Annotated in this window: 47 protein-coding genes, 1 tRNA gene and 2 pseudogenes (2 of these 50 running past the window's edge); 22 read left to right on the forward strand and 28 right to left on the reverse strand. The window is 53.9% G+C overall.

Features of this window, described 5'->3' with window-relative positions:
* The 3 genes in view from mutY to mltC are tightly spaced (at most 52 nt apart) and all read left to right on the forward strand, a layout consistent with a single transcriptional unit that may run on beyond the window.
* Nucleotides 1–925, forward strand: partial view of an A/G-specific adenine glycosylase gene (gene mutY, locus FN037_RS15880; RefSeq protein ID WP_138360824.1) — the 3' portion only. 134 nt of this gene lie to the left of the window's left edge; the window shows 925 of its 1,059 coding nt (coding positions 135–1,059); its start codon lies off the left edge, out of view; the stop codon is at nucleotides 923–925.
* Between the two features lie 27 nt (nucleotides 926–952).
* Nucleotides 953–1,225 carry an oxidative damage protection protein gene (locus tag FN037_RS15885; RefSeq protein WP_138360825.1) on the forward strand — a complete coding sequence of 91 codons (273 nt, stop codon included), beginning with the start codon at nucleotides 953–955 and terminating at the stop codon, nucleotides 1,223–1,225.
* Between the two features lie 52 nt (nucleotides 1,226–1,277).
* The gene (gene mltC, locus FN037_RS15890; RefSeq protein WP_142502669.1) at nucleotides 1,278–2,360 is read left to right on the forward strand and encodes a membrane-bound lytic murein transglycosylase MltC; all 1,083 of its coding nucleotides are present in this window, start codon (nucleotides 1,278–1,280) and stop codon (nucleotides 2,358–2,360) included.
* A 179-nt stretch (nucleotides 2,361–2,539) separates the two neighbouring features.
* On the opposite strand, the gene FN037_RS15895 is transcribed toward mltC, so the two are convergent.
* The gene (locus tag FN037_RS15895) at nucleotides 2,540–4,675 is read right to left on the reverse strand and encodes an ornithine decarboxylase (RefSeq protein ID WP_142502670.1); all 2,136 of its coding nucleotides are present in this window, start codon (nucleotides 4,673–4,675) and stop codon (nucleotides 2,540–2,542) included.
* 436 nt (nucleotides 4,676–5,111) lie between these two features.
* Here FN037_RS15895 and FN037_RS15900 point away from each other — a divergent pair, with 436 nt between their 5' ends.
* On the forward strand, nucleotides 5,112–5,828 hold the full coding sequence (locus tag FN037_RS15900) for a DUF554 domain-containing protein (protein WP_142502671.1): 717 nt from the start codon (nucleotides 5,112–5,114) through the stop codon (nucleotides 5,826–5,828).
* A gap of 105 nt (nucleotides 5,829–5,933) precedes the next feature.
* Nucleotides 5,934–6,009: transfer RNA gene (locus FN037_RS15905), tRNA-Phe, on the forward strand.
* A 298-nt stretch (nucleotides 6,010–6,307) separates the two neighbouring features.
* Here FN037_RS15905 and FN037_RS15910 read toward each other — a convergent pair.
* Together FN037_RS15910 and dcuC are read right to left on the reverse strand one after the other, a co-directional pair.
* Nucleotides 6,308–8,002: an NAD-dependent malic enzyme gene (locus FN037_RS15910; RefSeq protein WP_142502672.1), complete on the reverse strand. Its 1,695-nt coding sequence runs from the start codon at nucleotides 8,000–8,002 to the stop codon at nucleotides 6,308–6,310.
* A 27-nt stretch (nucleotides 8,003–8,029) separates the two neighbouring features.
* The gene (gene dcuC, locus FN037_RS15915) at nucleotides 8,030–9,397 is read right to left on the reverse strand and encodes a C4-dicarboxylate transporter DcuC (RefSeq protein ID WP_142502673.1); all 1,368 of its coding nucleotides are present in this window, start codon (nucleotides 9,395–9,397) and stop codon (nucleotides 8,030–8,032) included.
* A 341-nt stretch (nucleotides 9,398–9,738) separates the two neighbouring features.
* Here dcuC and FN037_RS15920 point away from each other — a divergent pair, with 341 nt between their 5' ends.
* The gene (locus FN037_RS15920) at nucleotides 9,739–10,632 is read left to right on the forward strand and encodes a MurR/RpiR family transcriptional regulator (protein ID WP_142502674.1); all 894 of its coding nucleotides are present in this window, start codon (nucleotides 9,739–9,741) and stop codon (nucleotides 10,630–10,632) included.
* A gap of 37 nt (nucleotides 10,633–10,669) precedes the next feature.
* Here FN037_RS15920 and FN037_RS15925 read toward each other — a convergent pair whose 3' ends face one another.
* The gene (locus tag FN037_RS15925) at nucleotides 10,670–12,040 is read right to left on the reverse strand and encodes an adenylosuccinate lyase family protein (RefSeq protein ID WP_142502675.1); all 1,371 of its coding nucleotides are present in this window, start codon (nucleotides 12,038–12,040) and stop codon (nucleotides 10,670–10,672) included.
* 413 nt (nucleotides 12,041–12,453) lie between these two features.
* Here FN037_RS15925 and FN037_RS15930 point away from each other — a divergent pair, with 413 nt between their 5' ends.
* Nucleotides 12,454–13,491, forward strand: coding sequence for a porin (locus tag FN037_RS15930; RefSeq protein ID WP_142502676.1), 1,038 nt, complete (start codon nucleotides 12,454–12,456; stop codon nucleotides 13,489–13,491).
* A 10-nt stretch (nucleotides 13,492–13,501) separates the two neighbouring features.
* Nucleotides 13,502–14,278: an SGNH/GDSL hydrolase family protein gene (locus FN037_RS15935; protein ID WP_142502677.1), complete on the forward strand. Its 777-nt coding sequence runs from the start codon at nucleotides 13,502–13,504 to the stop codon at nucleotides 14,276–14,278.
* 290 nt (nucleotides 14,279–14,568) lie between these two features.
* On the opposite strand, the gene citG is transcribed toward FN037_RS15935, so the two are convergent.
* From citG to FN037_RS15970, 7 genes are all read right to left on the reverse strand, one after another.
* On the reverse strand, nucleotides 14,569–15,396 hold the full coding sequence (citG, locus tag FN037_RS15940; RefSeq protein ID WP_142502678.1) for a triphosphoribosyl-dephospho-CoA synthase CitG: 828 nt from the start codon (nucleotides 15,394–15,396) through the stop codon (nucleotides 14,569–14,571).
* A gap of 64 nt (nucleotides 15,397–15,460) precedes the next feature.
* Nucleotides 15,461–16,984 (reverse strand): citrate lyase subunit alpha, encoded by a 1,524-nt coding sequence (gene citF / locus FN037_RS15945; protein ID WP_142502679.1) that lies wholly within the window; start codon nucleotides 16,982–16,984, stop codon nucleotides 15,461–15,463.
* 10 nt (nucleotides 16,985–16,994) lie between these two features.
* Nucleotides 16,995–17,870, reverse strand: a complete 876-nt coding sequence (citE, locus tag FN037_RS15950; protein WP_138362548.1) for a citrate (pro-3S)-lyase subunit beta — start codon at nucleotides 17,868–17,870, stop codon at nucleotides 16,995–16,997.
* Entirely contained in the window at nucleotides 17,867–18,160 is a 294-nt protein-coding gene (gene citD / locus FN037_RS15955) for a citrate lyase acyl carrier protein (protein ID WP_138362547.1), read from the reverse strand. The genes citE and citD overlap by 4 nt, the downstream gene beginning before the upstream one ends.
* A 17-nt stretch (nucleotides 18,161–18,177) precedes the next feature.
* Complete coding sequence (citC, locus tag FN037_RS15960) at nucleotides 18,178–19,197, reverse strand: [citrate (pro-3S)-lyase] ligase (protein ID WP_142502680.1); 1,020 nt, start codon at nucleotides 19,195–19,197, stop codon at nucleotides 18,178–18,180.
* A 16-nt stretch (nucleotides 19,198–19,213) separates the two neighbouring features.
* Nucleotides 19,214–20,077 (reverse strand): fumarylacetoacetate hydrolase family protein, encoded by an 864-nt coding sequence (locus FN037_RS15965; protein WP_138362545.1) that lies wholly within the window; start codon nucleotides 20,075–20,077, stop codon nucleotides 19,214–19,216.
* 21 nt (nucleotides 20,078–20,098) lie between these two features.
* Nucleotides 20,099–21,463, reverse strand: a complete 1,365-nt coding sequence (locus tag FN037_RS15970; protein ID WP_138362544.1) for a 2-hydroxycarboxylate transporter family protein — start codon at nucleotides 21,461–21,463, stop codon at nucleotides 20,099–20,101.
* A gap of 336 nt (nucleotides 21,464–21,799) precedes the next feature.
* On the opposite strand from FN037_RS15970, the gene FN037_RS15975 reads away from it, so the two are divergent.
* Both FN037_RS15975 and FN037_RS15980 read left to right on the forward strand, forming a co-directional pair.
* Entirely contained in the window at nucleotides 21,800–23,437 is a 1,638-nt protein-coding gene (locus FN037_RS15975) for a sensor histidine kinase (RefSeq protein WP_142502681.1), read from the forward strand.
* Nucleotides 23,427–24,119: a response regulator gene (locus tag FN037_RS15980; RefSeq protein WP_138362542.1), complete on the forward strand. Its 693-nt coding sequence runs from the start codon at nucleotides 23,427–23,429 to the stop codon at nucleotides 24,117–24,119. The genes FN037_RS15975 and FN037_RS15980 overlap by 11 nt, the downstream gene beginning before the upstream one ends.
* A 78-nt stretch (nucleotides 24,120–24,197) precedes the next feature.
* Here FN037_RS15980 and FN037_RS15985 read toward each other — a convergent pair whose 3' ends face one another.
* Nucleotides 24,198–25,883 (reverse strand): family 43 glycosylhydrolase, encoded by a 1,686-nt coding sequence (locus FN037_RS15985; protein ID WP_142502682.1) that lies wholly within the window; start codon nucleotides 25,881–25,883, stop codon nucleotides 24,198–24,200.
* A gap of 406 nt (nucleotides 25,884–26,289) precedes the next feature.
* On the opposite strand from FN037_RS15985, the gene FN037_RS15990 reads away from it, so the two are divergent.
* Nucleotides 26,290–27,645, forward strand: a complete 1,356-nt coding sequence (locus FN037_RS15990) for a bifunctional diguanylate cyclase/phosphodiesterase (RefSeq protein WP_142502683.1) — start codon at nucleotides 26,290–26,292, stop codon at nucleotides 27,643–27,645.
* Between the two features lie 680 nt (nucleotides 27,646–28,325).
* Complete coding sequence (locus FN037_RS15995; protein WP_241675652.1) at nucleotides 28,326–30,410, forward strand: TonB-dependent receptor; 2,085 nt, start codon at nucleotides 28,326–28,328, stop codon at nucleotides 30,408–30,410.
* Between the two features lie 120 nt (nucleotides 30,411–30,530).
* Here FN037_RS15995 and FN037_RS16000 read toward each other — a convergent pair whose 3' ends face one another.
* From FN037_RS16000 to FN037_RS24720, 3 genes and pseudogenes are all read right to left on the reverse strand, one after another.
* Nucleotides 30,531–31,712 (reverse strand): PLP-dependent aminotransferase family protein, encoded by a 1,182-nt coding sequence (locus FN037_RS16000; protein WP_138362538.1) that lies wholly within the window; start codon nucleotides 31,710–31,712, stop codon nucleotides 30,531–30,533.
* A gap of 110 nt (nucleotides 31,713–31,822) precedes the next feature.
* Complete coding sequence (gss, locus tag FN037_RS16005) at nucleotides 31,823–33,700, reverse strand: bifunctional glutathionylspermidine amidase/synthase (RefSeq protein ID WP_142502684.1); 1,878 nt, start codon at nucleotides 33,698–33,700, stop codon at nucleotides 31,823–31,825.
* Nucleotides 33,701–33,775: 75 nt separating this feature from the next.
* A pseudogene (locus FN037_RS24720) lies at nucleotides 33,776–33,907 on the reverse strand (hypothetical protein).
* Between FN037_RS24720 and FN037_RS16010 the strand changes: the two are divergent.
* Entirely contained in the window at nucleotides 33,907–34,467 is a 561-nt protein-coding gene (locus tag FN037_RS16010; RefSeq protein ID WP_142502685.1) for a thioredoxin, read from the forward strand. The pseudogene FN037_RS24720 and the gene FN037_RS16010 overlap by 1 nt on opposite strands.
* A 546-nt stretch (nucleotides 34,468–35,013) precedes the next feature.
* Nucleotides 35,014–35,880, forward strand: coding sequence for a glutathione-dependent disulfide-bond oxidoreductase (gene yghU, locus FN037_RS16015; RefSeq protein WP_142502686.1), 867 nt, complete (start codon nucleotides 35,014–35,016; stop codon nucleotides 35,878–35,880).
* 34 nt (nucleotides 35,881–35,914) lie between these two features.
* On the opposite strand, the gene FN037_RS16020 is transcribed toward yghU, so the two are convergent.
* From FN037_RS16020 to exbB, 5 genes are all read right to left on the reverse strand, one after another.
* Nucleotides 35,915–36,208, reverse strand: a complete 294-nt coding sequence (locus FN037_RS16020; RefSeq protein WP_138362534.1) for a DUF2623 family protein — start codon at nucleotides 36,206–36,208, stop codon at nucleotides 35,915–35,917.
* A gap of 77 nt (nucleotides 36,209–36,285) precedes the next feature.
* Nucleotides 36,286–37,173, reverse strand: a complete 888-nt coding sequence (gene yghX, locus FN037_RS16025; RefSeq protein WP_138362533.1) for a YghX family hydrolase — start codon at nucleotides 37,171–37,173, stop codon at nucleotides 36,286–36,288.
* A gap of 131 nt (nucleotides 37,174–37,304) precedes the next feature.
* Nucleotides 37,305–37,799 carry a TIGR00645 family protein gene (locus FN037_RS16030; RefSeq protein WP_138362532.1) on the reverse strand — a complete coding sequence of 165 codons (495 nt, stop codon included), beginning with the start codon at nucleotides 37,797–37,799 and terminating at the stop codon, nucleotides 37,305–37,307.
* A gap of 142 nt (nucleotides 37,800–37,941) precedes the next feature.
* Nucleotides 37,942–38,367, reverse strand: coding sequence for a TonB system transport protein ExbD (gene exbD / locus FN037_RS16035; RefSeq protein WP_138362531.1), 426 nt, complete (start codon nucleotides 38,365–38,367; stop codon nucleotides 37,942–37,944).
* Nucleotides 38,368–38,373: 6 nt separating this feature from the next.
* Entirely contained in the window at nucleotides 38,374–39,105 is a 732-nt protein-coding gene (gene exbB / locus FN037_RS16040; protein ID WP_142502687.1) for a tol-pal system-associated acyl-CoA thioesterase, read from the reverse strand.
* A gap of 250 nt (nucleotides 39,106–39,355) precedes the next feature.
* Between exbB and metC the strand changes: the two genes are divergently transcribed.
* Nucleotides 39,356–40,543, forward strand: coding sequence for a cystathionine beta-lyase (gene metC, locus FN037_RS16045; protein WP_138362529.1), 1,188 nt, complete (start codon nucleotides 39,356–39,358; stop codon nucleotides 40,541–40,543).
* A 131-nt stretch (nucleotides 40,544–40,674) separates the two neighbouring features.
* Entirely contained in the window at nucleotides 40,675–41,334 is a 660-nt protein-coding gene (gene yghB / locus FN037_RS16050; RefSeq protein ID WP_138362528.1) for a DedA family general envelope maintenance protein YghB, read from the forward strand.
* A 43-nt stretch (nucleotides 41,335–41,377) separates the two neighbouring features.
* On the opposite strand, the gene FN037_RS16055 is transcribed toward yghB, so the two are convergent.
* On the reverse strand, nucleotides 41,378–42,277 hold the full coding sequence (locus FN037_RS16055; RefSeq protein WP_142502688.1) for an AraC family transcriptional regulator: 900 nt from the start codon (nucleotides 42,275–42,277) through the stop codon (nucleotides 41,378–41,380).
* A 197-nt stretch (nucleotides 42,278–42,474) separates the two neighbouring features.
* Between FN037_RS16055 and yqhD the strand changes: the two genes are divergently transcribed.
* A complete protein-coding gene (gene yqhD / locus FN037_RS16060; protein ID WP_142502689.1) occupies nucleotides 42,475–43,638 on the forward strand; it encodes an alcohol dehydrogenase in 1,164 nt (387 codons plus the stop codon).
* Between the two features lie 131 nt (nucleotides 43,639–43,769).
* Entirely contained in the window at nucleotides 43,770–44,597 is an 828-nt protein-coding gene (dkgA, locus tag FN037_RS16065; protein ID WP_138362525.1) for a 2,5-didehydrogluconate reductase DkgA, read from the forward strand.
* A gap of 128 nt (nucleotides 44,598–44,725) precedes the next feature.
* Here the strand turns inward: dkgA and FN037_RS16070 are convergent.
* The 5 genes and pseudogenes from FN037_RS16070 to FN037_RS16090 form a co-directional block, all read right to left on the reverse strand.
* Nucleotides 44,726–46,997, reverse strand: a pseudogene (locus tag FN037_RS16070) (YgiQ family radical SAM protein); the annotation flags it as partial.
* 4 nt (nucleotides 46,998–47,001) lie between these two features.
* Nucleotides 47,002–48,414, reverse strand: coding sequence for a cell division protein FtsP (ftsP, locus tag FN037_RS16075; RefSeq protein ID WP_142502691.1), 1,413 nt, complete (start codon nucleotides 48,412–48,414; stop codon nucleotides 47,002–47,004).
* Nucleotides 48,415–48,491: 77 nt separating this feature from the next.
* Nucleotides 48,492–49,229, reverse strand: a complete 738-nt coding sequence (gene plsC, locus FN037_RS16080) for a 1-acylglycerol-3-phosphate O-acyltransferase (RefSeq protein ID WP_138362522.1) — start codon at nucleotides 49,227–49,229, stop codon at nucleotides 48,492–48,494.
* A 183-nt stretch (nucleotides 49,230–49,412) separates the two neighbouring features.
* Nucleotides 49,413–51,671, reverse strand: a complete 2,259-nt coding sequence (parC, locus tag FN037_RS16085) for a DNA topoisomerase IV subunit A (protein WP_138362521.1) — start codon at nucleotides 51,669–51,671, stop codon at nucleotides 49,413–49,415.
* Nucleotides 51,672–51,844: 173 nt separating this feature from the next.
* Nucleotides 51,845–52,252 (reverse strand): YgiW/YdeI family stress tolerance OB fold protein, encoded by a 408-nt coding sequence (locus FN037_RS16090; protein WP_138362520.1) that lies wholly within the window; start codon nucleotides 52,250–52,252, stop codon nucleotides 51,845–51,847.
* A 151-nt stretch (nucleotides 52,253–52,403) separates the two neighbouring features.
* Between FN037_RS16090 and qseB the strand changes: the two genes are divergently transcribed.
* From qseB to FN037_RS16110, 4 genes are all read left to right on the forward strand, one after another.
* Nucleotides 52,404–53,063, forward strand: coding sequence for a quorum sensing response regulator transcription factor QseB (gene qseB, locus FN037_RS16095; protein ID WP_142502692.1), 660 nt, complete (start codon nucleotides 52,404–52,406; stop codon nucleotides 53,061–53,063).
* Nucleotides 53,060–54,409: a quorum sensing histidine kinase QseC gene (gene qseC / locus FN037_RS16100; RefSeq protein ID WP_142502693.1), complete on the forward strand. Its 1,350-nt coding sequence runs from the start codon at nucleotides 53,060–53,062 to the stop codon at nucleotides 54,407–54,409. The genes qseB and qseC overlap by 4 nt, the downstream gene beginning before the upstream one ends.
* 105 nt (nucleotides 54,410–54,514) lie before the next feature.
* On the forward strand, nucleotides 54,515–55,096 hold the full coding sequence (locus tag FN037_RS16105; protein ID WP_142502694.1) for an NAD(P)H-dependent oxidoreductase: 582 nt from the start codon (nucleotides 54,515–54,517) through the stop codon (nucleotides 55,094–55,096).
* Between the two features lie 101 nt (nucleotides 55,097–55,197).
* Nucleotides 55,198–55,512 (forward strand): putative quinol monooxygenase, encoded by a 315-nt coding sequence (locus tag FN037_RS16110; RefSeq protein ID WP_138362516.1) that lies wholly within the window; start codon nucleotides 55,198–55,200, stop codon nucleotides 55,510–55,512.
* A 44-nt stretch (nucleotides 55,513–55,556) separates the two neighbouring features.
* Here FN037_RS16110 and parE read toward each other — a convergent pair whose 3' ends face one another.
* Entirely contained in the window at nucleotides 55,557–57,452 is a 1,896-nt protein-coding gene (gene parE / locus FN037_RS16115; protein WP_138362515.1) for a DNA topoisomerase IV subunit B, read from the reverse strand.
* Nucleotides 57,453–57,480: 28 nt separating this feature from the next.
* Nucleotides 57,481–57,671 carry the 3' portion of an esterase YqiA gene (yqiA, locus tag FN037_RS16120; RefSeq protein WP_138362514.1) on the reverse strand. The gene runs 385 nt beyond the window's last position, so only the last 191 of its 576 coding nucleotides appear in the window; its start codon lies off the right edge, out of view; its stop codon occupies nucleotides 57,481–57,483.

A 57,671-nucleotide genomic window follows, 5' to 3' on the forward strand; every position in this document is an offset into this window, starting at 1 on the left:
GCAAGTGGCGACGGTCATCCCCTATTTCGACCGCTTTATGGCACGTTTTCCAACGGTTAACGACCTGGCTAACGCGCCTCTTGATGAGGTCCTGCATCTGTGGACCGGGCTGGGCTATTACGCCCGCGCGCGCAATTTGCATAAAGCGGCGCAGCAGGTCGCAACGCTGCATGGCGGCGAATTCCCGCAAACTTTTGATGAGGTCTCCGCATTGCCCGGCGTCGGGCGCTCCACCGCAGGGGCGATTTTGTCCCTTTCCCTCGGTCAGCATTATCCGATTCTTGATGGTAATGTGAAACGCGTGCTCGCACGCTGCTATGCTGTCAGCGGCTGGCCGGGGAAAAAAGAGGTTGAGAAGCGGCTGTGGGATATCAGTAATGAAGTCACGCCAGCCAAAGGTGTGGAACGTTTTAACCAGGCGATGATGGATCTCGGCGCGATGGTATGTACCCGCTCAAAGCCAAAATGCGAGCTTTGTCCGTTGAATAACGGCTGCCTGGCCTACGCAAATCATTCATGGACTCAATATCCTGGGAAAAAACCGAAACAGACGCTTCCGGAACGTACCGGTTATTTTCTGCTAATGCAGCACGGCGATGAGGTATATCTCTCTCAGCGTCCACCGGTGGGTCTGTGGGGAGGATTGTTCTGCTTCCCGCAGTTTGAGGATGAAGATGCACTGCGTGAGTGGCTGGCGCAACGTCAGATTAAGGCAGATAATCTGACGCAATTAACCGCGTTCCGCCACACTTTCAGCCATTTCCATCTGGATATTGTGCCGATGTGGCTTACAGTACATTCATCCAGCACATGCATGGATGAAGGGAACGCACTCTGGTATAACTTAGCGCAGCCGCCATCCGTCGGCCTGGCGGCCCCCGTGGAGCGCCTGTTGCAACAATTGAAGGCCGGGGCACCGGTTTAGCTCTCTGGCGATTAAAGAGGATTAATAATGAGCAGAACGATTTTTTGTACTTTCCTGCAGCGCGAAGCCGATGGTCAGGATTTCCAGCTGTATCCGGGCGAGATTGGCAAACGTATCTATAACGAAATCTCCAAAGAAGCCTGGGCACAATGGCAGCATAAGCAGACCATGCTGATCAACGAGAAAAAACTCAGCATGATGAATCCGGAGCACCGCAAACTGCTGGAGCAGGAGATGGTCAAGTTCCTGTTCGAAGGTAAAGACGTACACATCGAAGGCTATACGCCGCCAGAAAAATAATAAGGGCCTGCAGGCCCTTTCTCACACAAACACAACTTGCACTCCCGGAATGATGAAAAAATACTTAGCGCTAGCGCTGATTGCGCCCCTGCTCGTTTCGTGTTCCAGTTCGCCAAAAAAAGACACCGGGTATAACGAGGCGTGGGTGAAGGACACCAACGGCTTCGATATCCTGGTTGGCCAGTTCGCCCATAACATCGAGAACATTTGGGGTTATAACGAAGTGCTACTGGCCGGGCCGAAAGACTACGTTAAATACACCGACCAGTATCAAACCCGCAGCCACATTAACTTTGATAAAGGGACCATTACCGTCGAAACCATTGCCGGTACCGACCCGGCGGGTCGTCTGCGCCAGGCGATCGTTAAAACCCTGCTGATGGGCGACGATCCTAACTCCATCGACCTCTATTCCGACATTGATGATATTCAGATTTCGAAAGAGCCGTTTCTTTATGGTCAGGTGGTGGATAACACCGGCGAGTCAATTCGCTGGGAGTGGCGCGCCTCGCGCTTTGCCGACTATTTACTGCAAAACCGCCTGAAAAGCCGCAGGAATGGCCCACGGATGATCTACAGCATCACCATTAACCTGGTGCCGAACCACCTGGACAAACGCGCGCATAAATACCTTGGGATAGTGCGCCAGGCATCACAGAGATATGGTGTTGATGAGTCGCTTATTCTGGCGATTATGCAAACCGAATCCTCCTTTAACCCCTATGCGGTCAGCCATGCCGACGCCCTGGGGCTGATGCAGGTGGTTCAGCACAGCGCCGGTAAGGACGTGTTCCGTTCGCAGGGGAAATCAGGCCTGCCGAGCCGCAGCTATCTGTTCGACCCGGTCAATAACATCAACACCGGCACGGCTTATCTGGCGATGCTGAACAACGTCTATCTGGCCGGTATTGAGAACCCAACTTCACGCCGTTATGCGGTGATTACCGCGTATAACGGCGGCGCGGGCAGCGTGCTGCGTCTCTTCTCCAGCGATAAGACTCAGGCTGCGAATATCATCAATACCATGACGCCGGGCGATGTTTATCAGACCATCACCAGCCGTCATCCCTCCGCGGAGTCGCGCCGCTATCTGTACAAGGTCAACACCGCGCAAAAAGGCTATCGTCGTTATTAATCCCCCAAACGCCCTTGTCTCCTCAAGGGCGTTGAGACTGATGACAAACCTGTATCAGACATTGTGCTCGTATTTCCGTCGGCGGCGACCAACGCACTTTATCAGCAATCTGAGCGCCCTTGTCTCCTCAAGCGCCTTCTTCTGCTGGAACCGCCAGAGTTACCAGCGCTTATCCGGCGTTAACGCAGCACATACCCATACAGCCGCTTGATACCATCCGCATCCGTTTCGCTGTAAACCCCCTGCAGCTCTGGCGAAAAGCCCGGCAGCATATTGACGCCTTCCTCCAGCGCCAGGAAATAGCGCAGCACCGCGCCGCCCCAGATTTCACCGGGTACGACGCACAGCACCCCCGGTGGATACGGTAATGCGCCTTCCGCCGCAATCCGCCCCTCGGCTTCGCTTAAGCGAACCAGTTCAACGTTACCGCGAATAAACTCACCGTTGGCATCCTGGGGATTCATCACCGCACGCGGGAAACTCTGCTTGCGGAACATCTCTTTCTGCAGGCTCTTCACGTCAAAGCTCACGTACAGGTCATGCATCTCCTGACACAGTTCGCGAATGGTGTAATCCCGATAGCGCACCGGATACTTGTTATAGATGGTCGGCAACACGTCGGCCAGCGGACTATCGGACTCAATATGTTGCTCAAATTGCCCAAGCATCGCCACCAGTTGCGCCAGCTTCTCTGCGCTCTCGGCGGGCGTCAGCAGGAACAGAATTGAGTTGAGATCGCATTTTTCCGGCACAATACCGTTCTCACGCAGGTAGTGTGCCAGAATGGTCGCCGGAATGCCGAAATCGGTGTATTCACCGCTTTGCGCATCAATACCTGGTGTGGTGAGCAGCAGTTTGCAGGGATCGACGAAGTATTGATCGCTGGCGTAACCTTCAAAACCGTGCCAGCGCGCCCCCGGCTCAAAGCTGAAGAAACGCCGCTCGCGGGCGATGGCTTCGGTGGGATGATCCTGCCACGGACGCCCTGCCACCACTGGTGGAATAAACGGCTGGATCATTTTACAGTTGGCGATAATCGCTTTACGCGCCTCGATTCCCAGCGCCACGCACTCGGCCCACAGGCGCCGCCCACTCTCCCCTTCGTGAATTTTGGCATTCACGTCCAGGGCTGCGAAGAGCGGATAAAATGGACTGGTTGAGGCATGCAGCATAAAAGCGCTATTCAGCCGCTTATGCGGGCAAAAACGCGCCTGGCCGCGCAGGTGATTGTCTTTTTTATGGATCTGCGAGGTTTGTGAGAAGCCGGCCTGCTGTTTATGCACCGATTGAGTCACAAAAATGCCGGGATCTTCCGGCGTCAGATCCAGCAGCAACGGCGAGCAATCAGCCATCATCGGGATAAATTGTTCGTAGCCGACCCATGCGGAATCAAACAGAATATAATCACACAGATGACCAATCTTATCGACCACCTGCCGCGCATTGTAAATTGTACCGTCATAGGTACCGAGCTGAATCACCGCCAGACGGAACGGCCGCGGCATATCGGTTTTTTCCGGCGCCACCTCACGAATCAAATCACGCAGATACTTTTCATCGAAGCAGCGGTCATCAATACCGCCAATAAAACCGAACGGATTGCGCGATGCTTCAAGATAAACCGGTGTCGCGCCGGCCTGGATCAACGCGCCATGATGATTTGATTTATGGTTGTTACGGTCAAATAACACCAAATCGCCGCGGGTCAGTAATGCGTTGGTGACTACCTTGTTCGCCGCTGAAGTACCGTTAAGCACGAAATAGGTTTTATCAGCGTTGAAGACTTTCGCCGCGAACTTCTGCGCGTATTTGGCTGAACCTTCATGGATCAGCAAATCGCCGAGTTTAACGTCCGCATTGCACATATCAGCGCGAAAAAGATTGTCACCAAAGAAGTCGAAGAACTGGCGCCCCGCCGGATGCTTCTTGAAAAACGCGCCATGCTGATGGCCGGGACAGGCAAAGGTGCTATTATTCATTTCGACATACTGCGTCAGAGTATCGAAGAAAGGCGGCAGCAAATTCTCTTCATAGTTACAGGCCGCAGTTTCCAGTTCCAGCCACTCCTGCTCTTTACCGCGAATGATCCCCGCCACGCCTTCCGGTTTTTCGTGTTCAGTTTCACTGAACAGATAGACCGGCAGGTTGAAACCGGTACGTTTTAACAACGAAAGGATGCCGCTGCGGCTGTCTGCTGTGGTGATAACGACTGCCGCCACATCGGTAAAATCGGTGCTGTCCAGCGCCACCACGAGGCGATGGGTGGACAGGCGGGATACCAGCTCGTGGCTGGCGGCAATGTGCATTGATTTCATGAGCGCGAATACCCGTTTCCGGAGAGTAAAAGGCTTCGGCCAGGCATCTACGCGCTGGCCAACGAAATGTCAGGGCCTGACTGGATCCCAGCTCCGACCGCCAGACATCAGTAAAAGCAGACCGTGTCCGCTCTTACTGTTGTCCTGCAGTGAGCATGCGTTACGCTCACCGCATGGTGGATAGGGGATGAAAAGTAAGGGTAGCAAGACGAGGCAACCTGCGCATCTGTACGCAGCGGCAACGGCGATGTAATAGCGATGTCATCATCACGGCGGCCTTATCTCTTAAGGGGAGAAAATTCGCGCAATCATGTCACCTTTATAGGGGTCGCGCAAGATGAATTACCTATGCCGTCATACCACAGAGGCGCGAGCCTTCACTGTATAATCGCGCCATAATACAGCATCATTAGAAATCATTAACAGGAGTTGTATTTTGATTACAGGGCCATTTATTAACGCCAGCGCAGTCCTTTTGGGCGGCATGATTGGCGCACTGTTAAGTCAGAGATTACCAGAGCGGATTCGTACATCAATGACCTCTATTTTTGGTCTCGCCTCGTTAGGTATCGGGATTCTGCTGGTCAACAAGTGCGTTAACCTGCCAGTGATGGTGCTTTCAACGCTGGTGGGTGCGTTGCTGGGTGAAGTGTGCAATATGGAAAAGGGCATTAATACGCTGGTCAGCAAGCTACAGCAATTGCTTACGCGCCAAAAAGGGCAGAAAAAGGCGTCGACGCACGAGTCCTATATTCAAAGTTATGTCGCCATCATCGTGCTATTTTGCGCCAGCGGCACCGGGATTTTCGGCGCGATGCGCGAAGGGATGACCGGCGACCCCAGCATCCTTATTGCTAAGGCGTTTCTTGACTTCTTTACTTCCATCATTTTCGCCTGCACCCTGGGAATGGCCGTTTCCGCCATTTGCGTACCGATGCTGCTGATTCAGTTAGCGCTGGCGACCTGCGCGTCATTGATTATGCCGCTGACCACACCGATGATGATGGCGGATTTCACCGCCGTCGGGGGAATGTTGCTGCTCGCGACAGGTTTGCGTATCTGCGGGATTAAAATGTTCGCAGTGGTGAATATGCTGCCCGCGCTGGTGCTGGCAATGCCGATTTCCGTCGCCTGGACAGCATTATTCGCCTGATGATGCGTGCTTTGGATTCAATGTGATGATAGATTGTTCAGTCTGCTACAAAATAGATAAATTTCGTTGACGAGGTGCGGCGAATCAGGTTTAATGCGCCCCGTTGCCCGGATAGCTCAGTCGGTAGAGCAGGGGATTGAAAATCCCCGTGTCCTTGGTTCGATTCCGAGTCCGGGCACCACTTATTCAGAAACGGACGCCCTTCGGCGTCCGTTTTTCTTTATAAAGTCAATAAGTTATCCCCTTTTAGTTGTCTACTACTGTCCGTTAAAATCGACTGGCAGCGCCCCCTATTTGTTGGTAAAAAAGTTGGTCATCTCAGTTCGATGGGGTTTTTACCAACATTCACTCAGGAGGCTTGCTATGCGCTTAACGGATATTGCTGTAAAAAATGCCAGGCCTTCCGACAAGCAGATCAAGCTACCTGATGGAAAGGGAAGGTATCTACTGGTGCATCCTAATGGAATGCTTACAGTTATTTAGATAGCACGGCGTTTATAAGGGCGATAGTGCGGTAACCAAAAATGCGCCGTAATGCGCTGTGTCAGTAGCGCATCATCCAGCGCATCCGCTACGCCGGACAGCTGCGCCGCCTTCCCCACCGCAAAGGCAATACGGCGGGTTACATCGCATATCATGTTGATTTCCGGCAGCAGTCCTCCGCCATGATGGCGCACCAAAGGCGAAGCGTCGGCAAGCGCGCGGCTCGCCGCCATCAGCATCGTTTCCGTGATCCTCCTGGCGCCGCTGGCAATTGCGCCAAGACCAATGGCAGGAAAGATATACACGTTATTACACTGCGATACCGGTATCGTACGTCCGGCAAAATCTACCGGCTCACAAGGGCTTCCCGTTGCGATAATCGCCTGTCCATCAGTCCAGCGGACAAGGTCCTGCGGCCGGGCCTCCATTCTGGAGGTCGGGTTAGACAACGGCATAATAATCGGGCGCTCGCAGTGGCGATACATCGTACGCACCACCTCTTCAGTGAACAGCCCCGCCTGCCCTGAAACGCCCAACATCACGCCAGGTTTCGCGTTATGAATGACCTCCAGCAAGGATGGCGTCGCGCCAGCGTATGCCCATCCAGATAGCATTTCAGGAGGCTGCGCCAGCGGAACCTGAAAATCAGCCAGCGACAAGGCGGTGGTCATCACCAGGCCGTCGCGATCCACCATGAAAATCGTTTTGCTGGCCTCTGCGGCGTCCATACCTTCAGCCACCCGGCAGGCGATGATATGGCGGGCAATGCCGCAACCCGCCGCCCCTGCGCCAACGATGACCATCGTCTGCTGATTAAAATCACGCTGGCTGGCGCGGCAGGCCGCTAAAATTGTCGCCAGCGCGACCGACGCCGTTCCCTGAATATCATCATTAAAACAGCACAGCTCATCACGATAACGATGCAGCAAAGGAACCGCAGTATGCCGGGCAAAGTCCTCAAATTGCAGCAATACATCCGGCCAGCGACGTTTCACCGCAGCGATGAACATACCGATAAACGCAAAGTAGTCTTCACCGGTGATGCGCGGATGCCGCCAGCCCATATAGCGGGGATCGTCTAATAATCGCGGATTGTTTGTCCCGACATCCAGCATAACGGGCAACGTATGCGCCGGATTTACCCCGCCGCAAACGGTATACAGCGACAGTTTACCAATCGGTATCCCCATTCCCCCGACGCCCTGATCGCCCAGTCCCAGAATGCGTTCCCCGTCCGTCACCACAATCACTTTGATATCGTGTCTCGGGATATCATGCAGAATATCGTCAATACGTTCGCGATCGGGCCACGAAATAAAGACCCCTCTGGCGCGACGGTAAATCCCGGAAAACTTTTCACAGGCCGCGCCAACAGTCGGGGTATAAACAATCGGCAGCATTTCCGGGAGGTGTTTTTTCAGCAGGTAATAAAATAGCGTCTCATTCGTATCCTGGATATTACGCAAATAAATATGCCGCGCGTTATCAGACTCCGCCTCCAGATATTGTTGGTAAGCGCGTTCCGCTTGTTCATCAATATTTTCGATAGCGCAGGGCAGCAATCCATGAAGATTAAAATCATTCCGCTCCTGCTGAGTAAAACTGCTTCCCTTATTCAATAACGGCGATTCCAGTAACAGTTTTCCCGTAAACGGGACGTATAAAACATCGTGTGTCACGTTGCTGTCCATAAGTTACATCCGGTAATAAGAAAAGCGTTAAATCAGCACATAGTTGGCAATCAACATCGCGACAATCCCCGCCAGCGCCGGTGGCAGCGTTCTTCTGACAATCATAAACGGTGAGCATTCTCCCGCTTTACTGACGGCGATAATGATGCCGGCAACCGGAGAAATAGCGCGCCCCATTCCCGCCATCAGCTGCATAGGCAGAATCATATTGACCGCGCTTTCACCAAACTTCGCCGCGATAGAGGGCGCCAGCCCGGAAAAGGAGAAAAATGCCGCTACGCCAGAACCGGTTAATACCGCAGTAACGCCCACCAGCGCCGTCATCACCAGCGTCATACTGGTAAAGCCCAGACCGGCGCTTTGCACGGACTGAAGGAGATAGTCCACCGCGCCGATCTTCTGTAGCCCCTGGGCATAGATATCCGCGCAGACCAGTAAAGAAACGATACTGGTAAACATGCTTCCCATTCCTTTGAAAAATACCTGCAACCCTTTGCAACAGGCACGGAAATCACGCGTGGTGAACAGTTCGAAGAAAAAAGCGATCACCGCCCCGAGGATCATCGCCGTCACAACGTCAATTTTGATAGATGCGATCACCAGCGGACTGAAAACCAGTACCAGAACGACGGGCAATACAGGCAGCAGCGCATAAATGGCCGGGACCTTACGTTCTTCCTCTTCCGTTTCGGCGACTTCTTCCGTTCCCGGAACAAACCCATCCTTTTTATCGAAATATTTGGCGGAAAAGAAAATCACCACCGAGACGGCCAACATAACCACAACCGCCACCGGCATCTGATAGTGCGCAAAGTAAATCGCGCTTTCCATTCCGGCATGTTTGGCCGCAAGATTCGCCGTTCCAACCGCCGGTCCAAGATCCATAAACGCGCACAGGCCGATCATCGCGGCAGCGGACGCTTTACTGACGCCCAGTCGCACCAGAACGGGAAAGAACGTCACCAGTAATAACATCGCCAGCCCGGCAGCGCTGGAGATCGCCACATGCAGAAGCTGCGCACAAATGTAGCCCAGCGCCAGAATAAGATAAGGCGCTTTAATGACCTGCAAGGGACGAATACACATATTCACCATCGCATTCGAGGCTTTAATGTGATCCATATAACTGGCGAATCCCCCCGCCGCCATGATAATTAAACCAATACCCGCAATTTGCGTGGTCAACGACGCTTTTGCAAAACTGAAAATATCCAGCCAGATTGACCCGGTCGATTTTGCCTTACCATACAGAATACTGTTTTCTGGGTAAAACAGCGCGGTAACTGTTAATAATGCCAGTCCCGCGAATAATAACACAGTTTGCGGCTGGTAATTTTTTACAATTAACCACGCGGCAATCACTGTTATCACTATTGCTATAATAAATGCAGTCATAACAACAATCCCTATACCCTACAAATCAGAGATATCAGCCTTATGCAAGCAGCGTTTTCACCAACAGGTAAATACTGCCATCCATATTGCCATGAAAAAGCGTAAACATACGGTAATTAAATAATTGTGCTATCGACTTTATCGTAATAAACCACAGGGTTATAAAATAGGGGAAAGGTCTTTTCCCATAATTTTTTGTGAGTGAGATCGCATCTTATCAACATGATATGCGCGCTATCAGAAAATAAGCCATTTTGCTAAATTACCCGCCACGGAATGATTGACGACAGAGGCATCTTTTCATATAACACTCTCAATATAAAATGTCACCGGGACTGCATATGTACAGGAAAAACACATTAAGTCTGGATGAGTATAATTCACTCACCCAAAATATTGGTGACCTGACCGAGTCTGAATGTCGGCTTAATGACTATATTAATAAACACTTCAGCGAATTACCTTATCATGGGATTGTCGATCTTTCCCAGAATGCCGCAGTGAGCAAAGCAACCATCGGACGCTTTTTGAATAAAATCGGCTTTACCGGCTATGCGGCTTTCAGAAGAGCGCTGGATACCACGCTGTCAAAAAACAAAATCGCCGCGCCTTTTGAGAAAAACAGTCGCCAGCGACCTAAAAAAGCCCCCAAAACAGAACAGATTGTTGATACCTTCAATGATAAAGTCACTTCACTATTTAATGGTTTTAAACAGACCATCAGCATTGATAGTCTGAATAAATTCATCGAACTGGTACTCAACAGCCAGCGCCCTATTTATGTGGTCGGCCCTTCCTCCTCCCATGCGATGGCGCTGCATTTTTGTACGTTGTTAAAGTACTTTCGCAGCAACATCACGCTCCTCTCCACCGACATCAGCGAGCTGCCCAAGAGCCTGATAAACATTGAACCAGATGATGTTCTGATCGTCTTCTCCTACTATCGCTTTAACCGGGTCGCGCTCAATATCGCGAAATGGTTCAGAAAGAAAAATGCGACCGTCGTGCTGATCACCAACTCTGATGCCAATCCTTACGGTAAATTCTGCGATCTTCAGTTTGTACTGCCAAGCGACGTGGAGTCCATTTTTCAAAGCCGAATTCTCGGTTTCTTTTTTATCGAACTGATTCTGCATCTGGCTTATGAGAAGAGTGACAATGAAGGCAACTTTGCCCAACTGGAAGCGTTGTTTCTCTTCTTTGAGACATTTTCCGCTTCTTCACATACTACCTGACCAGCAAAGTCGGGAGGGACGCTCCCGACATAAAGCGCTACGCAATATTGATGACTTTCATTTCATCAAACCGCGCGAGGGTCTCGGCAATCAGCGCATCATTGCAACCAATATAAGACAACGGCTCGCAGGCATCGGCAATTTCTTCTGCGGATAACGACGCCCGAATTTCCGGGCTGGCGTGGACAATGTCGATAAGACTTTGCTCACCATTTGCCTGACTGAGCAGCGCTTTAACTAAATTATAAGCGGGTTCTCGCCCTATTTTATTCGCCAGACTCATCGTAATCGATTCCGACATAATGAAAGATTTCGAGCAGTCAAAATTAGCGCGCATTCTGTCTTCATTCACAATAAGGTGGGAAAGCAGCTTTTTGGCCCGGCTAAGGCTGACCGATAAGGCGTTCGACGCCTCGGGTAGAATCGTCCAGTTCAATACTCTCATCGACGCCGCGCGCACATCCTGCTGATCCAGCATCGCAGGCGCGCCGGAGGCGTACATCCAGCCCATCCTCGCCAGCGTCTGAATCATATTGCTGGCGCGCGGATTGGCCTTGTGCGGCATGGTGCTGGAGCCTCCGCCGCCCTCGCCTTCAAGCACTTCCGCGATGGGGGTGCGTCCCAGGGTTTCCACGTCATTCGCCAGGCGGCAGAGCGTACCGTGAATCAGCGCAAAGCATTGGACCACTTCAACAATGGCATCCTGGCTGGCATTGTTTATACCACAGGGAACGTTTAGCCCCAGCGCCCGCATCAACCGCTCACGCGTCGCCATTCCCTGAGAACCGACGGAGGCAAGGTTCCCCACCGCGCCGCCAAACAGACCCGTAATCGCCCGGGGATAGAGCTGTTGCAGCCGGTTCAGATGCCGATTCACCTCCGCCAGATAGCCGGAGACATGCAGCCCCCAGGTCGTGGCGGAGGCATCAACCGAATTGGTGCGCGCAACCATAACGGTGCGGGCATGCTTTAAGGCCATGCCCTTCATCTCTTCCCCTGCCTCAATCAGTTGCTGATATACCCGCTGCAGCGTCTGCTGTAATCGCATCGCCACACCGGAGTCCAGCAGATCCTGGGTGGTGCATCCCCAGTGGAGATAACGGCTAACCAGCGGAGAGCCAGCAGCCGAAATCTGGTCGATCAAGGGTTTAATCGCCATGCCCACCGTTTGCGTTCCCTGAGCTAAGGCAGGCCAGTTTATCTCGATGTTCTGACATGCCTGTTCGATTTCAATCGCCGCCTGTTCAGGAATAATGCCCAGTTCGCTCTGCACGCGCGCTACCGTTGTTTCAAACGTCAACCAGCAGCGAAGCAGATTGTCGTCAGACCAGATTTCCCGCATCCGGCTCTCGGTAAAGAGCGATGAATAGAGGTCAGAATCAAATACTGTTGTTTGCTTACCGTACATACTGCGACTCTCCGGCAATATAAAGCATATTAATATAAAAGGTCGTGAATGAATCTTGCGGGATCGGCCAACCGATTAACAGGGGAAAATAAAATTCCCATTCATAAAATACGTCATGAGAATTTTATTTTCCCTTTTTAACACCCGGAAAGCACAAAAATGAGATAGCTATCACAATGAGTGACTTTGTCAGTACAGCGCATATTTTGTTTTGCCTTAGCTTTTCACGAATAATCATCGTTAAATTTAACAGCAGATAAAACAGGGCATCATTATGCGCGAAAAGTCACATTTTGTAATGAGAAAAAATAATTCCCATATCATGACCACCCTTTTATCCAGAACAATTCTCTCTGTGATAAACCGCTCACTCAAACAGACAAATAAGCTAACTATTGCTTTCTGGGGAAGCTATGAAAATAAAAATGATTTCACTCATTTTACTGACGGGGATGACAACCTCGGCATATGCGATGAGTATTTATAATAAAGATGGAAATACGCTGGATATTTATGGTCGTGTAGAAGGTAAAATTGCCAGCGGAGAAAACTCTTATGCCGGAAGCGAAACGCGAACAAATCTGGGTGGCCGTCTGGGAATTTACCTTACCCGGGATGTGGATTTTATCCCCGAGACAAAGATCGTGGGCCGTCTGGAATGGCAGGTGCGGACCGAAAAAAACGACAGCAACACCGGGGATAACGATCTAAAAGCACGCTACGCCTATATTGGTTTGTCCAATAAAACCTGGGGCGAACTGATTGTCGGCAGAACCAAAAACCCGTTGTATCAGGTCATGAAAATGACGGATAAATATAAAAACTTTACGCCGAATATTTACAGCTACGGTATCACCACCTTCGATAACTCTTACCAGTACAACCGCCAGGACGGCACCGTACAATGGAACGCTAAATTTGCAGGCAATGAGATACAACTGGCGTGGGTCGCAGGTAATGGCCGTGATAATGATGCGCTGGATTATGGCGCGATGGCCAGCTACAGGAAAATGCTCAGACTGGGTGATTTCAGACTCACACCGGCAATTGCCGTCAGCCGCTATAAACGCCAGGATGGCGTAAAAACCACCGATGGTCGGAAGCAAAACGACCAGATCATGGCGGGTTTACAGCTCAGTTATAAGAACATTGAAGCCGCCGTCACCGCATTACGCACCTCCATTGCGCGCGATAACAAAAGTGACAATGACTTTAAAGGTATGGATACACTACTGTCCTGGAAATACGGTAAATTTAAATTCCTTACCGGTTACAGTTTCCTGGATGAGGAAGATAAATCCGTCTATGAAAAAGAAGACTGGCGTGTCGAAACTCAAATCACGTTAGCCAGTAACACCTGGTTATCATTTACTTACGATAAAGCTTTTGCCAATAAAAACCAAAAAGTCAATGATGACGCGATCATCGTTGGACTCCGCTATGACTTCTGACAGGTGAATGATGAAAAGAATAATGCAGTTATCCCTGGCCTCGACTTTTTTGTTCAGCAGTTTATGTGTGCATGCTGATGCGCTATTAGCGCCCTCACCTTATGCAAAAATAGAGGGTGAGAATAAAATTGTCGCGCTGTATGGCAACTCCTTTACCTTCTATAACAATAATATTAATACCCGCTTACGGGATCTCACGCGCTCCTTACTGCCGAACCACGCGAAAGGGTATAAATATCGAGGGATCACCATCTCAAGCGGTCATTTAGGCTGGCAAATTAATAATCTCGCCTATCAAAATACGTTGCAAAAATGGGACGTTGTTATCTTACAAGGCAACTCCACGGAGACAATTTCGAAGAAAGAGAGTACCCGGCAGAACTTCATTGACTCCGCAACAAAAATGGCGGATATGGCGCATCAGGCGGGTTCAAAAGTCGTGTACTTTATGACCTGGGCAAAGCGCGATAAACCAGAGGATATACAGAAACTTGCTGAGTCTTATATTTCCATTGCGCAGAAAACAGGCGGCTATGTCGCACCGGTCGGCCTGGCTTTCGAAAAGGCGCGTAAAACCCACCCGGAAATTAATCTCTATTATCAGGACGGCGTCCACCCATCCCTCGCAGGAACCTATTTAGCCGCCTGTGTGTTCTTTGCCACGCTGTATAACCAGTCGCCAGTGGGCGGGGCGCTACCTGTAGACACGGATATGACCCCAGCCACCGCAAAAGCATTGCAGCAGATCGCGTGGGAAACCGTCAGCGAATTTCAGAAATCGTCATAACATCTGTATGGTTGCCCGATAGCCAGGCTTATCGGGCCTGCACTCCCGTCATCCCCATCGCGCGGGCCGGATAAAATCCGGCCCGCGCGCGGACTGACAACCCGAAATCATTAACAGAAGGTTGCAGGGCAAACTGCCGTTATTTACCGGCATATTGCTAACACCGGCAGGAGCTCAATACTATCGCGGGCGTTACTCAGCCCACCATTCTCGGTGTTTCATCGCCTCACCCGCCCCGGGTGACATGCCTTCCGGTCTGTCAGGCTCTGAGCGATAAAACACTTGTCTGGTTACAGCCCGGCAAGTACCCAGGCGACTGCCAGCAAATCCGCGCTGCCGCCGGGGCTGAGTCGCCGGGCGATAAACGCATTATCCATTTCGCGCAACGCCGCGTTATCCCAGCCCATTGCCAGCAATCTCGTCGCGTAATCCTGCACATAACGCAGCCCGACAATGCCGCCACGCGATACCAGATTGCTGTCGCGGTTAGCGGCCATCAGCCGCAGCAGCGCATTGTGCAGCCGTCGCTCTCCCTGCTCCTGATGCCAGAACGGCAATACCGCGCGACGCACCGTATTAAACCCCCGCTCTGCTTCACCGCGCGCTCCCGTCAGCCCATACTGGCGAAACTGTTTTTCCCCCGCCGTCGTCGCCTGCGGACGCCCGGCCAGTTCACACGCCACCAGCCCACGGCAGATATCACTGACTTCCCGACAGAGCGCATCAGCGCTGACAAACCGCCCCTGCCCCTGCACACGTCCGGCCACGAAGCAGAGCAGGCCAAGAGAAAAAATACCGCCTTTATGGGTATTCACGCCTCCTGTTGCCGCAAACATCGCTTGCTCACAGGCGATGCCCATCGGACGCAGTAACCTCAGTTGGTCGCTGGCCGCCTTCTGCGCATAATCCTCTCCGGCCCGGAAAAACTCCGTGAACCACGGCGTAATCGCGGCAATGCTCTTTACAAACAGCGCATGATCCATATCACGGTGCGAACCATTATTCTCCCTGTCCACCAGTCCCGGCTTTGGGGTTAAATCCAGCTCGATGCGCAGCGCCTGCGCAGCAAGCGCAGGCACATCAGTAGTAGAGGATTTAGTCGCGAGCAAACCAGCCATTAGTTAACCTCTCAACGTGAACCAGTCAGCCTGACGCCCGCTCCCACGGGCATCAGTGTGGTCATTAATTTTCCTCTTTGACCTCGCGGACAACGTCAATAACGCTGCCGTCACGATAGCGGATCACCCCGACGATACGGTCGGTAAAGGCGATCGGTTTCGGCTCGCCGGTCAGGGAGATAGCGCGCTGATACAGGGCTTCGATATCCACAATTTTCAGCCCGGCCGCCAGTAAACGTTCGCGGATATCCGGGCGCGCCGGATTGACGGCAATCCCGTGGTCGGTCACCAGCACGTCAATGCTTTCCCCTGGCGTCAGCAGCGTGGTTACGCGTTTTACCACTGTCGGAATACGGCTGCGCAGCAGCGGCGCGACCACAATCGTCAGGTTTGCCGCAGCGGCAACATCGCAGTGGCCGCCGGATGCGCCGCGCATGACGCCATCGGAACCGGTGATCACGTTAACGTTAAAGTCGACATCAATTTCCAGCGCGCTAAGGATCACCACATCCAGCTGATCGCAACTGGCGGCTTTACCTGCGGGGTTGGCGTAAACATTGGTGGAGATCTCGACGTGATTCGGGTTACGACGCAACGAAGCCGCCGCTTCGCCGTCGAAACACTGGGTATCAAGCAGCTTTTCGATTAGCCCTTTTTCATGCAGATCCACCAGGCTGCCGGTGATGCCGCCAAGGGCAAAACGGGCTTTCACGCCGTGACACTCCATCTTCTCTTCCATAAAACGCGTCGCCGCCGTGGCGGCCGCACCGGAACCGGTTTGCATGGAAAAGCCATCTTTGAAATAGCCCGAGTGCTCGATGACATCCGCCGCGTAACGGGCGATCATCAATTCACGCGGGTTACTGGTGACGCGCGCCGCGCCAACGCTGATTTTGGCCGGATCGCCGACGCTTTCCACCTGCACGATCAGATCGACCTGATCCTGCCGCAGGCTGGCTGGCATATTCGGGTATGGCACCAGCTCTTCGGTCAGCAACACCACTTTTTTGGCAAACTGCGCGTCCACCATCGCATAACCCAGCGAACCGCAGGCGGATTTCCCCTGCGTACCGTTGGCGTTACCAAACTCATCGCTGCACGGTACGCCAAGGAACGCGACATCAATGTTCAGCTCACCATCCTGCAACAGTTTCACACGCCCCCCGTGGGAGTGAATCTGAACCGGCTCCGCCATTAAACCGTGAGAGATCGCTTCCGCCAGCTTGCCGCGCATCCCGGAGGTGTAGATCCGCGAGATCACGCCGCTGCGGATATGCGCGATTAACGCATCATTGCAGGTCATCAGCGAGCTGGAAGCCAGCGTCAGGTTTTTCAATCCCAGCCGCGCCAGCGTCGCCACCACGTTATTGATCACCCGGTCCCCTTCGCGGAAAGCGTGGTGGAATGAAATAGTCATCCCATCTTTCAGGCCGCAACGCGCGATGGCGTCTTCCAGCGAGGCGCACAATTTACGCGTGTGTTTACTGTTTATGTCCGCCAGCCATGGCGTCGCGGTATGTGCGCTCTCAAAGGGTTTTAAATTACGCAGATGGGGAAAATTAACGTGAAGAAGCTCTGTTTGATTCATTGTTCAGTCCTTAACGACGCACGCCGGACGCAGCCGCACGTTCCAGCACCATCTGCGCGTGATTAATAATGGGGGCATCGATCATTTTGCCGTTCAGCGACACCACGCCGAGGCCGTTGCGTTCGCCCTCTTCTGCCGCTTCGATAACTAATTTAGCGTGGTCGACCTCTTGCCGGGTTGGTGCATAAGCGTTATGCAGCAGGTCGATCTGGCGCGGATTAATCAAAGATTTACCGTTAAAGCCCATCTTGCGCACCAGCTCGACTTCGCGCAGGAAACCCGCTTCGTCATTAACGTCTGACCACACCACGTCGAAAGCATCAATACCTGCGGCGCGGGCGGCGTGCAGCACGGCGCAACGGGCGTAAAACAGCTCCGTACCATCGCCGCGTTCGGTTTGCATATCCATCACGTAGTCGAAAGCGGCCAGCGCGATACCAATCAGGCGCTGAGAACTGCGGGCGATCGCCACCGCGTTTATGACGCCGACAGCCGATTCAATCGCCGCCATCACGCGGGTGGAACCCACTTCACGACCGCAGGCCAGTTCAATACGTTCCAGATGGCGTTCCAGTTCGTAGATATCTTCCGGGGTATCGGTTTTCGGCAAACGCACCACATCCACGCCGGCACGCACCACCGCCTCCAGATCCGGCAAGCCAAATGGCGTATTCAGCGGGTTAATACGCACCACCGTTTCAATATCCTGATACATCGGGTGCTGCAATGCATGGAAGACCAGCAGACGCGCGGTATCTTTTTCACGCAGGGCGACCGCATCTTCCAGATCGAACATGATCGAATCCGGGCGATAGATAAAGGCGGTGGAGAGCATGGCGGCGTTAGCGCCTGGCAGGAATAGCATGCTACGACGAAGCTTTTTCATAGCAGTTTCCCCCAGTCGATTTCCGTGGCCTCAGATGCGCGCAGAATGGCGCTTTGCAGACGGGCGCGGATCACGCAATCCAGCGCGCCTTTGTCTTCAATGATGATTAAGCCCTGGTGGACATCCATCGCCCGCAGCGTGGCGTTCACCACCTGGCGGATCTGCTCGCCAAACTGCTTAATTACTTCGCTGCGCACGACGACGTCAAGTTCGCCTTCCGCAGGGGCTATTTTTACCATCAGGTCGCTGGACTCCAGGGTCCCTGCCAGCGCCTCCCTAACAATTTTCATAATAATATTCCTGATTTTTAAGCAACTTCCGCGCTGTAATGGGATTCGAGATGCGCGAAAGTGGTATCCGGTACAATTTCCCGAATACGGGAAAACTGGTGTGTTTTCAGTAAACGCCGCACTTCCGATGCGGAGATGGCGCTGCCGGTGGCTTTGATGCGAGGGATCTCCACCACCTCCACGACGCCCGCCAGCAGTTGATGCATAGTCTGGTTGTACTGGCGGGTGATATCGCAGAACGGCTCGCTACCGATAAAGCGATACGTAATGCCCAGCGCCGGGGCGATATAGTTGCGGAAGATAAGCAGATCGATCTCGCTCCATGCTTGCTGCACTTTTCCGGTCTCTTTCAGGAAATAGGCCGGAAAGGTGGCGCGGGAAATGATGTACTGCGAGCCTTCATGCACGGTGACATTCGTCAGATGCGCCACGCCTGCTTTCACCATCTTTAACCGGGCGGCAAAAGGGAAGAACGAAGCGTCTTCACGCACCACAAACAGATGCAGCCCGTCGCAGGATCGCGCCGCCTGTTCAACCAGATGGCGATGTCCAAGGGTAAAGGGGTTCGCGTTCATCACAATGGCGCCGATCCGTTTTCCCGGCAGGCGTTCAGCCTGCAAAGTGCGGCAGTAACGCTGAATTCCCGTGGGCGTGTTTTCCATCAGAATGGCGTTGTTGCCGCTCTGCGCAATCGGCCAGAAACCGCAGCGCTGAAAGCGCTCCCGGTTGCACGGGCGGGTACACAAGAACAGATGCAGATGACCGCGCGCCAGCGCCAGGTACTCGACTTCCGCCAGCAACTGCGCGCTGAGGTTTTCACCGCGCAGCTGTTCATCCACTGCCACACACTTGATAACGTTGGCGGCAAGGCCCGCACACCCCACCAGCCGGTTTCCCGACCAGGCTTCAACAAACGTGGTGATATCGCTGTCCATACCTAAACCACTGTCTGCCAGCAACGTGCGGACAGCGGCCAGCCGTTGAGTATTGCCGTTGACTTCCGCTACGCGGAAGTCGATGGGAGGTCGTGCTTGCATGGTGTAGCCTTCGTCCTTAGTGCGCCGTCGTCAGCGCGTGGGCTGGCGCATCGATAATCACATTGCTGAGGTGGCCGATATGTTCGATTTCCACTTCAATGCGATCGCCCGCTTTCATAAACAGCGGCGGATTGCGTTTTTTACCCACGCCGCCCGGCGAACCGGTGATAATCACATCCCCTGGCGTCAGACTGGTGAACGTGCTGATGTACTCGATAAGTTCGGCCACCTTGTGGATCATGCTGGCGGTGTTGTCATCCTGGACCATGCGGCCATTCAGCCAGGTGCGGATGGCGAGCGCATGCGGATCCGGGATCTCATCGGCGGTGGTCATCCACGGGCCGAACGCGCCGGTCTGCCGCCAGTTTTTACCGGCAGTAAACCAGGTGTGCTGCCAGTCGCGCGCCGAGCCATCCATATAGCAACTGTAACCGGCCACATGGCTTAACGCCGTCTCGCGGGAGATGTCCTCGCCGCCTTTACCGATGATCACCGCCAGTTCGCCTTCGTAATCGAACTCACTGGAGTGACGCGGCTTCAGCACCGGCGCGTTGTGCCCGGTTTGCGAGTCGGCAAAGCGCACAAACAGCGTCGGCGCCGGGTTGTGTTGATCAAACTCTTTGCGCTTTTCGGCATAGTTCATACCCACGCAAAGAATTTTCCCTGGGTTTTCGATCACCGGCAGAAATTCGAGATCGTCAAAGCGGATATCCGGCGTTTCGCCAGCTAACCGTTGCGCCTCATTCAGCGCGCCGGCGGCGAGCAGTGATTTCAGATCGCCATAGTGGTTGCCAAGACGCTGCCCCAGATTGATCATGCCATCAGCCTTGACGATGCCGTAACTACGACTCCCCTGATGGATAAAGCTTGCGAGTTTCATATCAGTTCCTGTAATGCTTAATCAGACGAGGAAATTGCCAAGGATCAGCAGCGATACCGACACGTTGATCGCCCCACCAATGCGGGTAGCAATCTGTGCAAATGGCATCAGGCTCATGCGGTTGCCCGCGGTCAGAATGGCAACATCCCCTGTACCGCCCTGACCGCTCTGGCAGCAGGAAACGATAGCCACATCAATAGGATGCATGCCGATCTTTTTACCTACGAAGAAGCCAGTCGCAACCAGTGCGGAAACGGTACTCACGATCACCAGCAGATTGTCGATGGTGAAAGCGTGAACCAGCTCTTCCCACGGCGTAATCGCCACGCCAACGGCGAAGAGAATGGGATAGGTGACCGAAGTCTGGAAGAATTTGTACACCACCTGAGAACCTTCCAGCAGACGCGGAGAGACGCCGTGCGCCAGCTTGATCAGCACAGCGACGAACAGCATGCCAACCGGCGCCGGGAGGCCAATCAATTTGTGGCCGAGCATACCAATCATATACAGCAGTACCGCCAGCAGCGCGCCCGCCGCGATAGTGGTGACGTCAGTTTTTCCAGAGTATGCCGGCGCCGCCGAAACCTGAGCGTCGCCGTTATCACGGTTCGGCATCAATTGGCCTTCCCCCGTCAGATGCGGGAAGCGTTTACCCAGTTGATTCAGGCAACCGGAGATAATGATGGCGGTCAGGCTGCCGAGCATCACCATCGGTAAGACACGCCCCAACGCAACGCCCTGATCCATATGCAGAATGGTGGCATAGCCAATGGACAGCGGAATCGCGCCTTCCCCCACGCCCCCGGCCATGATCGGCAGTATAATAAAGAAGAAGATCTGGAACGGCTCCATACCGAGCGCCAGGCCAACCCCCATACCCACCAGCATGCCGACAATTTCACCGCACAACATGGGGAAAAATATACGCAGGAAACCCTGAATCAGGGTGGTGCGGTTCATGCTCATGATGCTGCCGACAATGATGCAGCAGATATAGAGATAGAGGATGTTGGTGGATTTATAGAATTTGGTCGTGGATTCCACAACGACGTCCGGCAGTAGCCCATAATAGACCATCGCCGACGGAATGAAGGTCGCGCAGATCGCCGCCGCCCCCAGTTTACCGACAATGGGCAGGCGCTTACCAAACTCGCCGCAGGCAAAGCCAAAAAATGCCAGTGTGGCGACCATCACCACAATATCACTGGGCAGTTTGCCGCCAAGACAGTCGATGGCAATCAGCGCGCCAGCCAACAGGAATAACGGCAGCGGAATAATCCCGACCTTCCAGCTATCCATAATGTGCCACCACCTGTCCTTAAGTGATCTTTTTTGAATCGTCAGCGATTCAGAGGTAACAGAAAATGAATCGTCAGTTGTGCTCATAATTAAGCCCCTTGGTTATTTTGTGCCGACAGAGTAAAGGGCTAAAGGCTCATTAAATGTGAGATTCGGCATAATAAATTTAGAGTTTTAATGGTACCTATGGCTTTTATGGTTTCTTTTATTTTATGTGATTTACACCTTAATTATTGTCGTGGTTTTTATGGTTTTTTAAAAAAGAAACACAAGTTAATAACATTCCCCAAAAAGAATATTTAACAGGTCATTTATTTAGCGCAAATGCTTGCTGTGCAAGGGATCACAGCTTTCCAGCAAACTACGTACAGCAGCAAAAAAAGATGGTACATTGGCGAATCGTTAGCTGCTGTGCGTACCGTCATGAGAGTATCTTTTCAAATTAAACTTTTTATTTCGCTGGTGTTGTTCTTCTCCGGCCTCTTCGTTCTATTGGGCGTTTATTATTATCAGGACATGAGTCGCCAGCTATACCAGGAAATGAGCGCCAGAGCAAAAATTCAGGCTGAGGAAATAGCGATTATTCCGAGCCTGCGCCAGAGCGTGGCGAAAAAAGATATTCCAGCCATCAGTCAATTTATGCAAAAGCTCGTAATACATAGCGATGCCAGTTTTATTGTCATTGGTGATAATAAAGGGCTGCATCTATTTCATTCCGTCGATCCTGACATGGTGGGGAAAAAACTGGTGGGCGGCGACAACGCGGACGTTTTACAGGGGAAAAGCATCACCACGATCCGTAAAGGCGGTTTAGGCATTTCCCTGCGCAGTAAAACGCCCATTTTTGACGATAACGGCCACGTGGTGGGTATTGTGTCGGTAGGATATCTGACCAGCTATCTCGACACCATTACCCTTGGCAAAGCGATCAATATCTTTATTGCGGCCATATTGCTGCTGATCGCACTGTTTGTCTTTTCGTGGTATTTCACCCGCGGGATTAAAAAGCAGATCTTCTCGCTGGAACCGCGCGAAATCGGCCTGCTGGTGCGCCAGCAAAAAGCGCTGATGGAGTCCATTTATGAAGGCGTGATCGCCGTCGACAGCGAGCTGCGCATTGAGGTGATCAACCAGGCCGCGCGCAAGCTTCTTGGCTTAAGCCAGCCTGCCCGCGCGCTGCGTGGGCAGGCCATTAATGAAGTAATCACCCCTGTGCCTTTTTTCACGCGCTCGCTAATGTTGCAAAACGACACTCACGATGAGATTTGCCGCTTCAACGCGTTAACGGTGATCGCCAGTCGGGTGCGCATTATGCTGGAAGAGACGTTACAGGGCTGGGTGATCACTTTCCGCGATCGCAACGAAATCGACACCCTGAGCGCGCAGCTCAGTCAGGTGAAACGCTATGTGGATAATCTGCGCATTATGCGCCATGAGCAGCTTAACCGCATGGCTACGCTCTCCGGCCTGCTGCATATGGCGCGTTACGACGAAGCAATACGCTATATCCAGGCGCACTCAGAACATGCGCAAGAGCTACTGGATTTTATCTCGTCGCGCTTTAGCTCGCCAACGTTATGTGGGCTACTGGTAGGTAAAGCGGCGCGCGCCCGTGAAAAAGGCGTCGAACTGGCGTTTGACCCGCTGTGCCGGATGGCGAAACCCTGCCGGTCACTGGGGGAAGCGGAACTGATTTCAAGTATCGGCAACCTGCTGGACAATGCCATTGAAGCAACCCAGAGCGCTGCCCCGCCGCACGCGCCGGTGGAAGTGCTGATCCTGCTCAATGAGCGAGAGCTGATCATTGAAGTGGCGGATCATGGCATCGGTATCGATCCGGCAATCCGTGAACGTATCTTTGAGCGCGGAATAACCACCAAACGCGGGGGCGATCATGGCATCGGCCTGTATCTGATCGCCAGCTATGTTACGCAGGCTGGTGGATCGATTGAAGTCTCCAGCAACGCGCCTCACGGGACGATTTTTTCTTTGTTTATACCTGAAACGGGCAACATACCGCGCCCCGTAACGACCCTGGAAGATCAGAACTATGCAACATGAATTAATAGACGTGCTGATAGTCGAAGATGAAAACGCGCTTGCGCAGCTTCATGCAGAACTGATCGGCAAACATCCACGCCTGCGGCTGGTCGGCATTGCCTCGTCGCTGGACGAAACGCGGGCATTACTGAGCAGCACGCACCCACAACTGGTGTTGCTGGATAACTACCTGCCGGACGGTAAAGGCATTACGTTGATTAGCGATCCGCTTATTGCCCACACCAACTGCTCGGTGATTTTTATTACCGCCGCCAGCGACATGGATACCTGTAGCCTGGCCATTCGCAATGGCGCATTCGACTACATTCTCAAACCCGTCTCCTGGAAGCGATTAAGCCAGTCGCTGGAACGTTTTGTACAGTTTGCCGAGCAGCAGCGGGTATGGAAAGTCGTCGACCAGAAAAACGTCGACTCCCTCTATCAACTGCAGGCCAGGAACTACCGCCAGGATAACGGCAGCAAAGGGATTGAAGAGAATACGCTGGCGCTGGTGCAAAAGCTATTTACCGACGAGACGGAACGCTGCTTTTCCGTGGATGAAGTGGTTCATGAAACGGGGCTGAGCAAAACCACAACCCGTCGCTACCTGGAACACTGCGTGGATGCCGGTTTTCTGGTCGTCGAGATGCAATACGGCAAAATTGGCCATCCACGTCGTATGTACCGGCGGGTGATGACGTGAGTTGCCCGTCACGTCGTTATCCTCGCCGGCCAATAAAAATATGCCCCTGACAAAGCGCGCCAAGGAGACCACTCATCCTCACGGAACCCTGTCGTCCGGGCCAGTATACATTCTGACACCGTCATGATGCTGGTCATCGTCTTTTTTCAATACAGAATAACGGTTCATTGACGATCTGGCCGGCGCCACTACCGTGCCATAGCAGCCGTTAGTGGCTTCTGAACTGAGCGTGATGTCTGACACTGTTTTTGAGTCAGACAGCGTGAATGGCTGTACTTGCGGTGTGAACGCAACACCGGTTGCCGGGATGCGCCGTCTGACCTCGCTGCCATCCGTGAAGCGAATATCGACATTCAGGGGCGCATTCAGTATCACGCCATTCTGTTTCAGCGGACCTTCATCATCCGTCCTCTGGAACAGGCTCAGCGTCAGCGCGCCGTGATAGCGGTTTAACGATGGCAGCGTCTGCTTCACGACGCTCCCATGTCTGATTTGACAGACCGGTTGCCAGGGCGCCGGCGCCGGCGGACTGACAGCCCGGTTGAGCGGGATATTCACCTGAGCAGGGCAGGTAAATTTCTCAATCTGATGTTTTGCGTTAAAGGTCACCGGAAACCAGTAGGTTGATGAAATGGCCTGGCTGTTGTCACCGTGAACCACCCGCCCTTTCGGCGCATAGCTCGCCGGACCGGTGCGGTATCCCCAGATGGCGCTGAGAATGACCGGGCCGGATAAGGAAGGCAGAGTGTCCGCCCCCTTGTTTTGCCCTGTGCAGCCATCCTGTGTCAGGAGCGAACCCATTTTCAGTTCGTCGCCGGTCTCGCCCTGTTCATTGGTCCATCCGGACGTGACCGACGAAGAGTACAGATAGCGGATCGGCACCTGGCAGTTGCCACAGGTCGGCCCACCGGTGATATACCAGTATCCGTTATGCGTGAATAAGCCGACGGCTTCAAAATCGGCCGCCTTGAGAATACGGGTCGCGCTCCCCGCGACGGTGCCGGTCAGTTCCGGGGTCAACGCCTGTATCCAGAGATCCCACAAAGGTTTATGGCCTCCCGGCGAGGTTTTATCGAACTGACCGGAAAACACATCCGTGACAATATAAGCCTTGCCTTCAGGCGAGATCGTAATATCAAAATCATGAGCCAGATGGGGGCCCGTTGCGATTTTCGGCTGGCTCCATGGCCCCGCGGGGGAATCGGCCAGAGCATAATAGAGCCCGCCGGTTCTGGCAAAATTATCGCCCGCCTTAAACCACATCACATATTTTTTCAGCGGCTGGCTCCACAGAACATGTGGTTTTGCAGCGCTTCCCCGAATGCCTTCCGGCTGATATAGCCCCTGAAATGTCCAGTTCGTCATATCCGGAGAAGAATACGCGGCCAGCCCGCACTGGCCGGCATTTTTCACGGGAGACAATTTTTCTGCCCCCCCTTTCCCCGGAATGCTGCCGCTGAACATCACCAGTTTTCCGCAGCCCCATTTTTCGGCATACATCCAGTATTGATCGTTAAAGTAGGCGACTGAGGCGGCATGTTCTTCCACCGCATTGCCGGCAACATCCAGATGCAGCACCGGCGCACCATATTTTAATGGCGCATGGGGGGACGGCGGTAAACCATCCTGGCCCTGAAGAACATCCCGTGGGGCGAAATTGAAGAGGGTTGCCTGGCCCGGAACGGTTGCGGGCAAACCTGATGAATCTGCGTGCGCGAGTGGGATGATAGACAACAACAAGCAAAGTACCGTTCCTTTGTGCATTACAGTTTCACCATATGAATAATATTACGCCCGGTAACCACCGGATTGATTGTGGCTATCCCTGGCTTACCTACGATAAGTGTATCTTTATCATGCTTTATATTTCCGAATGTCAGCGCCAGTGATATAAAACATTAACCGGGAGAGCAATCACTGGCCGGCAATTTTGTGGCCGCCCATAACGGGCTAAAAAACCACCGCCGGGCAGTACCGTGGCGAAGACGAACAGCGTGGGGCGACACGAATGCCCCCTGCCCAATGCCGGGCAATCAGACGCAAATCTGCGTAATACGCGCGTTGTGGCGCGTCGGCATACTGAATATCTGCCGATGCAATCCGCGCATACGGAAAATACCGTGCTGTATGCCGGGATACCCTGACGAGAGCCCTTGCACAGGACGCTACCATGATGTTGAACCAAAAAGAACGGCAACCGGCGTATTTCTTTCTGCTGTGCCGGGCGGCATCCCTTGCGGGTACGTTCGTCGGGCTCGGCTGGCTACTGGTCTTTATACTGGTTGGCTACTGGTCTCTGGCATTTGCCCTTCTGGGACTGGGGGTGGCCATCCTGCCCTGCTGGCTGCTGGCCCGTCGGGGAAATTTTTCCGCCGGACTGCTGGCAGCCCAGTTGGTTTGTCTGCTTTTTGTCTGCCTCTTTAGCCTCCTTTTCGATATCCCGAATAAAGAGGTTCTCCGAACGACCCATCTCTATCTCCTGGTCATTGCCCTGGTCGGATATATCAATTACCAGAGAACCCCGTCACGCCAGCAGGCCGGGATGATCATAGCCAGCCTGCTGATGTTCGTGGTGTTCTGCAGCAGCAGGCTGGTCTTTCCGTTTGCCATCCCTATGCCGACAGCGTTCCGGGAGATCAGTTCATGGGTAAATGCCATGATGGTTACCGTCATGCTGGGTGGCGGAATGGCTGCCCTGCAGGCGGATTTTTCCCGTCAGACAGATATCGGAAGACAACTTCGTCGGGCACTGAAACAGAATGAATTTGTCCTCTACTATCAGTTACAGGTCAGCGCCGACGGTGGATTTACCGGCGCTGAAGCCTTACTGCGGTGGCAGCATCCCGAGAAAGGGCTACTCTCTCCCGATTTTTTCCTTCCGGATGCACAGCGAGCCGGTCTGATGCCGCTGATTGGCGAATGGGTGCTCCGGGAAGCCTGTTTCCGGCTTACACAATGGCAAAGCCGGCCGGAAATGGCGCGCCTGACTCTGGCCGTGAATTTTACGGCGGACCATATTCTGGAGACTGATTTTACGGAAAATGTCATCGAGACGGTGGTGTCCGCCGGGATCAATCCATCACAGCTTAAATTCGAACTGACGGAAAGCGTGTTTGCCACCGATATGCCGGTTGTGGTGACCACAATGGAGACTCTGGCTGCTTCAGGTTTCCGTTTTGCACTGGATGACTTTGGCACCGGCTTTTCTTCCCTGAGTTATCTTCGACAGTTGCCGCTGGAACAGATAAAAATTGACCGTAGCTTTGTAAAAGCCGTCCTGGGAGGAGAAAAAGGGAGAGTCATTGCCCGCAATATCATCCGGATGGGGCGAGAACTGCAGTTGCAGGTGCTGGCCGAAGGGATAGAAGAAGAAGCGCAGTGGTTGATCATGAAGACCCTCGGATGTGATGCCTTTCAGGGGTATTATTTCGCGCGGCCCCTAAGTGCGCCCGATTTTGAGAAAATGTTCAGCAGCGGAGAACAGCCTGAACGGTCTGACCTCGCTGACCAGCTTTTGCAGACATAAAAAAGCGCTCCTCCGCCTGATGCCGGTCAGTTAAGGGCCATTCACCGGTATTCATCCCAGACTTACCGCATGGGGATTGGGCGCATCAGGAAACCAGGCGAGAACGCAAACGCCCATCCAGGACGGGCCGCCTGGATGGCGGTCAGCGCTTCCGGGCGGCAAATGCAGCGGAAGACAACATCGATGACTCGCTGAACCGATCGGCATTCGCCTCTCCGCTACTAAAATTACCTGCACAACGTCCAAATACGCCATGCTCTGCGAGCACCATATTGCAAACCGGTTTCCATGCCACGACCATTCCGGCTGCCCGGCGTTCAGTAACGACTATCTGATTCCCTCCAGCCCCTCGCCATTACCGATTGCCCTTAAAAACACTTAGCAATATTTCATTACACCTTTTCATCCACTGATACGGAACGACGGCCCGTCAGCACCGCCTGCGATCGCCGAAAAATCGCAGATTTATGCTGAAAGCAGGCGCAATAGTGGCGCCGGACAAGAGAAATTATCCCGTCATCATTATTGCCGATGCCGCCAGGCGGCGATTTTAGCGGCTTCCCTTTGTTAAGAAATGTAAATGATATTTATTTGTATTTACATCATCAATTAGATCAATTCATAATAATAAATATTTATCAATAGGATATTACTTATAGGGAGTAAAAATGATTAAAAAAATGTTAATACCTCTTTTAGCGACGACAACCGCCCCTTCCGTGCTGGCAGCAGAAACGGACGACGTTATGGTAGTCACCGCCTCCGGGTATGAACAGAAACTGCGTGAAGCCGCTGCCAGTATTACGGTTATCAGTCAGCAGGAACTCAGCCAGCGCAATTACACCGACCTCGCCTCCGCCCTCAGTGACGTGGAAGGGGTAGACATCAACAGCACAACCGGTAAAACCGGGGGGCTTGATATCAGTATTCGCGGCATGTCCGGCAGTTACACCCTGATTCTGGTGGACGGGATACGCCAAAACGGAACCTCGGACGTTACGCCCAATGGTTTTGGCGCAATGAACACCAGCTTCATGCCTCCCATGTCCGCGATCGAACGTATCGAAATCATCCGTGGCCCCATGTCCACACTCTACGGCTCGGATGCGATGGGCGGAGTTGTGAATATCATCACCAAAAAAATCGCCCCGGAATGGTCCGGAACCGCCACTCTCGAACATACCTTCCAGGAAGATACGACCTACGGGGACAATTCAAAATTCTCACTCTATTCCAGCGGCGCGCTAATAGAGAACAAACTGGGGCTGGCCTTGCGCGGCAATATCTTCCGTCGCGAGGCATCGCATGTGGAATCTTCCACAACCGGCAGCGAACTCAGTAACCGTGGCCCGAACCCGGTCAAATCGGAAAACTATACCCTGGGCAGCAAGCTGCTCTGGCAGGTCGACGACAAGAACATACTCTGGCTGGACGGCGAAATTGCTAATCAGACATACGACAACAAGAATAACCAACTGGGTACTATTGGTTCTTCCGGAGGATATGAAGACACTCTGCGTTATCAGCGCCGAAAACTGACCCTTGGCAGCGATAATTACCTGAGTTTCGGTACTCTCAACTCAACGCTCTCCTGGAACAGAACCGAGAATAAAGGACGCCTGATCACGACATCCTCTGTTCCTGCCGCTTCCGGACTGGCCGGTGAAAAACGGGAGCTGAAAAATACCAATATCATTCTGGATTCAAAACTGGTCGCCCCGCTGGGGGACAGCCATCTGCTGACGGTAGGCGGCCAGTACTGGAATGCGCGCATGAAGGACGGCATTGTCCTTGCCAACGGTGGCGACGAATTTAAACAGGATTCATGGTCCTTATTCAGCGAGGACGAATGGCGTTTACTGGAGCCTCTGGCGCTGACCTACGGCGCCCGCTATGAATATCAGGAAACCTTTGGCAGTCATGTCAGCCCGAGGGCTTATCTGGTATGGGATGCCCTTGACGAGATCACCGTGAAAGGCGGCGTGAGTACCGGATATAAGACCCCCTCGCTGGCGCAACAGCACAATGGGATAAGCGGCGTGACCGGCCAGGGCACCATCAACACCATCGGCAATCCAAATCTCAAGCCAGAAGAAAGCGTCAATACCGAATTAGGCGTCTATTACGAAAACCACAGTGGATTCAGCGCCAATGCCACCCTGTTCCACAACCGCTTCAAAAATAAAATCAGCAGTGAAACAATTGACAGCTCGACCAGCACTTATACCAACGTGGGTAAATCAATTACCCAGGGTCTTGAGCTGGGTACCTCGGTCCCGCTGTGGTCTGATGACTGGTCGCTGAATATGAACTACACCTTCACCGACAGCGAGCAGAAAGACGGCAATAACAAAGGTGCGGCATTAACCAACACGCCAAAACATATGGCAAACGCCCGGTTAAACTGGAACGTAAACGAGAAGTTTTCTACGTGGCTGAAAGTGGAATACCGGAGTAAAACCGCACGCTTTACGCAAAACTACGACAACCTGAGCGCAGCCAATAAAGTGGTGTATGACAACCTTGGTGGCTATTTCAAATCCTGGACCGTCTACAACCTGGGCGGCTCTTATAAAGTCTCGAAAGACGTCACCCTGAACGGCGCGGTGAATAACCTGTTCGACAAGGACTTTACCCGGACGCATGTCTTCCCTGTGAACGGCGGCACCACCACGGCGGGCGATTACTTCACCTCATCCCAGAGCACCACGGGCTATGTGGTCCCAGGGCGTAACTACTGGGTTTCGGTTAATGTGAATTTCTGACGGAATCGATCCACGTTTCTCTCGCCCGCCGCCAGTAGCGACGGGCGAGAGATCGGTGATATCGTCGCGATCAATCAAAGACAGGATCTTCGCGCCGCCCGACGGCGCGAAACAGCGTCATTACAGCGACTTCGCCAGGCGCTCCACGGCGGTCATCAGGCCATCCTCTGACACCGTAGAGTAAGACAGACGCAACGTGCGCGTATCCGGGTCATCGTTATAGAAGGCTTCGCCGGGCACGTAGACCACGCCGTTTTCCAGCGTTTTCTTCATCCATTCCATCGTATCAAACGGATAACGGAAGCGAGCCCACAGGAACATGCCGCCTTTCGGGCGACTAAATTCAAGATGCTCTCCAAGGCGCGATTCCAGCGCATCGGCCAGCGCCACGCATTTCTTGCGATAATCTTCGCGGATCAGGGCAATCTGACTTTCCAGACGATTCATGCTCAGGTATTCCGCCGTGATCACCTGCGACAGCATATTGGTATGCAGATCCGCCGCCTGTTTGACGATCACCGTCTGCTGCGCCAGCCAGTCCGGCATCACGATCCAGCCGATACGCATACCCGGCGCGAGGATCTTAGAGAAGGTGGAGGTGTACACCACCTGATCCTCACATCCCAGTTCAACCGCGTAGTGATACAGCGGACGGCGAACTTCATCGGTGAAGCTGATTTCGCCATACGGATCATCTTCGATAATGACAAAATCGTGCTTCTTCGCCAGCTCAACCAGACGACGACGACGCGCTTCGCTGAGGGTTTTACCGCCGGGGTTGCCGAAGGTCGGCACCAGGTAAACGGCTTTCACGCGGGTGGTTTCCAGCAGGTCGGCCAGTTGTTCCACCAGCATGCCGTCATCATCGGTATCGACGCTGAGAATATTGGCCTGCGCCAGCTGGAATACCTGCAGCGCCGCCAGATAGGTCGGACGTTCAACGACGATCGCGTCGCCCGGATCGAGCAGCGTACGGGCGACGATATCCAGCGATTGTTGCGAACCGGAAGTGATATAGACATGACTTGCCGCACAGGCAACGCCGCGCGCCTGACACAGTTCGCTGACGGCCTGACGCAGCGGCGGATAACCTTCGGTCAAACCGTACTGGAACGCATCGTTAAAACGCCCGTTCATCACCTGCTGCACCGCGAGGTTCAGGCCTTCGGTATCAAACAGCTCCGGGGCCGGAATACCGCCGCCCAGAGAGATCACCCCGGGCAACTTGCTGTGCTTAAGGAGTTCGCGGACGGCAGAGGGCTTAAGCTCCCCCGCGCGGGCGGCGAGTCGCCGATCGTGCATACTATTTTCCTTTTCTGTCTTGTTGTTGTGATTTGTTATCTGTTTTTACCGAAACGCCCCGGTCACGCGATGTTCACCGGGAACGTTGCTTTTTGCGCCCGGATCCGGCGTTAGCGTGAATGACTATCGCTGTCTTTTATCACGATTAACGGTTCGATATCGCTCTCTTTTTTGACCACCAGCGAATCATCGCCGCGCAGACAAGTACCGCCATAGCTACCACCGACGGTAAAGGTGCAAACCTGGATATATTTGCCATCCACTTTAGGCAGACACCACAGCTGCTGATAAATATTTTTGCGATCGACAAACCGCCCGCTGGTTTTATCCAGCACTTCCTCCTGCGGACTAATCAGGTCGATATTATCGCCACAACGGCCTGAGATGGGCTTCACCGCATAGCCACTTTCCGCCAGTTTCTCGTTGACCACAAAATCGGTATCCAACAAATAGCGATGATTCGGAAACAGCGACCATAGCACCGGCAGAATCGCCTTGTTACCGGGGATGACCGTCCACAGCGGCTCAAACACTAAGACTTCCGGGCGCAGCAGGACATCAATCAGACGCACCTCATTATTGGGGTTGCCGGTACGGATCGGGACCGCCGCATACTCGTCGGCGCTGACTTCACGCACCTGCTCAATGGCGGTTTCCCACGCCCAGGTTTTCCATACGCAGTTGACCAGCCGACCATCAGCATCAATCAATTGCCCGGCGGCATCCCACCGCAGTTCATCAAGACCGTACACAATTTTGCTCTCAAAACCGGCCTCGGTCAGCGAACGCTGGATAAACATGGCATGATAATTCTCCTCCAGATCCCTGTCCTGCATAATATGCACGAAAGGCCGCGCCTGACTGTGCTTCCAGGCGCCGGTCAGCTCATCCAGCAGATTTTCCGCCGGGTTGTGTCCGCTACCGCAATACCCCTGTTTCAGCCACTGTTCGAGGATCAGGCCGCCCTCAGTATGGCAGGACGCGGAATCCGCATTGTATTCATAAACCTTAAGCCCGCGCGCATCCATACAGAAATCCATCCGACCGGTAATCATATGATGCCGACGGCGCTGCCACGAGAGGCGCAGACGCGGCCAGAGGATTTTCGGAATATCAAACAGCGCCAGCAGACTATCATCCTTCATCACCTTATCGGTGGCGTGCAGATACATCAAATGCAGCTCATTGGTCGCTTTGATAAGTTCCTGCTCTGCGCTTCCAGTCATGGTGAAATACTGATACGGATCTTTATTGATAACGTGGCCATTGGCTGCCACATAGGCTTTTTGCAATAAATCATGCTCATTAAGCCAGTTGCCGCGGAACTGGCCTTTATTCGGCAAACGCGCCCCTTTGATTGTCATCGCGTCACCCGGTACAACCGGCTGTGGGAGGCTATGCTCAGTATCGGCGGTTTGGATCATCCAGCCGAGTATTTCGGTATCGGCAAAGGTGTCTTTAATTGTGTAAATGCCGTTTTTCACCACCAGCGTCAGCTCGCGGGTCCACTGCTGGCCCTGCGGCAACGGCGAGTGAATCACATTCTGTTCAGCAACCCTGACCTTATTCCCCACCAGTTGGGTAATCACCGCCACGTGGCCGGTATGCTTAAATTCGCCCCCTTTCTGCCAAATCAGCAACGAACCGGCAACTGGCGGGCGACGGCAACCGTTGGCAAAAGCCTGTAACGGCAGAATATTGTCATTGACCACTTCGCGCAGAAAACGCAGGGAGAAGATTTCGTAGGCCATGCCGACATCGGTGAAAACAAAACCGTAGGTGAGGAACAAGAAACGGCGCGCAAACTCCACGCACTGCCACTTATGTCCCATATATTCATTACCGATATAGCTACGGAACGTGGCGTCATCCGGATAATCTTGCGGGTTTAAGCTACTGTAATTCGAAGAATAAATCGCTACGCCGCCCGGTGCGTAGCCTAATAGTGTACCAAACGGGGCGTCACTGCTTGTCGAACCTTTGCTCATTTAGCCTGACCTCAATTAATGCAGCCCGGGCAGTTGGCGGAACAAAACTCCCTCTTCTTATCCTGCCGCAGGCACTTACCAGACAGAGGTCGTATGATGATACCACTCATTCGATTCGCTAATCGTGCGCTTAAAGAAAATAAACCTGCACCTTCAGGCAAAAGTGATATCGTTATTTGAGATAAAAAAACCATCAGGAACCGACAATGAGCACACCTTCACATTTGACTGCCCAACCGCTGGTCTGGGGCCATGGCCCACGCACCTTCGAGGTCTTCCTTGAACCCACCTGCCCTTTCTCGGTGCGCGCCTTTAATAAGCTTGATGCACTGCTGGAAGAGGTCGGCGAGGATAACGTGACGGTTAAAATTCGCCTTCAGTCCCAGCCCTGGCACCTGTTTTCCGGTGTCATCGTGCGCTGTATTCTCGCCGCCTCCACGCTGCCCCACGGCCGCGAGCAGGCGCACAAAGTGCTTAAAGCCGTCGCTGACCATCGCGAGGAATTTGAGTTTACCGACCACTGTAGCGGGCCGAACATGGACGTCACGCCGCAGCAAATTATTGAGCGTATCGAACGCTATAGCCACGTTTCTCTGGCGGAGGCGTTTGCCCTTCCGGAACTGCAAAACGCGATCAAATGGCACTGCAAGTACGCCCGCCAGAACGGCATTCATGTGTCGCCGACCTTTATGGTTAACGGTCTGGTGCAGGCGGATCTCGGCAGCGGGGATGATATCAGCGTGTGGGCCGCGCGGATTATGGCGTAAACAGGCCAGCCCCGCGTCTGATGCGGGTGAGTTAAGGTGCCCAGCATTAGGGCTTTTGATAACTCTCAGCTTCCGGGCAGTCGCAGATTGAGCGCGGGCTCACCGCAGGGGGGTTGGGCGCGAGAACGCAGGCGCGCATCCAGGACTGGCCGCCAGGACGGCGGCCAGAGGGCGGGACGTCAGATGAAGCCGGAGTGAAGCGGACCGCGCAGCGGCAGGTTTCAGCGCCATGCCGGGGGTCCAGGGGGACGAGCGAAACGTCCCCCTGGCCGTTCACACGCAGCGGGTATAACGAACACCCTCAGATTGACAGTGAACGGAACAGGCCACTGACCAACATTCCCCGAAAAAGCATTCACTCTGGCAATGTAACAGTATAAAAACTCGATGATCCGCTTAACTGACTAACATGACTCCCGCCCCGGGAAAACAAAAAATACATATCTGGAACGGGGGAGCATAATGTGAATACGCCTCATACTGTTAACCCCATCTGATAGCACCTGCTACACTCCCTCAATGACTTCACGAAAAAGGCAGGTCAACATGTCAGAGAATAGCTACCAACCTCCTAAAGTATGGCAATGGAAGCAAAACAACGGCGGCACATTCGCCAATATCAACCGTCCCGTCTCCGGCGCCACGCATGACCAGGCGCTCCCCGTGGGCACACATCCTCTTCAGCTTTATTCGCTGGGGACGCCCAACGGCCAGAAAGTCACCATCATGCTGGAAGAGTTGCTGGCGTTAGGCATTAGCGGCGCGGAATATGACGCCTGGCTGATTCGCATCGGCGAAGGCGATCAGTTCTCCAGTGGTTTTGTCGACGTTAACCCTAACTCGAAAATCCCCGCCCTCCGGGACCACTCCACCACCCCGCCAACCCGCGTTTTTGAATCCGGCAACATCCTGCTCTACCTTGCGGAAAAGTTTGGTTTCTTCCTGCCGAAAGATCCGGCAGGCCGCACCGAAACCCTCAACTGGCTGTTCTGGCTGCAGGGCTCCGCCCCGTTCCTTGGCGGCGGATTCGGTCACTTTTTCAACTATGCGCCGGTAAAAATCGAATACGCGATCGATCGCTTTACGATGGAAGCCAAACGTCAACTTGACGTACTGGACAAGCAGCTCGCCCGTGGTCGTTTTGTCGCAGGGGAAGAGTACAGCATTGCCGATATGGCCATCTGGCCATGGTATGGCAACGTGGTGCTGGGGAATGTTTACAACGCCGCAGAATTCCTTGATACCAGCAGCTACAAAAACGTGCTGCGCTGGGCGCAGGATGTTGGCAATCGTCCGGCCGTTCAGCGTGGACGCATCGTTAACCGCACTTCCGGCCCGCTCAATGAGCAGCTCCACGAGCGCCATGCCGCCAGCGATTTCGAGACGCAAACTGAAGATAAGCGCCAGGCGTAGCCCCTTACCAGCCGGAGGCGTTTGCCTCCGGTTCTCAGCGTCCTGGCCGGTACTGGTATCCCGCCATAAAGTAGCGTACCGCGGTACACGAACTTCCCTCTCTAAAGAAGTCCATCACCATATCTTTGTCCAGACCATAACGACGAGTAAGTACCCCCGCTTCCCAGGCGCTAAGCTGACGGTCGCCGGTTTTTTCAAACATACGGTGTGAATAACCCAGAACAAATCCGCGTTTATAGTCAGAGCAAAAATTTTCCGCATATCTGGCGGAATCAGCATGTGACGCCTGCAGCCCTGCCATTAAGCCTTTACCAAAATGGTTTTCCATCGCACTCTCCTATCGATATATAAAAAATTATATAGCGATTTTTTGAGCAAGCGGTAGCGCTATTTCAGCCTCACGCGTTAGCGTAAATACTTCTCAAACCAGCCCAGCGTACGCTGCCAGGCCAGATCGGCGGCGGCCTGGTCGTAACGCGGCGTGGAGTCGTTATGAAAACCATGGTTAACGCCCTGATAAATATAAGCCTCATAGACTTTATTATGTTCTTTGAGCGCCTTTTCATAGGCCGGCCATCCTTCATTGATTACACGATCCAGACCGGCATAATGCAGCAACAGCGGCGCGTTGATTTTATCGACTTCATTCAGCGGCGGCTGGCGACCGTAAAACGGTACCGCGCAGGCCAGCTCTGGAATGGCCACCGCAGCCGCATTACAGACGCCGCCACCGTAGCAAAAGCCGGTAATGCCGACTTTTCCCGTCGCCTGCGGATGCTTCGCCATAAATGCCACTGCGGCAAAAAAATCATTCATCAGCTTCACAGGATCGACGTTCTGCTGTAGCGCTCGCCCTTCATCATCATTGCCCGGATAGCCGCCGACGGAGCTCAGTCCATCCGGCGCCAGCGCAATATAGCCCGCTTTCGCGACCCGCCGGGCAACATCTTCAATATAGGGATTGAGGCCGCGGTTCTCATGTACCACCACCACTGCAGGCGCTTTATCGGTTATTTTCGTCGGCGTCACCAGATATGCCCGCACGTCACCGTGACCGTCAGGAGAAGGATAGTGAATATATTCCGGACGGATATCCGGGTCGGTAAACGCCACCTGCTGCGCCAGAGCATAGTTAGGCTTTAGCAGATTAAACAGCGCCAGCGCGGTCATCCCGCCTACCGCGTATTTCCCGGCTAGCTGAATAAACTCGCGTTTGCTGATTTTGCCGTGGGCATAGTAGTCATAATACGCCAGCAACTCTTGCGGAAAATCGTTGGCCGTCAGTCGCGTCATCGCGTTTCCTCCATCATTAAGCACCCCTTTAAGCAAAGCAGAAGCCCGGACATGCGCCAGCGTTGCGAAGCAGAAACCAGGGAAAAGGCAGAAGAAAACCCGACGACCGAAAGGCGTCGGGAGCGCAAAGATCAGTATTTCACTTTGCTCAGACGATCGAGATAGCCCATCACAAAGGCCGACAGCACAAAGGTCAGGTGAATAATGACGTACCACATCAGTTTATTATCCGGGACATTTTGCGCATTCATAAAGACCCGCAGCAGATGAATGGAGGAGATCGCCACGATTGAAGCGGCAACCTTATTTTTCAGCGAAGTGGCATCCATTTTTCCCAGCCAGCTAAGCTTCTCTTTACCTTCGTTAATATCCAACTGTGAGACAAAATTTTCATAACCGGAAAACATCACCATGACCAGCAAACCGCCCACCAGGGTCATATCGACCAGCGATAGCAGGGTCAGAATCATATCCGACTCACTGACGCTAAAAATATGCGGCAGTATGTGGACGATCTCCTGAAAAAATTTGATTGTCAGTGCAATCAACCCAAGCGAAAGGCCAAAATAGACCGGTGCTAACAACCAGCGCGAGGCGTAGATAGCATTTTCCAGAAAGCGTTCCATAAAATCCCGTTAGTGAATGAAAACGGACGGCATTATATCGCAACAGAACAACGGTACAGCAACAGATTCCCCACAGAAGCAGGCCGGGAAAAACGAAAAAGGCTGGCACAAGGCCAGCCTGGGGAGGCGTACTGGAGGGGCGCTACTTCGCTTTTACGGTTTCTTCACCCACCAAACCGATCTTCAGATAACCGGCCTGATGCAGGATATCCATGACTTTCATCATCGTTTCGTAGTCCACGGTTTTATCCGCGCGGAAGAACACGGTAGTGTCTTTATCCCCTTCTGTCAGCGCATCCAGAGACGTTACCAGGCTCTCTTCGGTGATCGGATCGTTACCGAGGAACATCGTTTTATCGGCTTTCACCGACAGGTAAATCGGCTTTTCAGGACGCGGTTGCGGCTGACTTGACGAGGCCGGGAGATTAACTTTCACGTCAACGGTGGCCAGCGGCGCCGCCACCATAAAGATGATCAACAGCACCAGCATAACGTCAATAAACGGCGTCACGTTGATGTCATGCATTTCGCCGTTATCATCAAGGTTTTCGTTAAAATGCATCGCCATAAAGCATCAACCTACGCGAAGTTTCTGGGCGGTACGCACCGGTTTGACGCCGCTGGCGCTCAGGTCAAGATCGCGGCTTTGCAGCAGCAGCACCTGGGCGGCGACATCGCCAAGAGAGGCTTTATAGCTGGCAATCATACGCGCAAAAACGTTATAGATAACCACCGCCGGAATCGCGGCAAACAGGCCAATCGCCGTTGCCAGCAGCGCTTCCGCAATCCCCGGAGCGACAACCGCCAGGTTGGTGGTCTGGGTCTGCGCGATACCGATAAAGCTGTTCATGATCCCCCAGACGGTACCAAACAGGCCGACAAACGGGGAAATCGCGCCGATAGTCGCCAGATAACCGTTACCACGGCCCATATAACGCCCCACCGCCGCAACGCGGCGTTCCAGCCGGAAGCCGGTACGTTCTTTAATGCCTTCGTTATCTTCAGAACCCGCGGAGAGCTCCAGCTCGTTCTGCGCTTCATTGATCAGCTGCGAGGTCAGGCTTTTGGTCGGGAAAGCGTTAGCGATATCGCTGGCCTGGTCGAGAGAGCGCGCTTCAGCAACCTGTTGCTGTTCACGCTTCAGGCGGCGCTTGCTGGCGAGGATCTCTGCACCTTTGCCGAAAAAGATAGCCCATGTCACTACCGACGCCAGAATCAGGCCGATCATCACTATCTTAACAACAATGTCGGCATGGTGGTACATACCCCAAACGGAGAGATCCGCCTGCATCAAATTATTACCCACACTCTATCTCCAGGACGTAAATCACAAAATCTGAGCACAATAATATCAAAACGACATTGAATTGATAGTGGTTCTCATTAGTATTTACACTGTGCAGCAAATCAGATTTCTTTTCCTTGCGCTGACATAGTAAAACGCTGCTGACCCCGGGATTGGTAAAATTTTTACCTGTATCCTCCATTGCCCGGTACACAATCAGGTATTCATGTTAGTTTAGACGTCCAGATGTATAAAAATAGGTTGTCAGAACATGACTGATAAGCATCTTGATACTACGCTGGTTCACGCCGGACGCAGCAAAAAATATACTCAAGGTTCAGTAAATAGCGTCATTCAGCGGGCGTCATCGCTGGTTTTCGACACCGTCGAAGCGAAAAAGCACGCCACGCGCAATCGGGCCAAAGGCGAACTGTTTTACGGTCGCCGCGGTACCCTGACCCACTTTTCACTGCAGGAAGCCATGTGCGAACTGGAAGGCGGCGCCGGCTGTGCCCTCTTCCCCTGCGGCGCGGCGGCGGTCGCCAATACGATTCTGGCCTTTGTCGAACAGGGCGACCATATATTGATGACCAACACCGCCTACGAGCCCAGCCAGGATTTTTGCACCAAAATTCTCGCCAGGCTTGGCGTAACCACCAGTTGGTTCGACCCGCTGATCGGCGGTGATATCGCCCGTCTGGTGCAGCCCAATACCCGCGTGGTGTTTCTGGAATCTCCCGGCTCGATCACTATGGAAGTGCATGACGTACCGGCGATCGTCGCGGCGGTACGCAGTGTCGCCCCCGAAGCGATTATCATGATCGACAACACCTGGGCGGCGGGGGTGCTGTTTAAAGCGCTGGATTTCGGCGTTGATATCTCTATTCAGGCGGGTACCAAATACCTGATTGGCCATTCGGACGGAATGGTCGGTACCGCGGTTGCCAATGAACGCTGTTGGGATCAGTTGCGGGAAAACGCCTATCTGATGGGGCAAATGCTTGATGCCGATACCGCCTATATGACCAGCCGCGGCCTGCGCACCTTAGCCGTTCGCCTGCGTCAGCACCATGAAAGCAGCCTGTATATTGCCGAATGGCTGGCGCAGCACCCGCAGGTGGCGCGCGTCAATCACCCGGCTCTGCCTGGCAGCAAAGGCCATCAATTCTGGAAGCGTGATTTTACCGGTAGCAGCGGACTGTTCTCTTTCGTGCTCAATAAAAGACTGACTGACGACGAGCTCTCCGCCTATCTGGACCACTTCAGCTTATTCAGCATGGCCTACTCCTGGGGCGGCTTTGAATCGCTGATTTTAGCCAACCAGCCGGAACAAATCGCCGCGATCCGCCCGGATGCTGACGTTGATTTCACTGGTACGCTGATTCGCGTACATATCGGGTTAGAAAATGTTACCGATCTACGGGATGATTTAGCGGCGGGCTTTGCGCGTATCGTGTAAAGTGCATCGGGTGGCAACAATAGCGGACGTTTTTAAAAGAGGCGCCCGCTTTAGTTGCGCCCGGGATCAAGGTGCTCAGGCCTCTTCAGGAGTACACTAAATAAAAAATACGGTACCACTTAGGAAAGTCCATGGTTGTCATTCAAGAAATTGTCGCCGCACTGTGGCAGCATGATTTTGCCGCATTGGCAAATCCCCACGTTGTGGGTGTTGTATATCTGGTCATGTTCGCAACCCTGTTTTTAGAAAACGGCCTGCTACCGGCCTCGTTTCTGCCGGGCGATAGTCTGCTACTGCTGGCCGGCGCACTGATAGCCAAAGGCGTGATGGGCTTTGTACCTACTGTCGCTATTTTAACCGCGGCGGCCAGCCTCGGTTGCTGGCTGAGCTACGCTCAGGGGCGCTGGCTGGGAAATACCGTCACCGTTAAGCGCTGGCTCGGCCATCTGCCGCATAAGTACCATCAGCGGGCAACCTGCATGTTTGACAGGCACGGCCTGCTGGCGCTGCTTGCCGGGCGTTTCCTGGCATTCGTTCGGACGTTGTTGCCGACGATGGCCGGGATTTCTGGGTTACCTAACCGCCGTTTTCAGTTCTTTAACTGGCTGAGCGCACTGCTGTGGGTGTGTGTGGTCACCGGTCTGGGCTATGCGCTCAGCATGATTCCTTTCGTTAAGCGCCATGAAGATCAGGTCATGACCTGCCTGATGATTCTGCCCATTGCGCTGCTGATTGCCGGGTTGCTCGGCACGGTTATCGTGGTGCTCAAAAAGAAATACTGCAACGCCTGAAACGTGACCGGGACGGCATCACTTCGCCGCCCGGCGTGGCTCATCACATTCCCTGAATCGTCCTGATCCGCGCCGCGTCTTCTCCCGGCGTCATGCCGAAGTAACGCTTAAACTCGCGGCTAAACTGCGACGCGCTTTCATAACCGACCTGCATCGCTGCGGCGCTGGCCTTCATGCCATCGTGGATCATCAGCATGCGCGCTTTATGCAAACGGTAGGTTTTCAGATATTGCAGCGGAGAGGTGCTGGTGACCGACTTAAAGTTATGATGGAACGCCGAGACGCTCATATTGGCTTCCGCAGCCAGTTGGTCGACGCTCAGGTTTTCAGTGTACTGACTTTCAATTCGCTTGAGCACCCGGCTAATCAGGCTGAAGTGAGTCTGCCGGCTGACCAGCGCCAGCAGCGCACCGCCGCAGGGGCCGGTCAGCACGTGATAAAGGATTTCACGCACAATCTGTTTGCCAAGAATACGCGCGTCCAGCGGGCGTTCCATGACATCCAGCAGGCGCTCCGCCGCACACAAAATCTCTTCGGAGAGAACCGCCGAGTTGATCCCGCTCGACGCGATCGGTGGCTGAAACTGCTCATCTTCCCCAATATCCATCAGCAACTCCTGGAGTTGCAGAATATCGACATTGAGCCGAATCCCTGCCAACGGGACTTCCGGCGTAGCAAAGGTTTCGCACTCGAACGGTAGCGGCACCGTGAGCAACAGATATTCATTAGCGTCATACCGGAATGTCCGTTCGTTAATATAACCAATTTTATGCCCGGAAAAGAGAAAAACGATCCCCGGCTGGTACATTACCGGCGTACGCGTTCCCGGCTGCGTACCGTACAACAGGCGAATATCCGGTAGCACACCACTCTGTATTTCTTCTTTATCTTTCAGATTATTAACTTTTTCTGTTAATAGCTGACATATCTCGGCGCGATTCATTTTTCATGCTTCTCCGAACGTTTTTCGACCTCCGCATTGTGCGCATTTCCGCGGTATTTCTCCAGCCTGAAGGAGAAATGGGCAAGACAACGGCAGGAATGTGCATTGAGACGAATGCCCCAGGGGACCACAATGTCCGTCATCTGGCAGAGATATCGTCTCTGCTGGCAGTTCCATTCTATTTGAGGGCACCAGCCATGAATAATTTCGACCTACATACCCCAACCCGCATTTTGTTCGGTAAGGGCGCGATTGACAATCTGCGCGCTCAAATCCCGGCGGATGCGCGCGTGCTTGTCACCTATGGCGGCGGTAGCGTGAAAAAAACCGGCGTGCTTGATCAAGTACTGAGCGCACTGAGTGATATGGACGTCCTGGAATTTGGCGGTATCGAGCCGAATCCATCCTACGAAACGCTGATGAACGCAGTAAAAATAGCGCGCGAGGAAAAGATCACGTTTTTACTGGCGGTCGGCGGCGGTTCCGTTCTCGACGGGACTAAATTCATTGCCGCCGCGGCGCACTATGACCCCAGCATCGATCCATGGGAAATCCTCGAAACCTACGGTGGAAAAATTACCCGCGCCATTCCCATGGGATCGGTACTGACGCTCCCGGCGACCGGTTCCGAATCCAATAAAGGCGCGGTAATCTCACGCAAAACCACCGGTGACAAACGCGCGTTTATGTCCCCCTTTGTACAACCGCTCTTCGCTATTCTGGATCCGGTATACACCTATACCCTGCCGCCGCGCCAGGTCGCCAACGGCGTGGTTGACGCCTTTGTCCATACCGTTGAGCAGTACGTCACGTATCCGGTTGACGGCAAAATCCAGGACCGCTTCGCCGAAGGCATTCTGCTGACGCTGATTGAAGAGGGTCCGAAGGCGCTGAAAGAGCCGGAAAACTACGACGTGCGCGCCAACATTATGTGGGCCGCGACCCAGGCGCTGAACGGCCTGATCGGCGCCGGTGTGCCGCAGGACTGGGCAACGCATATGCTGGGACATGAACTGACCGCAATGCACGGGCTCGATCACGGCCAGACGCTGGCTATCGTCCTGCCCGCCCTGTGGCATGAAAAACGCGACGCGAAGCGTGCCAAACTGCTGCAATACGCTGCCCGCGTCTGGAACATTACCGAAGGTTCTGACGCGCAACGGATCGACGCGGCTATCGCGGCGACGCGCAACTTCTTCGAGCAAATGGGCGTCCCGACTCGCCTTTCCGCCTACGGTCTGGATGGTAGCACTATCCCGGCGCTACTGGCTAAACTGGAAGAGCACGGCATGATCCACCTGGGTGAAAACCAGGATATTACGCTGGACGTCAGCCGCCGGATTTACGAAGCGGCCCGCTAAAATCGCCCCCTCTTTGCCTGAATGCACGGAAAGAGGAGATGTTTAGCTACCGTTTTTAGCTATTTCGTCCAGACTTAATGCTACGCCTCAGCGGAATTTATTCCGCTGAGTTTCATTAACAGGAGGAAGGCATGACACATCCAACCGTTATAAAACTACACGACGGCAACCTGATGCCGCAGTTAGGGCTCGGCGTGTGGAAAGCAGACAACGAGGAAGTCGTCTCCGCCATTCATAAGGCGCTGGAAGTCGGTTATCGCTTATTTGACACCGCCGCCGTATACCAAAACGAAACTGGCGTCGGCAATGCGCTAAGCAACGCTGGCGTCGCCCGCGATGAACTGTTCGTTACCACCAAATTGTGGAATGACGATCAAAAGCATCCTCATGAAGCGCTACAGGAAAGTCTGAAAAAACTCAAACTCGACTACGTCGATTTATATTTAATTCACTGGCCGGTTCCGGCGACTAACCATTACGTTGATGCCTGGAAAAGTTTAATTGCCCTCCAGCAGCAGGGGCTGGCAAAAAGCATCGGCGTCTGTAATTTCCAGGTTCATCATTTGCAAAAGCTGATTGATGAAACCGGCGTCACTCCGGTGGTGAATCAGATTGAGCTTCATCCTCTGTTGCAACAGCGTCAGCTTCACGCCTGGAACGCGATGCATAAAATCCAGACCGAGTCCTGGAGCCCGCTGGCCCAGGGGGGCGAAGGGGTATTTGATCAGAAAATCATCCACCAACTGGCGGATAAATACGGCAAAACGCCGGCGCAAATCGTCATTCGCTGGCATCTCGACAACGGCCTGGTGGTGATCCCCAAATCCGTGACGCCATCGCGTATCGCTGAGAACTTTAATGTCTGGGACTTCCGTCTCGACAAAGATGAGCTGAGTGAAATCGCGAAACTGGATCAGAACAAGCGCCTGGGGCCGGACCCGGATCAGTTCGGCGGTTAGACCGTAAAAAAGCCGAATGGCGCGTCGTTTATCCGGCCGATGGCCGACGATTTTGTCAGCCAGGTAAACGACGCCCCGCCGGTAATGCCGCAGGGTTAACGACTGGTGGCCTTACCGCGTTTTATGGGCTTCGTCGCCATCGCCCCGCCGTTCGATCGCGGGTGTCCTGCCGACGTATGCTTCGTCAGCGCCGGGCGGGTATTGCGGTTCTGGCGCCGCGCTTCACGCATCTCATCCAGCGTCGGAGACGGCACCAGACAGTCGCGACGCGAACCAATCAGATGCTTCTTGCCCATGCTTTCCAGCGCCTGGCGGATCAGCGGCCAGTTGGCCGGATCGTGATAGCGCAGCAGCGCTTTGTGCAAACGGCGCTGCTTGTCACCCTTCGGCACCACCACGTCCTCACTCTTATAGCCAATTTTACCCAGCGGGTTCTTACCGGTGTAATACATGGTGGTCGAGTTCGCCAACGGCGACGGATAGAAGTTCTGCACCTGATCCAGACGGAAACGATGACGCTTCAGCCACAGCGCCAGATTCACCATATCTTCGTCACGCGTACCGGGGTGGGCGGAGATAAAATAGGGGATCAGATACTGCTCCTTCCCGGCCTGTTTAGAGTAAAGATCAAACAGCTCTTTAAAGCGGTCATAGCTGCCCATTCCCGGCTTCATCATCTTCGACAGCGGTCCCGCTTCGGTATGTTCAGGGGCAATCTTCAGATAACCGCCCACATGATGGGTCGCCAGCTCTTTAATATAGCGCGGATCTTCAACGGCGATGTCGTAACGAACCCCGGAGGCTATCAGGATCTTTTTGATGCCTTTCAGATCGCGTGCCCGGCGATAGAGATTAATCGTCGGCTCATGGTTGGTATCCATATGCGGGCAGATATCGGGATAAACGCATGACAGACGGCGGCAGGTTTGCTCGGCGCGCGGCGACTTGCAGCGCAACATATACATGTTGGCCGTCGGCCCGCCGAGATCGGAAATCACGCCGGTAAAACCGGGAACTGTGTCGCGAATGGCTTCGATTTCATTAATAATCGAATCTTCGGAACGGCTCTGAATAATACGTCCCTCATGCTCGGTAATCGAGCAGAAGGAACACCCGCCAAAGCAGCCGCGCATGATATTAATGGAGAAACGAATCATCTCATAAGCCGGAATCCGCGCATCACCGTATGCCGGATGCGGAACGCGCTGATACGGCAGCGCAAAGACGCTATCCATCTCTTCGGTAGAGAGCGGAATGGCAGGCGGATTAATCCAGATATAGCGTTCACCGTGTTTCTGCATCAGCGCGCGGGCGCAGCCGGGGTTCGTTTCATGGTGCAAAATACGCGATGCATGAGCATAGAGCACCTTGTCGCCTTTGACCTTCTCAAAGGATGGCAGCAGGACGTAGGTTTTCTCCCACGGTTTCGGCCGCGGCGGCTGCACGGTGACGCGCTTCGCTTCCTGTTTTGGCGGCGCAACGGTTTTGTTATCAGAACAAGGTAAATCTTCGCCGTAAGGATGCGGAATCGGGTCAATTTTCCCCGGCGTATCCAGACGCGTGGAATCCACCCCGCTCCAGCCCGGCAGCGCATCTTTGACCATAATGGCGGTGTTGCGCACGTCGCGGATATGCCCGATAGGCTCGCCAGCGGCCAGGCGGTGCGCCACTTCCACCAGCGGGCGTTCGCCGTTGCCGAACATCAGCATGTCCGCTTTCGAATCCACCAGCACCGAACGTCGTACAGTATCAGACCAGTAGTCATAATGCGCGGTACGGCGCAGGCTGGCTTCGATACCGCCGAGGATCACCGGCACATCCTTCCACGCCTCTTTACAGCGCTGGGTATATACCAGCGTCGCGCGATCCGGACGTTTTCCGGCAACGTTGCCCGCCGTATAGGCGTCGTCATGACGGAGCTTACGGTCGGCGGTGTAGCGGTTGATCATCGAATCCATGTTGCCAGCGGTTACGCCAAAAAACAGATTCGGTTTCCCCAGACGCATAAAATCGTTTTTAGTATTCCAGTCCGGCTGGGAAATAATCCCCACGCGAAAACCCTGAGATTCCAGCATACGCCCGCAAATCGCCATGCCGAAACTTGGATGATCGACGTAGGCATCGCCGGTCACCAGGATAATGTCGCAGCTATCCCAGCCAAGTTGATCCATCTCTTCTCGCGACATTGGCAAAAACGGCGCAGGGCCGAAGCAGGCAGCCCAGTACTGCGGCCAGGAAAAAAGGTCACGATCCGGTTGGATCAGGGATGTTGCGCTCATATGGCTTCCGGGAAAAATGATAAAAAAATAATCAAAAAGGGCGGCGATTATAAGCCGGAACGAGGAGAGAATGAAGGAGGTTTTTGCGCGCCCGGCCGGATGCGGCCGGGGCGAAATACATTACATTACGCTGCCGGGTTTACCAGAAGCTGGCCAATTGAGCCACGGTCAGCAAGCTCCAGCGTCTGACTTAAGTACTGGAACGGGAAGTGCGGCCATGAAGGCTGGGTATAGTACACTAAGAGTTCAACCTGCCCATCGATCCAGACGGTATCCTTCCAGCCGCGATCCTCCGGGAATGGCGCAGCGCCGTTGACGTTACGCACCTGGAACATCACGCCTTCAATATGGAACGACTGAGGCAGGTCGGCACGCACCGTCCAGCGCTCCCAGGTCCCCTGCTGCGCGGTAATATCAATCCGCCGCGGATCCCATAACTGCCCATTAATCCCCGGATCATCACCCAGGGTGATATCGCGGCTACGAATCGGTACGCCGGTCAAAATTTCCGTTGGCAGCAGACGCACCGGCAGACTATCCGTCACCAGCGGCAACAGCCCCGTCGGCCGCAAGGTCAGAATAAGCGTTGAAATCAGGATGCTCGATGGTTCGAAGAAGCCGCGAATACGATCGACAATACTGGCCGCTTCCCCACAGGTAATCGACACTTCCTCGCCGTCGGTCATATCGACGAGAATTTCCCGTCGCTCGCCGGGCGCCAGCGACAGCTGCTTCAGTGAGACAGGCGCCGGAAGCAACCCCTGATCGCCAGAGATCACGTGCAGCAGTCGACCATCGCTCATCTGTAGCTGGTAGCGACGAGAGTTGGAGGCATTCAATAAACGCAGACGCACCCAGCCGCGCGACACCTCAACGAACGGCCCCTGGACACCGTTCACCAGCAACGTATCGCCGACGAAGCCGCCGCTGCCGGGCTCGCTATATTCAGGCGTGCCGAAGTTATCCAGCCGCTTGTCCTGAATAATCACCGGGAAATCATCAACGCCGTAGTGGTTAGGGATCGGCAGGTTCTTACTCACTTCATCTTCCACCAGCCACATCCCGGCGAGGCCGTTATAGACCTGTCTGGCCATATGATTTGGCGTATTGGCCTGATACCACAGCGTCGCCGCGCTTTGCCGAATCGGCAGTACCGGGGCCCAGTCAGCATTCGGCGACATCATGCGCGCCGGGCCGCCGATCAACGGCCCGGGAACCTGCAAACCACGGACCGTCATCGCGACATTTTCAGTCAGACGGTTGCTGTATATCAGCTTCACATCGTCGCCATTCCAGACGCGAATGGTTGGCCCCATATAGCGGCCGTTGATGCCCCATACCGACGCGCGAGTGCCGGGAGTAAACGACCAGTGCGCGCGCTGCAGCGTCAAAAACAGCGGCTGACCACGACGGGATTCCAGCAGAGGAGGAATCGGTAGCGCAGGCTGCTGATCCGCAGCCTGTGCCTTCAGCGGCGCGGCGCCTGCGCACAGCGCTACGCCTGAAGCCTTAATAAACTGACGCCGACTGAGTGACATATTAACTCCATGAGATACTGACTAATTAACAAGGGAATTCGTTTCCCGCCAGCAATACGCGCGCGGCGTTTGCCGTGTTATATCTTTCCAGCTGCTTCACGCTCGGCAACTTCTTTGTCCAGATCAGCAATTTTGGCGGACATCAGTTCGCGACAGTGAGTCGCCAGCGCACGAACCCCCTCTTTCCCGTACTGGCTGGTATCCACCGGCGGCAGCATTTCCACAATAACCAGACCGTTATTCAGGCGATTGAGATTAATTTTATTCGATGTATTCGATACGCACACCGGAATAATCGGCACACCGGCCGCGATAGCCGCATGAAAAGCGCCGGTTTTAAAAGGCAGCAGGCCGCGACCACGGCTGCGGGTCCCTTCCGGAAACATCCAAAAAGAAATGTTGCGCTTTTTAAACGCGTTCACCACTTCCGCAATGGTGCCGTGCGCTTTCGCCCGATTATTACGGTCAATTAACAGGTTCCCCGTCAACCAGTATAACTGACCGAAAAAAGGGATCCACGCCAGGCTCTTTTTCCCCACCGTCACGGTCGGCGGCTGCACAATATTCGATGCCGTCACCATATCATAGTTATTCTGGTGGTTAGCGATATAGATGGCGTTGCCGTAGCTTTCCGCATCGGCTGGCTTGCGCAGTTCTACCTTCAGGCCGAAAACCGGTGATAATTTACCAAACAGACGACCAAAGGTGGCAACATGTTTAGGATTACGCGGACTGAACAAACAATAAATACAACCGAAGATACACACCAAAATACAATAGATAACAACGATTATTAGTCGAAAAATAAATAGCATAGCTACCTCTGAAGCCCAAACCGCTTAGAATTATACTCGCTGCCTGGCAAATTATTGACGCCATAGCTTAATTCAGGCCAGCACCGGTTCCCCGGAGGGACATTGTTAATCGCAATGCCTGAATAAACAACGATTTTGCGGTAAATATTCGCCTCCCCGGCCTGACGGCCAGGAAGGCGCATCTTACTCTTCACTCTCGCCCGCGGAGGCGCGACGCGGTGAATCAATCTCTACCCGGTCGATTTTCTGCAATCCGCGCATCAATGAGCCGCGACGGCCACGCTCGCCGGTCACTTTTTGCAGCTCTTCCGGACGGAGTTTGATTTTCCGTTTGCCGACGTGAATAGTCAGCGTGCTTTGCGGCGGCAGAACAAACAGATGCGCCAGACCGTCCTGGCCCGCAGCCGCTTCCGCCGCCGGAATATTGATAATCTTGTTGCCTTTACCTTTCGACAACTGCGGCAGATCGCTGACCGGGAACATCAGCATCCGCCCGGCAGCGGTAATCGCCAGCAGCATATCGGATTCGTCTTCAATCACCAGCGGCGGCATTACGTGCGCATTATCGGGAAGGCTAATCAACGTCTTACCGGCGCGATTGCGGGCAACCAGATCATTGAAGGTACAAATAAATCCGTATCCTGCGTCGGAAGCCAGCAGCAGTTTCTGCTCATCCGCTTCCATCAGCATATGTTCAACCGTCGCCCCCGGCGGCAGCGTCAATTTGCCGGTAAGCGGCTCGCCCTGACCGCGCGCCGAGGGTAGCGTAATCGGATCAATCGCATAACTGCGCCCGGTGGAGTCGATAAAGACCACCGGTTGATTGCTCTTCCCTTTCACCGCGGATTTAAAACTGTCGCCCGATTTATAGTTTAATCCCGGCGCATCAATATCGTGACCTTTGGCACTACGCACCCAGCCGCTCTGCGACAGTACAATCGTAACCGGCTCAGACGGCAGCATATCGTGATCGCTCATCGCTTTCGCTTCTTCGCGCTCGCGTAACGGCGAGCGGCGATCGTCGCCAAAGGCGTCGGCGTCAGCCTGCAGCTCTTTCTTCAGCAGATTATTCATCTTACGTTCAGACGCCAGAATAGCCTGCAAATGGTCACGCTCTTTTTCCAGATCACTCTGCTCACCGCGGATCTTCATCTCTTCCAGTCTGGCGAGATGGCGCAGTTTTAACTCCAGAATCGCTTCCGCCTGGGTTTCGCTGATACCGAAACGCGCCATCAGAGCCGGTTTCGGTTCATCTTCGTGGCGGATAATTTCGATAACTTCATCGATATTGAGGAACGCCACCAGCAAACCTTCAAGGATATGCAGGCGCTTGAGGACTTTTTCCAGGCGATAGTTAAGGCGACGACGCACGGTATCACGGCGGAAGGTCAGCCACTCAGCGAGGATTTCGCGCAGGTTTTTCACCGCCGGACGGTTATCAAGGCCGATCATATTGAGGTTGATACGATAGCTCTTTTCCAGATCGGTCGTCGCAAACAGGTGGTTCATCACCTGCTCCATATCCACGCGGTTAGAGCGCGGGACGATAACCAGACGGGTCGGATTTTCGTGATCCGATTCATCGCGCAGATCGTCAACCATCGGCAGCTTTTTATTGCGCATCTGGGCGGCGATCTGTTCCAGCACGCGAGCGCCGGAAACCTGATGCGGCAGTGCGCTAATCACCACCGCGCCATCCTCTTTCGTCCACACAGCCCGCATACGCACCGAACCGCGACCATTCTGGTAGATTTTACGAATTTCAGCGCGCGGGGTAACGATCTCCGCCTCGGTCGGGTAATCCGGGCCCTGCACAATATCCAGCAGTTCGTCCAGCGAGGTCTGTGGTTTTTCAATCAGCGCTATGGCGGCCTTAGCCACTTCACGCAGATTGTGCGGCGGAATATCCGTCGCCATCCCGACAGCAATACCGGTAGTGCCGTTCAGCAGAATATTTGGCAGACGCGCAGGCAGCATCTTCGGCTCCTGCAGGGTGCCGTCAAAGTTCGGTATCCAGTCAACGGTGCCCTGTCCCAACTCGCTCAGCAGCAGTTCAGCGTACTTCGACAAACGGGACTCGGTATAACGCATTGCGGCAAAGGATTTAGGATCGTCCGGCGCCCCCCAGTTCCCCTGGCCATCGACCAGAGGATAGCGGTAGGAAAAGGGTTGGGCCATTAAGACCATCGCTTCATAGCATGCGCTATCGCCGTGCGGATGGTATTTACCCAGCACGTCGCCGACGGTACGGGCGGACTTTTTGAACTTCGCGCTGGCGTTCAGCCCCAGTTCAGACATCGCATAGATGATGCGACGCTGAACCGGCTTCAGGCCATCGCCAATAAACGGCAACGCCCTGTCCATGATGACGTACATGGAGTAGTTCAGGTAAGCGTTTTCCGTAAATTCATGCAGCGCAAGGCGCTCTGCCATATCGCTCATTAATCGTGAATCCTCAATCTGCATACCGACCGATCGGACGGCAAAACTACCGGCGATAATACCCTATCTAACGCCCTGAGTCACAGGGCGTTAAACCGGTTGAGGATGCATATTTCGCCGGTTTTGGCTGCGCAAGCCCGACTTATGCCCCGGCATGGAATGGCGACGACAGGTTATTGCGCAATTTTACGAATCTGCTTAACGTCGATTTCCACCGAATTCCAGTCTTTATCGACTTCGCCCTGAATTTCGACCGTATCCTGCGGCGTCACAGTTACGCCATTCCAGCGTTTATGGTCGATATCGACGTTGACGGTACCGGAGCTGTCCTGAAATTTATACAGGTCGTCGGAAATACGCTCCACGATCTTGCCGCGCAGGGTGACCCAGGTATCGTCGCGCAGCGTTTTCGCATTGGCGACGGTGGTGATGCTGCCATTCGGGCCAATAAACCCGCCATTTTGCGTGCTCGTCTGGCTGGATGGCGTCGAGCCTGGGCCGGAAAATCCGCCCTGTTCAACCGCCAGCACCGGCATGGAAATTAAAGCGATGATAGCGGTCATTGCGGCGATATTCTTCATGATATGTTCTCCCTTTATGTTTATGTCGCCGCTATTACACCGGGCAAAACTTAACAACTTCTTAAGCGGAAAAAATAAAATTTATTCCTGTACAATACGCGCCGCAACACGCTTTACTGCTGAAATATCGGCGGGAAACAGGAGCAGACGAATGCGCATTTTACTGGTGGAAGATGACAAACTGATCGGTGACGGCATCAAAGCCGGGCTGGGCAAAATGGGCTTCAGCGTCGACTGGTTTACCCGCGGCGAGGCGGGGAAAAACGCGCTGTATAGCGCCCCCTATGACGCCATTATTCTGGACCTGACTCTCCCCGGCATCGATGGGCTGGATATTCTGCGCGAATGGCGCGACAAAGGCCGCCATGAACCGGTACTGATCCTGACCGCACGTGATGCGCTGAGTCAGCGGGTCGAAGGACTGCGCCTCGGGGCCGATGACTATCTTTGTAAACCTTTCGCGCTGATTGAAGTCTCCGCGCGACTGGAGGCGTTAATCCGTCGTGCCCACGGGCAAAGCTGCAGCGAATTGCGTCACGGGAAGGTTATTCTCGATCCCACCCGACTCACCGCCACGCTGAATGGCGAGAACCTGGCGTTAAAACCGAAGGAATTCGCCCTGCTGGAACTGCTTATGCGCAACGGCGGACGCGTATTACCGCGCACGCTGATCGAAGAAAAACTCTATAACTGGGATGACGATGTTTCCAGCAATGCGATAGAAGTGCACATACATCATCTGCGCCGCAAGCTCGGCAGCGGTTTTATTCGCACCGTTCACGGTATTGGTTACACCCTGGGGGAGGCATGAAAAAGCTGGCAAAACTCAGCTTACGCGTCCGTTTGACGCTGCTTTTTCTGCTATTGACCAGCGTCGCCTGGGGCATTGCCAGCGTGGTCGCCTGGCAGCAAACCACCGATAAGCTGGATAAGCTGTTCGACACCCAGCAGTTACAGTTCGCCCGCCGCCTTAGCGCGATGAATTTCGACGAACTGCAGCCCCTCACTCCCCGACTCCCGGCCAAAAAGAAGATAAAGCACGGTCATCTTGACGATGACGCCCTGGCTTTCGCTATCTTTACCACCAACGGCAAAATGGTGCTTAACGATGGTGAAAATGGTCAGGATATTCTGTGGGGCGGCGACCGGGAGGGTTTCAGCAACGGCTATCTGCGCGACGATGACGACGAATGGCGCTTCCTGTGGCTGACCACCAGCGATGGCCGCCATCGTATCGCGGTGGGCCAGGAGTCGGATTACCGCCGCGAAATGGCGCTGGATATCGTCACTTCCCAGCTTACTCCCTGGCTGGTTGCCCTGCCGCTGATGTTTTTGCTGCTCATTGTGCTGCTCAGTCGGGAACTGGCGCCGCTGAAAAAGCTGGCCAGAACGCTGCGGAGTCGGGCGCCGGATTCCGCCGAAACGCTCAATAACGATAACGTCCCTAATGAAGTTCGCCCGCTGGTCGACGCGTTAAATCAGCTCTTCACCCGTACGCATGAAGCCATGATCCGCGAACGTCGCTTCACGTCCGATGCCGCCCATGAACTGCGCAGCCCGCTGGCGGCGCTAAAGGTGCAGACCGAAGTCGCTCAGCTCTCAATGGATGATCCTCAGGGACTGAATAAAGCGCTGGCGCAGCTCCATCACGGCATCGATCGGGCAAGCCGCCTGGTTGATCAGTTGCTGACGTTATCGCGCCTGGATTCGCTGGCGCAACTGGATGATGTCCGGCGTATCGCCTTTGATGAACTGCTGCGGTCGGCGGTGATGGAGATGTATCATCCCGCGCAGCAAGCCGGGATTGAGCTACGCCTGCACCTGAACGCCGTTAACGTCACGCGAAGCGGCCAGCCGCTGCTGCTGAGCCTGCTGGTGCGTAACCTCCTGGATAACGCCGTACGCTATAGCCCTGCCGGTAGCCAGGTCGATATCACCCTTGAGGCACGTGAATTTCACGTACGCGACAACGGCCCGGGTATCCGCCCCGAAGCCCTGGCGCGTATCGGCGAACGCTTTTATCGCCCGCCGGGACAGGCGCAGCCCGGCAGCGGTCTCGGGCTATCCATCGTAAAACGTATCGCCACGCTACACGGTATGACGACCAGCTTCGGCAACGCTCTGAACGGCGGATTCGAAGCGCGGATTCGCTGGTAGCGACATTATTGCTAAAAATGCAAAAGACTTTGCACATTTTGCTCATTTACCGCCACGTTCGGGAGGATAAAATTATCGTCAAAATCGAAAAGTTGAGGATAAAAAATGAGCAACATCCTGATTATCAACGGCGCGAAAAAATTCGCCCACTCTAATGGCCAGTTGAACGACACGCTGACCGAGGTCGCGGATGGCTTTCTGCGCGATGCCGGACACGATGTGAAGGTTGTCCGCGCCGAGAGCGCATACGATATCAAAGAGCAGGTGCGGAACTTTCTCTGGGCTGATGTGGTTATCTGGCAGATGCCGGGCTGGTGGATGGGCGCGCCGTGGACGGTGAAAAAGTACATTGATGACGTCTTCACCGAAGGGCATGGTTCTCTCTACGCCAGCGATGGCCGTACCCGCTCTGACGCCAGTAAGAAATATGGTTCCGGCGGCCTGATCCAGGGTAAAAAATACATGCTCTCTCTGACCTGGAACGCGCCAATGGAAGCCTTCACCGATAAAGATCAATTCTTCCACGGCGCTGGCGTCGATGGCGTTTATCTGCCCTTCCATAAAGCCAACCAGTTCCTGGGGATGAGCCCCCTGCCGACCTTCATCGCCAATGATGTGATCAAAACACCTGACGTTCCGCGTTATACGGCAGAATATCGCAAGCATCTGGCTGAAATTTTTGCTTAACTGTACGCCAACGCCTCTAAATAGTTTGGGCTGCCGACGCCACAAACGCCTCGGTAACCTGAAGTATGATGAGAATACACACAGAAGGAGTTGAGTTAATCATGTTGACAGTGATCGCTGAAATTCGCACTCGCCCGGGCCAGCACCATCGTCAGGCAGTGCTGGATCAGTTCGCAAAAATTACCCCAATAGTGCTACAGGAAGAAGGCTGCCACGGCTATGCGCCGCTGGTGGATCACGCCGCTGGCGTCAGTTTTCAGACCACGTCACCGGATTCTATCGTGATGGTCGAGAAGTGGGAAAGCGTCGCGCATCTTGAAGCGCACCTGCAGACTCCGCACATGAAAGCCTACGGCGAAGCCGTTAAAGGCGATGTGCTGGAGATGAACATTCGCATTCTGCAACCCGGTATTTAAGCCCCTCCAATAAATCGGCCGCTTTCCCGGCCGATTTTCTTCCGCTATCCGTCCAGCTCCGCCAGATCGCCCTTCTCCTGCAGCCAGTTACGCCGATCTTCAGAACGCTTCTTCGCTAACAGCATATCCATAACCGCGGTCGTCTGCTGCTCGTCTTCATCGTTAATCACCAACTGAACCAGACGACGCGTATTCGGATCCAGCGTAGTCTCACGCAACTGCATCGGATTCATCTCGCCCAGCCCTTTAAAGCGCTGCACGTTCGGTTTCCCCTTCTTGCGCTTCAGTTGTTCCAGCACGCCGGCTTTTTCTTCTTCCGTCAGCGCGTAGTAAACCTCTTTCCCGAGGTCGATACGGTACAGCGGCGGCAGCGCCACATAGACATGGCCGTGTTTTACCAGAGTACGGAAGTGTCTGACAAACAGCGCGCACAGCAGCGTAGCGATATGCAGCCCATCGGAGTCCGCATCCGCCAGAATACAAATTTTTCCGTAGCGCAGCTGGCTTAAATCATCGCTATCCGGATCGATACCAATGGCAACCGAAATATCATGCACTTCCTGAGACGCCAACACCTCATCAGAAGAGACTTCCCAGGTATTGAGGATCTTACCTTTCAGCGGCATGATCGCCTGATATTCGCGATCGCGCGCCTGTTTGGCGGAGCCGCCCGCCGAATCCCCTTCCACAAGGAACAGTTCGGTCCGGTTCAGATCCTGCGCGGTGCAGTCCGCCAGCTTGCCCGGCAACGCCGGACCGCTGGTCAGCTTTTTGCGCACTACTTTTTTCGCCGCGCGCAGGCGGCGCTGGGCGCTGGAAATCGCCATCTCCGCCAGCAATTCTGCCGACTGGACGTTCTGATTTAACCACAGGCTGAAAGCGTCTTTAACCACCCCGGAAACAAAGGCGGCGCACTGGCGTGAAGAGAGGCGCTCTTTGGTCTGCCCGGCAAACTGCGGGTCCTGCATCTTCACCGAGAGCACGTAGGCGCAGCGATCCCAGATATCTTCCGCCGACAGCTTCACGCCACGCGGCAGAATATTACGGTATTCGCAAAACTCGCGCATGGCGTCCAGCAGCCCCTGACGCAGGCCGTTAACGTGGGTTCCGCCCTGCATCGTCGGGATCAGGTTAACGTAACTTTCGGTCAGCAGCTCGCCGCCTTCCGGCAACCACAGCAGCGCCCAGTCAACCGCTTCAGTATCGCCGGAGAAGTTGCCGACGAACGGTTTTTCCGGCAGCAGCGGCAGACCATTAACCGCTTCACAGAGATAGTCGTTAAGGCCGTCGGCGTAACACCAGCGCTGCTCGCTGTTGTTGACCTGGTCGCGGAAAACAATCTCTACGCCCGGACACAGAACGGCCTTGGCTTTTAGCAAATGCGAGAGACGCGAGACGGAAAAACGCGGGCTGTCAAAAAAACGTTCGTCCGGCCAGAAGCGCACGCTGGTGCCGGTATTGCGCTTACCGCAAGTACCTGTGACGTGAAGATCGTCTACTTTATCGCCGTTTTCAAACGCGATGTTATAAACCTGACCGTCGCGACGAACGTTAACTTCAACGCGTTTCGACAAAGCGTTGACCACCGAAATGCCGACTCCGTGAAGACCGCCGGAGAACTGGTAGTTCTTATTGGAGAATTTTCCCCCCGCGTGCAGGCGGCAAAGAATCAGCTCAACCGCCGGCACCCCTTCTTCAGGATGGATATCCACCGGCATTCCGCGCCCGTCGTCAATAACCTCCAGCGACTGGTCGGCATAAAGAATGACTTCCACGCGTTTGGCGTGGCCGGCCAGGGCCTCATCCACACTGTTATCAATAACTTCCTGACCAAGATGGTTTGGACGTGTTGTGTCGGTGTACATTCCCGGACGGCGGCGAACCGGCTCTAGCCCGGTGAGTACCTCAATGGCATCAGCGTTATATGAAGATTGCGTCATGGTGTATTCGTAGGTCGTTCTGAACCGCTCAGCGCAGGCCCAGAAAATCGATAATCTGAGTGAAATGATCTTCAAAGCCAACAAATGCGTGATTACCGCCCTCCTCTACCGTTTGACGGCAGGAGGCGAAATAATCAACGGCCTGGCGGTAATCAAGCACTTCATCACCCGTTTGCTGCAATAACCAGATTAAATCCGGCGCTTCCAGCGGGTCAATTT

Origin of the sequence: Klebsiella sp. 2680 (assembly GCF_900198535.1) — a bacterium.
In the GTDB taxonomy this organism is placed as follows: domain Bacteria; phylum Pseudomonadota; class Gammaproteobacteria; order Enterobacterales; family Enterobacteriaceae; genus Klebsiella; species Klebsiella indica.

Coding starts and splice junctions, on each gene's coding strand:
- parC (WP_138362521.1), bottom strand. CDS start 51,671: ATGAGCGATATGGCAGAGCGCCTTGCGCTGCATGAATTTACGGAAAAC.
- FN037_RS15895 (WP_142502670.1), bottom strand. CDS start 4,675: ATGAAATCAATGCACATTGCCGCCAGCCACGAGCTGGTATCCCGCCTG.
- gss (WP_142502684.1), bottom strand. CDS start 33,700: ATGAGCAAAGGTTCGACAAGCAGTGACGCCCCGTTTGGTACACTATTA.
- FN037_RS16105 (WP_142502694.1), top strand. CDS start 54,515: ATGAGCAACATCCTGATTATCAACGGCGCGAAAAAATTCGCCCACTCT.
- metC (WP_138362529.1), top strand. CDS start 39,356: ATGACTGATAAGCATCTTGATACTACGCTGGTTCACGCCGGACGCAGC.
- FN037_RS16030 (WP_138362532.1), bottom strand. CDS start 37,799: ATGGAACGCTTTCTGGAAAATGCTATCTACGCCTCGCGCTGGTTGTTA.
- FN037_RS15965 (WP_138362545.1), bottom strand. CDS start 20,077: ATGAAACTCGCAAGCTTTATCCATCAGGGGAGTCGTAGTTACGGCATC.
- yghX (WP_138362533.1), bottom strand. CDS start 37,173: ATGACGCGACTGACGGCCAACGATTTTCCGCAAGAGTTGCTGGCGTAT.
- FN037_RS15975 (WP_142502681.1), top strand. CDS start 21,800: ATGAGAGTATCTTTTCAAATTAAACTTTTTATTTCGCTGGTGTTGTTC.
- yghU (WP_142502686.1), top strand. CDS start 35,014: ATGTCAGAGAATAGCTACCAACCTCCTAAAGTATGGCAATGGAAGCAA.
- FN037_RS15970 (WP_138362544.1), bottom strand. CDS start 21,463: ATGAGCACAACTGACGATTCATTTTCTGTTACCTCTGAATCGCTGACG.
- citF (WP_142502679.1), bottom strand. CDS start 16,984: ATGAATCAAACAGAGCTTCTTCACGTTAATTTTCCCCATCTGCGTAAT.
- exbD (WP_138362531.1), bottom strand. CDS start 38,367: ATGGCGATGCATTTTAACGAAAACCTTGATGATAACGGCGAAATGCAT.
- citE (WP_138362548.1), bottom strand. CDS start 17,870: ATGAAAAAGCTTCGTCGTAGCATGCTATTCCTGCCAGGCGCTAACGCC.
- FN037_RS15910 (WP_142502672.1), bottom strand. CDS start 8,002: ATGGACAGCAACGTGACACACGATGTTTTATACGTCCCGTTTACGGGA.
- ftsP (WP_142502691.1), bottom strand. CDS start 48,414: ATGTCACTCAGTCGGCGTCAGTTTATTAAGGCTTCAGGCGTAGCGCTG.
- citC (WP_142502680.1), bottom strand. CDS start 19,197: ATGCAAGCACGACCTCCCATCGACTTCCGCGTAGCGGAAGTCAACGGC.
- FN037_RS16010 (WP_142502685.1), top strand. CDS start 33,907: ATGAGCACACCTTCACATTTGACTGCCCAACCGCTGGTCTGGGGCCAT.
- parE (WP_138362515.1), bottom strand. CDS start 57,452: ATGACGCAATCTTCATATAACGCTGATGCCATTGAGGTACTCACCGGG.
- FN037_RS15930 (WP_142502676.1), top strand. CDS start 12,454: ATGAAAATAAAAATGATTTCACTCATTTTACTGACGGGGATGACAACC.
- FN037_RS15920 (WP_142502674.1), top strand. CDS start 9,739: ATGTACAGGAAAAACACATTAAGTCTGGATGAGTATAATTCACTCACC.
- FN037_RS16055 (WP_142502688.1), bottom strand. CDS start 42,277: ATGAATCGCGCCGAGATATGTCAGCTATTAACAGAAAAAGTTAATAAT.
- dcuC (WP_142502673.1), bottom strand. CDS start 9,397: ATGACTGCATTTATTATAGCAATAGTGATAACAGTGATTGCCGCGTGG.
- FN037_RS16110 (WP_138362516.1), top strand. CDS start 55,198: ATGTTGACAGTGATCGCTGAAATTCGCACTCGCCCGGGCCAGCACCAT.
- FN037_RS15990 (WP_142502683.1), top strand. CDS start 26,290: ATGATGTTGAACCAAAAAGAACGGCAACCGGCGTATTTCTTTCTGCTG.
- FN037_RS16000 (WP_138362538.1), bottom strand. CDS start 31,712: ATGCACGATCGGCGACTCGCCGCCCGCGCGGGGGAGCTTAAGCCCTCT.
- yqhD (WP_142502689.1), top strand. CDS start 42,475: ATGAATAATTTCGACCTACATACCCCAACCCGCATTTTGTTCGGTAAG.
- FN037_RS15935 (WP_142502677.1), top strand. CDS start 13,502: ATGAAAAGAATAATGCAGTTATCCCTGGCCTCGACTTTTTTGTTCAGC.
- dkgA (WP_138362525.1), top strand. CDS start 43,770: ATGACACATCCAACCGTTATAAAACTACACGACGGCAACCTGATGCCG.
- citD (WP_138362547.1), bottom strand. CDS start 18,160: ATGAAAATTGTTAGGGAGGCGCTGGCAGGGACCCTGGAGTCCAGCGAC.
- FN037_RS15995 (WP_241675652.1), top strand. CDS start 28,326: ATGTTAATACCTCTTTTAGCGACGACAACCGCCCCTTCCGTGCTGGCA.
- FN037_RS16090 (WP_138362520.1), bottom strand. CDS start 52,252: ATGAAGAATATCGCCGCAATGACCGCTATCATCGCTTTAATTTCCATG.
- qseC (WP_142502693.1), top strand. CDS start 53,060: ATGAAAAAGCTGGCAAAACTCAGCTTACGCGTCCGTTTGACGCTGCTT.
- qseB (WP_142502692.1), top strand. CDS start 52,404: ATGCGCATTTTACTGGTGGAAGATGACAAACTGATCGGTGACGGCATC.
- citG (WP_142502678.1), bottom strand. CDS start 15,396: ATGGCTGGTTTGCTCGCGACTAAATCCTCTACTACTGATGTGCCTGCG.
- FN037_RS16020 (WP_138362534.1), bottom strand. CDS start 36,208: ATGGAAAACCATTTTGGTAAAGGCTTAATGGCAGGGCTGCAGGCGTCA.
- FN037_RS15885 (WP_138360825.1), top strand. CDS start 953: ATGAGCAGAACGATTTTTTGTACTTTCCTGCAGCGCGAAGCCGATGGT.
- FN037_RS15985 (WP_142502682.1), bottom strand. CDS start 25,883: ATGCACAAAGGAACGGTACTTTGCTTGTTGTTGTCTATCATCCCACTC.
- yghB (WP_138362528.1), top strand. CDS start 40,675: ATGGTTGTCATTCAAGAAATTGTCGCCGCACTGTGGCAGCATGATTTT.
- plsC (WP_138362522.1), bottom strand. CDS start 49,229: ATGCTATTTATTTTTCGACTAATAATCGTTGTTATCTATTGTATTTTG.
- mltC (WP_142502669.1), top strand. CDS start 1,278: ATGAAAAAATACTTAGCGCTAGCGCTGATTGCGCCCCTGCTCGTTTCG.
- FN037_RS15980 (WP_138362542.1), top strand. CDS start 23,427: ATGCAACATGAATTAATAGACGTGCTGATAGTCGAAGATGAAAACGCG.
- FN037_RS15925 (WP_142502675.1), bottom strand. CDS start 12,040: ATGTACGGTAAGCAAACAACAGTATTTGATTCTGACCTCTATTCATCG.